Genomic DNA, 57,671 nt, shown 5'->3' with positions numbered 1-57,671 from the left:
CAGCCACGGTGGTTTTGTCTGCCGTCAGGGTGGCGAACACTTCACTGGTGGTGTCGCCGATGGTGACCGACGCTGGGCCGCCGATGGTTGGATTTTCCAGCGCTGCGCCATTGGAGGTGGCGCCGGTAATGCTCAGTTCCACCGTTTCGCCGTCTTTGTAGACGTCGTCGCCTTGCGGCGCCAGGGTGTGGACTTTCTCGGTTTGGCCTGCGGCGAAGACCAGGGTCGCACCGTCGCTCAGCTTCACAGTAACGGGATGGTCTTGAGCCTTGTCGAGCTTGATGGTGAACGCTGCGCCCTGGTTTTCCTGAACGGGACCGTTACCGGTGATGGTGATGCCAACGGCATCGCCTTGACCGGCAGGTTCGTCAGTAACGGCGGTTTGCACCGCGTTCTCGCCAAGAGTCAGTTTTTCGTAGGTGCCTGCGCCTTCAACCGATTCCAGCTTGTTGACGATAGTCGGTTGGCCGCCAAGGCCGATGTCATCGGCAGCCGTGATGGTGGCTTGGCCAGTGATGCTGTTAGCAGGGACAGTAATGGTGGTGCCATCGGTGAGCTTGAAGGTCAGCTCAGGATGGTTGGTCAGTGGCAGACCGGTGCTGGTGGTCAGGGTCACGGTGTAAGTCACCGAACCGCCTTCCGCCACAGTCGTTTTGTCTGCAGTCAGGGTGGCGAACACTTCACTGGTGGTGTCGCCGATGGTGACCGACGCTGGGCCGCCGATGGTTGGATTTTCCAGCGCTGCGCCATTGGAGGTCGCGTCGGTAATGCTCAGTTCCACCGTTTCGCCGTCTTTGTAGACGTCGTCGCCTTGCGGCGCCAGGGTGTGGACTTTCTCGGTTTGGCCTGCGGCGAAGACCAGGGTCGCACCGTCGCTCAGCTTCACAGTAACGGGATGGTCTTGAGCCTTGTCGAGCTTGATGGTGAACGCTGCGCCCTGGTTTTCCTGAACGGGACCGTTACCGGTAATGGTGATGCCAACAGCATCGCCTTGACCGGTTGGTTCGTCGGTCACAGCGGTTTGCACCGCGTTCTCGCCCAGAGTCAGTTTTTCGTAGCTGCCTGCACCTTCAACCGATACCAGTTTGTTGACGATGGTCGGTTGGCCGCCCACTGCGATGTCGTCAGCAGCCGTGATGGTCGCCTGGCCAGTGATGCTATTGGCAGGAACGGTAATCAACGTGCCATCGGTGAGCTTGAAGGTCAGCTCAGGATGGTTGGTCAGTGGCAGACCGGTGCTGGTGGTCAGGGTCACGGTGTAAGTGACTTGGCCGCCTTCAGCAACAGTCGTTTTGTCTGCAGTCAGGGTGGCGAACACTTCACTGGTGGTGTCGCCGATGGTGACCGAAGCTGGGCCACCAATCGAAGGATTCTCCAGCGCCGCGCCATTGGAGGTGGCGCCGGTAATGCTCAGTTCCACCGTTTCGCCGTCTTTGTAGACGTCGTCGCCTTGTGGGGCGAGGGTGTGGACCTTCTCGGTTTGGCCTGCGGCGAAAACCAGGGTCGCACCGTCGCTCAGCTTCACGGTAACGGGATGGTCTTGAGCCTTGTCGAGCTTGATGGTGAACGCTGCGCCCTGGTTTTCCTGAACGGGACCGTTGCCGGTGATGGTGATGCCAACGGCATCGCCTTGGTTGTCGGTTGGAGTACCCGAACCTGGCTCATCAGTGACCTTGGTTTCCACCGCGTTCTGACCGAGGGTCAGTTGTTCGTAGGTGCCTGCACCTTCGACCGATACCAGCTTGTTGACGATGGTCGGTTGACCGCCCACCGAGATATCGTCGGCAACTGTGATGGTTGTCTGGCCAGTGACGCTGTTCGCCGGCACTTTGATAAAGGTGCCGTCGGTGAGCTTGAAGGTCAGCTCAGGATGGTTGGTCAGTGGCAGACCGGTGCTGGTGGTCAGGGTCACGGTGTAAGTCACCGAACCGCCTTCCGCCACAGTCGTTTTGTCTGCAGTCAGGGTGGCGAACACTTCACTGGTGGTGTCGCCGATGGTGACCGACGCTGGGCCGCCGATGGTTGGATTTTCCAGCGCTGCGCCATTGGAGGTCGCGTCGGTAATGCTCAGTTCCACCGTTTCGCCGTCTTTGTAGACGTCGTCGCCTTGCGGCGCCAGGGTGTGGACTTTCTCGGTTTGGCCTGCGGCGAAGACCAGGGTCGCACCGTCGCTCAGCTTCACAGTAACGGGATGGTCTTGAGCCTTGTCGAGCTTGATGGTGAACGCTGCGCCCTGGTTTTCCTGAACGGGACCGTTACCGGTAATGGTGATGCCAACAGCATCGCCTTGACCGGTTGGTTCGTCGGTCACAGCGGTTTGCACCGCGTTCTCGCCCAGAGTCAGTTTTTCGTAGCTGCCTGCACCTTCAACCGATACCAGTTTGTTGACGATGGTCGGTTGGCCGCCCACTGCGATGTCGTCAGCAGCCGTGATGGTCGCCTGGCCAGTGATGCTATTGGCAGGAACGGTAATCAACGTGCCATCGGTGAGCTTGAAGGTCAGCTCAGGATGGTTGGTCAGTGGCAGACCGGTGCTGGTGGTCAGGGTCACGGTGTAAGTGACTTGGCCGCCTTCAGCAACAGTCGTTTTGTCTGCAGTCAGGGTGGCGAACACTTCACTGGTGGTGTCGCCGATGGTGACCGAAGCTGGGCCACCAATCGAAGGATTCTCCAGCGCCGCGCCATTGGAGGTGGCGCCGGTAATGCTCAGTTCCACCGTTTCGCCGTCTTTGTAGACGTCGTCGCCTTGTGGGGCGAGGGTGTGGACCTTCTCGGTTTGGCCTGCGGCGAAAACCAGGGTCGCACCGTCGCTCAGCTTCACAGTAACGGGATGGTCTTGAGCCTTGTCGAGCTTGATGGTGAACGCTGCGCCCTGGTTTTCCTGAACGGGACCGTTACCGGTAATGGTGATGCCGACGGCATCGCCTTGACCGGCAGGTTCGTCAGTCACAGCGGTTTGCACCGCGTTCTCGCCCAGAGTCAGTTTTTCGTAGGTGCCTGCGCCTTCAACCGATTCCAGCTTGTTGACGATGGTCGGTTGACCGCCCACCGAGATGTCGTCGGCAACTGTGATGGTTGTCTGGCCAGTGACGCTGTTCGCCGGCACTTTGATAAAGGTGCCGTCGGTGAGCTTGAAGGTCAGCTCAGGATGGTTGGTCAGCGGCAGACCGGTGCTGGTGGTGAGGGTCACGGTGTATGTCACCGAACCGCCTTCCGCCACAGTCGTTTTGTCTGCAGTCAAAGTCGCGAAGACTTCACTGGTGGTGTCGCCGATGGTGACCGAAGCTGGGCCACCGATGGTTGGATTTTCCAGCGCCGCGCCATTCGAGGTCGCGCCGGTAATGCTCAGTTCTACCGTTTCGCCGTCTTTGTAGACGTCGTCGCCTTGTGGGGCGAGGGTGTGGACCTTCTCGGTTTGGCCTGCGGCGAAGACCAGGGTCGCACCGTCGCTCAGCTTGACGGTCACGGGGTGATCTTGAGCTTTGTCGAGCTTGATGGTGAAGGCTGCGCCCTGGTTTTCCTGAACGGGGCCGTTACCGGTGATGGTGATGCCGACGGCATCGCCTTGACCGGTTGGTTCGTCGGTAACAGCGGTTTGCACCGCGTTCTCGCCCAGGGTCAGTTTTTCGTAGGTGCCTGCACCTTCGACCGATACCAGTTTGTTGACGATGGTCGGTTGGCCGCCCACTGCGATGTCGTCAGCAGCCGTGATAGTCGCCTGGCCAGTGATGCTATTGGCAGGAACGGTAATCAACGTGCCATCGGTGAGCTTGAAGGTCAGCTCAGGATGGTTGGTCAGCGGCAGACCCGTGCTGGTGGTCAGGGTCACGGTGTAAGTGACTTGGCCGCCTTCAGCCACGGTGGTTTTGTCTGCAGTCAGGGTGGCGAACACTTCACTGGTGGTGTCGCCGATGGTGACCGACGCTGGGCCGCCGATGGTTGGATTTTCCAGCGCTGCGCCATTCGAGGTCGCGCCGGTAATGCTCAGTTCTACCGTTTCGCCGTCTTTGTAGACGTCGTCGCCTTGCGGCGCCAGGGTGTGGACTTTCTCGGTTTGGCCTGCGGCGAAGACCAACGTCGCACCGTCGCTCAGCTTCACGGTAACGGGATGGTCTTGAGCCTTGTCGAGCTTTATGGTGAACGCTGCGCCCTGGTTTTCCTGAACGGGACCGTTGCCGGTGATGGTGATGCCAACGGCATCGCCTTGGTTGTCGGTTGGAGTACCCGAACCTGGCTCATCAGTGACCTTGGTTTCCACCGCGTTCTGACCGAGGGTCAGTTGTTCGTAGGTGCCTGCACCTTCGACCGATACCAGTTTGTTGACGATGGTCGGTTGACCGCCCACTGCGATGTCATCGGCAGCCGTGATGGTGGCTTGGCCAGTGATGCTGTTAGCAGGGACAGTAATGGTGGTGCCATCGGTGAGCTTAAAAGTCAGCTCAGGATGGTTGGTCAGTGGCAGACCGGTGCTGGTGGTCAGGGTCACGGTGTAGGTGACTTGGCCGCCTTCCGCCACGGTGGTTTTATCCGCCGTCAGGGTGGCGAACACTTCACTGGTGGTGTCGCCGATGGTCACCGACGCTGGGCCACCAATCGAAGGATTCTCCAGCGCCGCGCCATTGGAGGTCGCGCTGGAAATGCTCAGTTCCACCGTTTCGCCGTCTTTGTAGACGTCGTCGCCTTGCGGCGCCAGGGTGTGGACCTTCTCGGTTTCGCCTGCCGCGAAGACCACAGTTTTACCGTCGCTCAAGGTCACAGTGACCGGTTGCAGCTGGGCTTTGTCGAGCTTGATAGTGAAAGCTGCGCCCTGGTTTTCCAGGACTGGGCTGTTGCCAGTGATGCTGATGTTGACCGCGTCGCCTTGACCGGTAGGTTCGTCAGTAACGGTCGTTTCAAGCGCATTCTGACCCAGGGTCAGCTGCTCGAAGTTGTCTGCACCGCTGACGCCTTCCAGTTTGTTAACGATGGTCGGCTGACCACCGACCAGGATGTCATCCGGCGCAACAATTGTCGCGGTGCCAACGTTGCCGTTGGCTGGGACTTTGATCTGGGTGCCGTCAGTCAGAGTGAACGTCAGTTCTCCGTGATTATTGATCGGCAGGCCTGCGGCGTTGGTCAGGGTGACGGTGTAAGTAACCGAACCACCTTCCGCGACAGTCGTTTTGTCTGCAGTCAGGGTCGCGATCACTTCACTGGTGGTATCACCAACAACAACTTGAGCTTCATTACCGATGACCAGGTTTTCGAAAGTTTTACCTTCGGCCGCCGCACCAGTAATGCCCAGCTTGATGGTCTCGCCATCCTTGTAAACGTCATCGCCCTGAACAGGCAAGGTGTAGGAGGTCTGAGTTGCACCGGCCGCGATAGTTACGGTCTGGCCATTGCTCAGGGTCACGGTCAGGTTATGATCCAGCTTCTGATCAACCTTGATGGTGAAGGTCGGCGCAGCGTTTTCCAGCACGTCGCCAGCACTTTCGATTGTCACAGTGACGGTATCGATGCGATCGGTGATGGTGGTAACGGCTGGAGTAGTACTCAGCACCAAGTTTTCAAAGTTGCCGCCGGTAGCGCCAGTGATCGTGGTGCTGACGGTGCTGCCGTTGACATAAACGTCGTTGGCCGGAGTTTCGACCACGACGGAACCAGTGGTCTGCCCAGCGCCAATAGTAATGACCGAGCCATTGCTCAAGGTCACAGTCACCGGAGTGCCAGCCGGGTTGGTCAAGGTAGCGGTGTAGGTAATCGCGCCGCCTTCAACAACAGTCGAACCTGCGGTCAGGGTGACGGCGGTGGCATCGATCGAGTCGGTGACGGTGGTAACAGCTGGCGTAGTACTCGGCACCAAGTTTTCAAAGTTGCCGCCAGTAGCCCCAGTGATCGTGGTGCTGACGGTGCTGCCGTTGACATAAACGTCGTTGGCCGGAGTTTCGACCACGACGGAACCAGTGGTCTGCCCAGCGCCAATAGTAATGACCGAGCCATTGCTCAAGGTCACAGTCACCGGAGTGCCAGCCGGGTTGGTCAAGGTAGCGGTGTAGGTAATCGCGCCGCCTTCAACAACAGTCGAACCTGCGGTCAGGGTGACGGCGGTGGCATCGATCGAGTCGGTGATGGTGGTAACGGCTGGGGTCGTGCTCGGCACCAAGTTTTCAAAGTTGCCGCCGGTAGCGCCAGTGATCGTGGTGCTGACGGTGCTGCCGTTGACATAAACGTCGTTGGCCGGAGTTTCGACCACGACGGAACCAGTGGTCTGCCCAGCGCCAATAGTAATGACCGAGCCATTGCTCAAGGTCACAGTCACCGGAGTGCCAGCCGGGTTGGTCAAGGTAGCGGTGTAGGTAATCGCGCCGCCTTCAACAACAGTCGAACCTGCGGTCAGGGTGACGGCGGTGGCATCGATCGAGTCGGTGATGGTGGTAACGGCTGGGGTCGTGCTCGGCACCAAGTTTTCAAAGTTGCCGCCGGTAGCGCCAGTGATCGTGGTGCTGACGGTGCTGCCGTTGACATAAACGTCGTTGGCCGGAGTTTCGACCACGACGGAACCAGTGGTCTGCCCAGCGCCAATAGTAATGACCGAGCCATTGCTCAAGGTCACAGTCACCGGAGTGCCAGCAGGATTGGTCAATGTCGCGGTGTAGGTGATCGCGCCGCCTTCAACCACAGTCGAGCCTGCAGTCAGGGTGACGGCGGTGGCATCGATCGAGTCGGTGATGGTGGTAACGGCTGGGGTCGTGCTCGGCACCAAGTTTTCAAAGTTGCCGCCGGTAGCGCCAGTGATCGTGGTGCTGACAGTGCTGCCATTGTTGTACACGTCATTGGCCGGAGTCGGCACGTTCACGGAACCAGTGGTCTGCCCAGCGCCAATAGTAATGACCGAGCCATTGCTCAAGGTCACAGTCACCGGAGTGCCAGCAGGATTGGTCAATGTCGCGGTGTAGGTGATCGCGCCGCCTTCAACCACAGTCGAGCCTGCAGTCAGAGTGACGGCGGTAGCATCGATCGAATCGGTGACAGTGGTAACAGCTGGCGTAGTACTCGGCACCAGGTTTTCAAAGTTGCCGCCAGTAGCCCCAGTGATCGTGGTGCTGACGGTGCTGCCGTTGACATAAACGTCGTTGGCCGGAGTTTCGACCACGACGGAACCAGTGGTCTGCCCAGCGCCAATAGTAATCACCGAGCCATTGCTCAAGGTCACAGTCACCGGAGTGCCAGCCGGGTTGGTCAAGGTAGCGGTGTAGGTAATCGCGCCGCCTTCAACAACAGTCGAACCTGCGGTCAGGGTGACGGCGGTGGCATCGATCGAGTCGGTGATGGTGGTAACGGCTGGGGTCGTGCTCGGCACCAAGTTTTCAAAGTTGCCGCCGGTCGCGCCAGTAATGGTGGTGCTGACGGTGCTGCCGTTGACATAAACGTCATTGGCCGGAGTGTCGACTACAACAGAGCCCGTGGTCTGCCCAGCGCCGATAGTAATGACCGAGCCATTGCTCAAGGTCACAGTCACCGGGGTGCCAGCCGGGTTGGTCAAGGTAGCGGTGTAGGTAATCGCGCCGCCTTCAACAACAGTCGAACCTGCGGTCAGGGTGACGGCGGTGGCATCGATCGAGTCGGTGATGGTGGTAACGGCTGGGGTCGTGCTCGGCACCAAGTTTTCAAAGTTGCCGCCGGTCGCGCCAGTAATGGTGGTGCTGACGGTGCTGCCGTTGACATAAACGTCATTGGCCGGAGTGTCGACTACAACAGAGCCCGTGGTCTGCCCAGCGCCGATAGTAATGACCGAGCCATTGCTCAAGGTCACAGTCACCGGGGTGCCAGCCGGGTTGGTCAAGGTAGCGGTGTAGGTAATCGCGCCGCCTTCAACCACAGTCGAGCCTGCAGTCAGGGTGACAGCGGTAGCATCGATCGAATCGGTGACGGTGGTTACGGCTGGCGTAGTGCTCGGCACCAGGTTTTCAAAATTGCCGCCAATAGCGCCAGTGATCGTGGTGCTGACAGTGCTGCCATTGTTGTACACGTCATTGGCCGGAGTCGGCACGTTCACGGTGCCAGTGGTCTGACCCGCGCCAATGGTGATGACCGAGCCATTGCTCAAGGTCACGGTCACCGGCGTCTGAGCCGGATTGGTCAATGTAGCGGTGTAGGTGATCGCCCCCCCTTCAACAACAGTCGGGCCGGCGGTCAGCGTGACGGTAGTCGTGTCGACGGTGTCAGTCACCTGGGTCACGGCGGGAGCGGTCGGAGGCGTAACAGTGATTCCGCCGCCGGTGGTGCCGGTGACGGTTACTTCGATCTGGCTCGGGTCGTTGTAGACAGTGTCGTTTGGCGCGAGCGGCACGTTGACGGTGCCCGTGGTCTGGCCCGCAGGAATGACGATCACTGCGCCGTTGGACAGCGTGATGGTCAGGTCACTCAGAGGTGCCTGGCTCAGGTTCGCGGTGTAAACCAACACACCACCGGCCTCGGTGATGGTCGGCGTCGCGCCCAGGCTCAGCGTCGAGGTGAGCGGGGCGTCAACCTCGGCGTTGTTGTTTGTGTTGTTCTGGTTATCAACAGTTTCCAGCGCAGTCAGCGGCACAGCACCGAAACCTGCGGTTGGAAAACCAATGGTTGGGTCGACCCGGCCAGCGGTTGCGTCGAGCATCACAAAGCTGTGACCGCCGCCTGCTGCGCCGCCATTGCTTGCAGCGGTCGGGCCTGCAGCGGTGGCTTCCAGGTCTTTGGTCGGGTCGGCGCCGGCAACGATGGCTTGTTGCAGTTCTTCAACCGACGGCGCGGCTTGGGCGGTCGCTTCGGCCAGAGCGGCGCTGGAGTCCGGGGCGCTGCCGCTCCATTGAGTGTCACGACCCAGGTCCACGGTGCGGCCGTCGGCCAGCTCGAGGGTTACCGCGCCGGCTGCGCCGGTGTCCACCTGGTCGCCAATGAACAGGCGATCGCCTTCAACAAGCACACGCCGAATGCCCTCTGGGGACACCACGAAAACTTGACCAACAATGCTTTTGACGATGGCAACAACACTGCTCATTGAAGACTCTCCGGTGTCACGTTCAGTAAACTTCCATGTACCTGAGGGCACCGTTGCCAATCAGTCTGGACGCTCTGTGCTAATAATAGTTGCTACTTTGACGCTTTTTTTCGTCAATATTCTGGCTATATCCTTTGGCTATAAACCATATGCCAAACTATTGACCTTATAGCTGCCATCCTAAACAATCGTCCCGGTAATGTCACATTGATATTCTGCCGTCGAGCGGACTCGAACCCTGTGATTCAGTACTATTTTGAACTTTCCGACAAGCGGTCATCAGCTTCCCCGCTAATAGCTGAAACGCCAGGATTTACAGTGATTCAGGACAAGTAATTGCGCATTATTCAAACTCAGGTTTTACCGTTGATCCGGTTAGGAAGATTTGGCCATTCGCTCGTTTTGGATCCTTCAGTCGGGGTATGGACTCTGGTTGTTGCGTAACGATGGCGAGACGTTGCGAATGATGATCGAGGGAGTCGCAAGATGCTTTTGACGGATTTGCGCCGTGCTTCTCAACAGGGCGTCAATATTCCAGGCGAAGCGCAAATCGGAAATATTCAGTTATTTACTCAATACCGAATCAAGGCGACCATGGGCAAGTTGCTCAAGAGCCAGGGAGTGGTCGCACCGTTGGCATCCGTTGTGCAAACGACGTGAAGCCAAGGTCCAACTGCCCGGTGCGGATTGAGCAGGACCTATTCGTTCAATTGTTAGCCAAGAGTGCCGAGCGTGGAATCAGAAGTCAGTCGAGTTCCTCTCATCCATGATCCACGCGCATTGCACGACGATCCGTTGCTGGACGGCCTGCTAGCCCTCTGCACGTTGCATCAGAAACCCGCCAGCGCCGCAATGTTGACCACCGGCCTGCCGTTGCCCAAGCAGCGCTTGAGCGTCGAGTTGCTGCCACGCGCTGCGGCCCGCGCCGGCCTGCAAGGGCGAGTGCTGGTGCGCAAGCTGGAGCAGATCCCGGAAATCGCGATGCCGGCACTGCTGCTGCTCAAGGACGGTCGAAGCGCCGTGCTACTTGGCTGGCAAGGTGAAGATCAGGCTCGGGTGCTGCTGAGCGAAAGCGATGGCGGGGAAAGCCTGGTCAGCCGCGAGCTGCTGGCGGATGACTACATTGGCAAAGTGTTCTTCGCCCAGCCCCAGCACAAATTCGACGTCAATCACGGCACGCTGATTCCGCGTGCGCGGTCGTGGTTCCGCGACACCCTCAAGCGGTCGCGCTGGCTGTATGCCGATGCCATCGCTGCCAGTTTCCTGATCAACATCATCGCCATGGCCGCGCCATTGTTTGTGATGAACGTCTACGACCGTGTAGTGCCGAACCAGGCCGAGTCGACCCTCTGGGTGCTGGCCATCGGTATCTGCGGCGCCTACATGTTCGACCTGATCCTCAAGAGCCTGCGCAGCCTGTGTCTGGATCTTGCCGGCAAGAAAACTGACCTGATCATCTCGGCAACGCTGTTCGAACGCATCGTCGGCATGTCCATGAAGTACCGCCCGGCCCGGGTTGGCAGCTTCGCGCAGAACATCCATGAGTTTCAAAGCCTGCGCGATTTCCTCGCGTCGCTGACCCTGACCAGCCTGATCGACTTGCCGTTTACCCTGCTGATCTTCATGGTCATTGCGATCCTTGGCGGGCACCTGGTGTGGATTCCGGTGCTGGCGTTCCCGCTGGCCTTGCTGATCGGTTACGCGCTGCAGAAACCGCTGGTGGCGACGATGGAGCGCACCATGGCCCTTGGTGCCGAGCGTCAATCGAGCCTGATCGAAACCCTCGCCGGGCTGGACGCGGTGAAGGTCAACAACGCCGAGAGCGAGCGTCAGTACCAGTGGGAGCAAACCATTGGCACGCTCAGCCGCCTCGAGCTGCGGGTGAAAATGCTCTCCGGTCTGGCGATGAACATCACCTTGCTGATCCAGCAACTCGCGGGGGTGATCATGATCGTCTTCGGCGTGTACCAGATCATCGCCGGCAACCTGAGCATGGGCGGCCTCATCGCCTGCTACATGCTCAGTGGCCGTGCGCTCAGCCCACTGGCGTCGTTGTCCGGCCTGCTGACGCGCTACCAGCAAGCCCGGGTGACCATGACTTCGGTCGATCAGATGATGGAATTGCCTCAGGAGCGCAACTTCGAAGAGCGTCCGCTGAGCCGCAAGGTCATCCAAGGTGGCATCGAATGCCGCCAGCTGAATTTCACCTACCCGCAGCAGCAGAACCCCGCGCTGAAAAACATCAACCTGATCATCAAGCCCGGCGAAAAAATCGGCATCATCGGTCGCAGCGGCTCGGGCAAAAGCTCGCTGGCCAAGCTGGTAGTCGGGCTTTATCAGCCGGACGACGGCGCGTTGTTGGTAGACGGTGTCGACATCCGCCAGATCGACGTCAGCGAACTGCGTCATAACATCGGTTACGTACCCCAGGACATCCAGTTGCTCGCCGGTACCCTGCGCGACAACCTGGTTTCGGGTGCGCGTTATGTGGAAGACGAAATGGTGCTGCAAGCCGCCGAACTGGCTGGCGTGCACGAGTTTGCGCGCCTGCATCCGCAGGGTTATGAGTTGCAGGTCGGTGAGCGTGGGCAGAACCTGTCCGGCGGTCAGCGCCAGAACGTCGCCCTGGCACGTGCGCTGCTGCTCAACCCGCCGGTGCTGTTGCTCGATGAACCGACCAGCGCCATGGATAACACCGGTGAAGAACGCCTCAAGCAACGCCTTGCAGCGGTGATTGAAAACAAGACCGTGGTGCTGGTCACGCACCGTGCTTCGCTGTTGTCGCTGGTCGATCGCCTGATCGTCATCGACCGCGGGCAGATACTCGCCGATGGGCCGAAAGCCGTGGTGATGGAAGCGTTGAAAAAGGGGCAGATCAGTGTTGCTTAAGTCCGGGATCAAAGGTTCCATCCGCCGCTATTTCAAAGGCACCGATTCACTGCAGGGCCAGCCGCTTCCCGAGGTCAACAAAGCCCTCATCGAGGATGCGCCGCGTGTGGTGCGGCTGACGATCTGGGGCATCATTGGCTTCTTCATATTCCTTCTGGTCTGGGCCAATTTTGCGGTGATCGACGAGGTCACCAAGGGTGACGGCAAGGCGATTCCTTCGTCGAAGATCCAGAAAATCCAGAACCTTGAAGGCGGTATCGTTTCTGAGCTGTTTGTCTCGGAAGGGCAGATTGTCGAAGCCGGTTCGCCGCTGATCCGCCTGGACGACACACGTTTCGCCTCCAACGTTGGCGAAACCGAAGCCGATCGCCTGTCGATGCTGCTTCGCGTGGAGCGCTTGAGTGCTGAGGTCGATGACCGCCCGCTGAATTTTCCTGCCGACGTGTTGAAAGCCGTTCCCGGTCAGGCCGCGAGCGAGGAATCGTTGTACATCAGCCGTCGCCAGCAACTGCACGATGAAATCGGTGGCCTGCAGGAGCAGTTGATCCAGCGCCAGCAGGAGTTGCGCGAGTTCAGCTCCAAGCAATCCCAGTACCGCAACGGCCTGGCCTTGCAGCGCCAGGAAATCAACATGTCCGAGCCGCTGGTGGCCAAGGGCGCGGTGTCCCCCGTGGAAGTCCTGCGTCTCAAGCGTGCCGAAGTTGAAACCCGCGGCCAGCTGGACGCTACCACCCTGGCTATCCCGCGCGCCGAATCGGCGATCAAGGAAGTGGCGCGCAAGATTGACGAGACCCGGGGCAAATTCCGCAGCGAAGCCCTGACTCAACTCAACGAAGCCCGCACCGACCTGAACAAGGCCCAGGCCACCGGCAAGGCGCTTGAAGACCGCGTCAGCCGGACACTGGTGACATCGCCGGTGCGCGGCATCGTCAACAAGCTGCTGGTGAACACCATCGGTGGCGTGATCCAGCCGGGCAGTGATCTGGTCGAGATCGTGCCGCTGGATGACACTCTGCTGGTGGAGGCGAAGATTCGCCCGCAAGACATCGCCTTCCTGCACCCGGGGCAGGAAGCGACGGTGAAATTCACCGCGTACGACTACACCATCTACGGCGGGCTTAAAGCCAAGCTGGAGCAGATCGGTGCGGACACCATCACCGATGAAGACAAGAAAACCACTTACTACATCATCAAGTTGCGCACGAATAAAAGCCACTTGGGTACGGATGAGAAGCCACTGCTGATCATCCCGGGCATGGTGGCTTCGGTGGATATCATTACCGGCAAGAAGACCGTGCTCAGCTATTTGCTCAAGCCGATTATTCGGGCGCGAGCGGAGGCATTGCACGAGCGGTAGATCGCGGGCGCAGCTGATGGCCCAGTCGCGAGCAAGCTTTGCTCCCACAGGGTGGTCTGGGCCCCCTGTGGTTCATAGGATCTTCTGGGAGCCCCAGGTTTCCATAAAGCCCATGTAATCCTGTGGGAGCAAAGCTTGCTCGCGATGAGGCCCCAAAGAACCCCGCATATCAAAAGCCATATCGTTATTCACTAACGGTATTTAAATTACAATTCTTATACCTATAAAGTCATTCCCCTGCGTACCTGCCGACCAATCGGCGCGCCGCACGACACGAACCAACACGGGACCTCCGTGAGTTTCTTGATCGACGCGCGCGCCTTTGAGCGTGCCGTGCGTGGGAGTGATTTTAATGTCCGCCGTATCCGCCTCCAGCAGCATCGCGCCACAAACCGTCGACATTCGCCCGTTCAGCGGCTCTGTCGGTGCCGAAATCGTCGGCCTTGACCTGTCCCGTCCGATCAATGATCAGGACTTCGCCCGGATCCATCGAGCGCATCTGGATCATCACGTCGTGGTGTTCCGCGACCAACGGATCACCCCCGAACAACAGATCGACTTCAGCCGCCGGTTTGGCGTGCTGCAGATCCATGTCCTCAAGCAGTTCCTGCTCACCGGGCACCCGGAAATCCTCATCGTCTCCAACATCATCGAAAACGGCCAATCCATCGGCCTCGGTGACGCCGGAAAATTCTGGCACTCCGACCTTTCCTATAAAGAACTGCCAAGCCTGGGGTCGATGCTGCATGCGCAAGAACTGCCCTCCGAGGGCGGTGACACGCTGTTCGCCGACATGCACAAAGCCTGGGACAACCTGCCGGACGCGCTGCGCAAAGCCGTCGAAGGCCGCTCGGCTGCACACTCATATACCGCGCGCTACAGCGAGACGAAATTCGAAGGCAACTGGCGTCCGACCCTGACGCCGGAGCAGCTCGCGCAAGTCGCCGAGGTTGTGCACCCCATCGTCCGTACGCACCCGGAAAACGGCCGCAAGGCACTGTTTGTCAGTGAGGGCTTCACCACACGGATCGTCGGCCTGCCGGAAGACGAGAGCCAGCAGCTGCTGGCCGAGCTGTATGCCCACAGCGTGCTCGCGCAAAACATCTATCGCCATCAATGGCAGCCCCACGACCTTGTGTTCTGGGACAACCGCTCGCTGATCCACCTCGCCGCCGGATGCCCAAGCCATCTGCGCCGCAAGCTGTATCGCACGACCATCCAGGGCGACGCGCCTTTCTGATTTGCCGGAGAAACACCATGTCCAAACGTCTTCCATATGCACCCCTGGCCGCCGCCATCGGCCTGGGTTTCAGCCTGATCGCCGGCAGCCTGGTGGCGCCTACCGTGGCTCACGCCGAAGGTGAAATTCGCATCGCTGAACAATTCGGCATCGTTTACCTGCTGCTCAACGTAGTGCGTGATCAAAACCTGATCGAGAAGTACGGCAAGCAGGAAGGGATCGACATCAAGGTCGACTGGACCCAATTGTCGGGCGGTGCCGCAGTCAATGACGCACTGCTCTCTGGCTCGATCGACATCGCGGGCGCGGGCGTAGGGCCGCTGCTGACCATCTGGGATCGCACCCACGGCAAGCAGAACGTCAAGGCTGTCGCCTCTCTTGGCAACTTCCCGTATTACCTGGTGAGCAACAATCCCAAGGTCAAGACCGTTGCCGACTTCACCGAAAAGGACCGCATCGCGGTGCCGGCGGTGGGTGTCTCCGTACAGTCGCGCTTCCTGCAATACGCGGCCGCCAAGCAATGGGGTGACAAGGAATTCAATCGTCTCGACAAGTACACCATCGCGCTGCCGCACCCGGACGCCACGGCTGCGCTGATTGCTGGCGGTACCGAGTTGAGCGGGCATTTCTCCAACCCGCCGTTCCAGGACCAAGCCCTGGAAAACCCCAACGTGCACGTGGTGCTGAACACCTACGACCTGCTCGGTCCGAACTCGCCGACCGTGCTGTTTGCCACCGAGAAATTCCGCGACGAGAACCCGAAGACCTACAAGGCCTTCGTCGACGCACTGACCGAAGCAGCGCAGTTTGCCCAGAACGACAAAGGTGCTGCGGCTGACACTTACATCCGCGTGACCAAGGCGAAAATCGACCGTGCCGCGCTGCTGAAAATCATCGACAACCCGCAGTACGAGTTCAGCGTCACACCGAAAAATACTTATCCGCTGGCCGAATTCCTCTACCGCGTCGGCGCGATCAAAAACAAACCTGACTCCTGGAAAGACTACTTCTTCCAGGATGCCAAGCCACTGCAGGGGAGCTGATCGAGATGAACGCCCCTTTGCAAGGCCACACGGTCAGCAAACCGAACGCAGCAACCCAGGCGTTGCTGTCGGTCGATAAAGTCAGCCTCGAATACCGCACGCCGCAGCGTGTGGTCAGAGCCACCCACCAGGTCAGTTTCGAGATCGATCCGGCAGACCGCTTTGTGCTGCTGGGCCCGTCCGGTTGCGGCAAGTCGACCCTCCTAAAGGCCGTCGCCGGGTTCATTCAACCCTGCGAAGGCGAGATTCGGTTGCAGGGGCAAACTGTGCATGCGCCGGGGCCGGACCGCATCGTGGTGTTCCAGGAGTTCGATCAGCTGCCGCCGTGGAAAACCGTCAAACAGAACGTGATGTTCCCGCTGCTGGCTTCAAAAACCCTCAAGCGCAAAGAGGCTGAAGAGCGTGCTCTGCACTACCTGGACAAAGTCGGTCTGGCGGCGTTTGCCGATGCCTATCCGCATACCCTGTCCGGGGGCATGAAGGCACGGGTCGCGATTGCTCGCGCCTTGGCCATGCAACCCAAAATCCTGCTGATGGACGAGCCCTTCGCCGCCCTCGACGCCCTGACCCGTCGCAAGATGCAGGAAGAACTGCTGCTGCTGTGGGAAGAGGTGCGCTTCACCTTGCTGTTCGTCACCCACTCCATCGAAGAAGCGCTGGTGGTGGGCAATCGCATCCTGTTGTTGTCGCCGCATCCGGGCCGGGTGCGGGCGGAAGTCCACAGCCACCAATACGATTTGCACAGCCTCGGCGGCGTTGAATTCCAGGCCTCGGCGCGACGGATTCATCGGTTGCTGTTCGACGAAGGCCAGTCGCCGGAAACCGAGCGCGAGCTGGATTTTTCCGACATTCGCATCGCTTATTGAGCCATTGAGAGGAGTGCCCGATGAGCCTTTTATCATCCCCGCGCGAAGAATTTGAAACTGATCTGCAGCCGCTTCTGAGCGTGCCGGTGGAGCGTGAACTGCCCTTGCGGCAACGCCTGTGGCAACAAGGCTGGCTGCGCAAGAGCCTGATCCTGGTATTGCTGGCAGTGCTGTGGGAAGTGATTGCACGAATCCAGAACAACGACCTGTTGTTGCCCAGTTTTGTGCAAACCGCCAACGCGCTGTATGGCGGCCTGCTCAGCGGCGAGCTGCTGGGCAAGGTGTGGATCTCGCTGGTGGTGTTGCTCAAGGGTTACCTGATCGGCATCGTCCTGGCGTTCGGCCTGACCACCCTGGCAGTCTCGACCCAGTTTGGCCGCGATCTGCTCAGCACCCTGACCTCCATGTTCAACCCATTGCCGGCGATTGCCTTGTTGCCATTGGCACTGCTGTGGTTCGGCTTGGGGCAGAACAGCCTGATTTTCGTGCTGGTGCATTCGGTGCTGTGGGCGTTGGCGCTGAACACCTACGCAGGCTTTCTCGGAGTGTCGGAAACCCTGCGCATGGCCGGGCGTAACTACGGCCTCAAGGGAATGCGCTTCGTGCTGTTCATCCTGATCCCCGCGGCGTTGCCGTCGATCCTCGCCGGATTGAAAATCGGCTGGGCTTTTGCCTGGCGCACGTTGATCGCTGCCGAGCTGGTGTTTGGTGCGACCAGTGGCAAGGGCGGGTTGGGGTGGTACATTTTTCAGAATCGTAATGAGCTGTACACGGATAAGGTGTTTGCCGGGTTGGCGGTGGTGATTCTGATTGGGTTGCTGGTTGAGAACCTGGTGTTTGATACGTTGGAGCGGGTGACGGTGAAGCGGTGGGGGATGCAGCGGTAATCCAAGAGGCGTCAAGAAGGGGCTTACCTCCTTCTGATTGCCGTAGATATAGTTAATCCATCCATTCGATCCAAGGAGCGACGACGAGCCCGATTGGCATCGCTAAGAGCTGATGTCCCGTTTATCTGAATTTGTTGCGAGAACGTCGAGAGATTGCCGCCTTCAGGCAATGGCGATAAGAACAAATCAGGGTGATGTTCTGAGTAAGCTGGAGTTCTATGACCTGCTGATGTGGGCATCATCGTTTCGCTGTTGATAGGGTAGACTGGTGGCGACGATGGCAACGTTCTCGAGATTTGAGGTAAGTCGGGAAGGTCGGAGTAAGCGGGGGGGTGACTTCTTGGCCGAATGATAGGACCTTCATACCACCCAGCATGTCTAAACATCCCGGAACGTGTAATGCCCAGATAATTGGAAGCTGCGCTTGATATCACGCTTGTTGCGGCAAGTAATGCAGTGGTTTGGGGCGCATAGTTGCCAAGGGTGGCAAGCCCTGTAGCCCAACCCGTGTATCCCAAGAGTATTCCCAGAGCGTTTGCTGGTCTAGGGCCAGTTACTGCCATAGCGCCAAAATTCAAACCAGCGCCAGTACCGCCGAAGAGGCTGCTAATTCCTCCCAGTGTAGGGAATACCCAGTGTCCCGTCGGATCCGACCGATTCACCGGATCCCCAATGCAATACATATACGCATTCAACCCACCCCCTCCAAACGGACTCCAACTGTCCGGGCTATGGAAACGCATTATCTGCGGGTTGTAAGCACGGTAGCCGTTGCCCAGCAAATACCAGCCAATCTTCGCTTCGCGTAATTGGCCGTTGAAGCCCAGCCGGGCCTTGTCTTTCTGTGGCGCGGATTGCTCGCCGTAAGCGGTATAGGCGATGGGGTTATGCTTGCCATCGAGGATTTCGCCAATGACTGAATGGCTGTTGTCGGTTGCCAAAAGCGTCGTGCGTTGCCAAGTGGATGTCTTCTTATCAAGAGGCTTGAGTTGGGTCATGCCGAGCTTCGCCGAAGTATTGTCGAGGATATTAGTTGTACACCTCACGACGTCTGTCGAGAACTAGCAGAACTGCTAGGAGTAAGAAGTTGATCGAGGAAAAGATCGCAGTCTTCGGCAGCTCCTACAAAGGTTTGCGGCCACCGTGCAGGAGCTGCCGAAGGCTGCGATCCTTTGATCTGCTAGCATTGCGCCTGGATCAATCTTGATCGCATACGGGTGCTCACCATGCAATTACCAGATATGAACCTGTTGGTCGCCCTCGACGCCTTGCTCGACGAGGGCAGCGTGGTTGGCGCGGCGCGGCGGATGAATCTCAGCCCGGCGGCGATGAGCCGGACGTTGACGCGCATTCGTGAGGCCATCGGCGATCCGATCCTGGTGCGCGCCGGCCGTGGTCTGGTGCCGACGCCCAAGGCGCTGGAGTTGCGTGAGCAGGTGCGCGATTTGGTGGAGCAGGCCTCGCTGCTGTTTCGCTCGGCGGATGACGTGGATCTGGGCAGCTTGCGCCGGCGCTTCAGCATTCGCGCCAATGACTTTTTTGTCGGGGTGTATGGCGGCAAGCTGTTCGACACCATGGAACGTCAGGCCCCGCATTGTGAGTTGCGCTTCGTTCCGGAAGGCGATGGTGATGATGAAGCCTTGCGCGAGGGACGGATCGACCTGAATGTCAGCAACAATCGCCCGCTGATGCCTGAGGTGAAAGTGCAGAACCTGTTCGCCACGCATTTCGTCGGACTGGTGCGGGAAGATCATCCGTTGTTCGATGATGAGATCACCGCCGAGCGCTACGCAGGGTTTTCCCATATCAGCATGTCCCGGCGCGGCATTGCCCGTGGGCCGATCGACACGGCGCTGAGTGCGTTGGGCCTGGAGCGACGGGTGGCGGTGATTGCGCCGAGTTTCCATGCGGCAATGTTTGCGTTGCCGGATTCCGACCTGATCCTGCCGGTGCCCAAGGAAGCACTGTTGAGCATCCGACGCCTGGGCCTGAAGCTGCGTTCGTTTACCCTGCCGATTCCGCTGCCCACCATCATGCTGACCCAGGCCTGGCACCCGCGTTTCGACAAGGACCCGGCGCATCGGTGGCTGCGCGAGACGTTGAAGGCGTGTTGCGATGAGACCTGGTTGGCCGCGCAGCCGGGTTGAGGGTGAAATACCTGTAGGAGTGAGCCTGCTCGCGATGGTGGGCCCGGCGCATCTTGGGAAGCTGACTCCATCGCGAGCAGGCTCTCCTACAGAAGGTATTGCTGCGCCACACGCACTTATAACCTGCCAATAAGTTGATTTTCGTCAGCCCCCCACCTTTCCTAAAATGCCCGGGTATTCAAATCCCGGAGCCGCAGTACATGACATCCCTCACGGTCCCGGCACCTGTCGCCACGGCCGCTGCTTCACCCCCGGTATTCGGTGCACGAATCATCATCGGCCTGGTCGGCGTGCTGATCGCCGTGCTGGTATCCGGCCTCAACGAGATGGTCACCAAAGTGGCCCTCGCTGACATCCGCGGCGCACTGGCCATCGGTTACGACGAAGGCACGTGGCTGGTCGCCAGCTACACCGCCACTTCGGTGGCGGCCATGGCCTTCGCACCTTGGTGCTCGGTAACGTTCTCCCTGCGTCGATTCACCCTTTGGGCCATCAGCGTGTTCACCGTGCTGGGCGTGCTGTGCCCGTTCGCCCCGAACTACGAAAGCCTGCTGGTGATGCGTACCTTGCAAGGCCTGGCGGGTGGCGCGTTGCCGCCGATGCTGATGACGGTCGCGCTGCGCTTCCTGCCGGCCAACGTGAAGCTCTACGGCCTCGCGGGTTATGCGCTGACAGCGACGTTCGGTCCCGGCCTGGGTACTCCGCTGGCCGGGCTATGGACCGAATATGTCGGCTGGCAATGGACCTTCTGGCAAATCGTTGCGCCCTGCCTGATCGCCATGGTCGCGGTGGCCTACGGATTGCCCCAGGATCCGGTGCGCCTGGAGCGCTTCAAACAGTTCAACTGGCGCGGCCTGCTACTGGGGTTTCCGGCGATCTGCATGCTGGTGATCGGCATCCTGCAAGGCAATCGCCTGGACTGGTTCGAGTCGAGCCTGATCTGCACGCTGCTTGGTGGCGGCTTGTTGTTGCTGGTGCTGTTCCTGATCAACGAATGGTCGCAACCCATTCCATTTTTCAAGATGCAGATGCTCGGCATCCGCAACCTGGCCTTCGCCTTGTTGACCCTTGCCGGGGTGCTGGTGGTGTTGCTGGCGGTGGTCATTCTGCCGTCGAGTTACCTGGCGCAGGTCCAGGGCTACAGACCGGTACAGACCGCGCCAATCATGTTGTTGGCGGCGCTGCCGCAGTTGATTGCGCTGCCGCTGGTGGCGGCGCTGTGCAACATGCGCTGGGTTGATTGCCGATGGGTGCTGGGGCTCGGCCTGAGCATGCTGGTGCTGTCCTGCGTGGGTGGCTCGCATCTGACATCGGCGTGGATTCGCGACGATTTCTATGTGCTGCAACTGCTGCAGATTTTCGGCCAGCCGATGGCGGTGTTGCCGCTGTTGATGCTCTCGACCGGCAGCATCAGCCCCATGGAAGGCCCGTTCGCCTCGGCCTGGTTCAACACCGTGAAAGGCCTGTCGGCGGTCATCGCCACTGGCGTAATCGATGCGCTGACCACGGTACGGCTGCATTTTCATTCGACCATGCTGGTCGATCGTCTGGGCAACTCGCCCTTGGCCGACAGTGACAGTGCCGGTCTCGCCCACCGCGTGCACGAGCAGGCCGTGGTGCTGACCGCTTCGGATATTTACTTGTGCATGGCCGGCGTCGCACTGGCGCTGATCCTGCTGATTTTCTGGCTGCCGACGCGCATCTATCCACCCCGGGCGCCGACTTGAACGCTCCACGAAACAGAAGGTTTTTATGACGACTTTATCCAGGAAAAAAGTGGCTGTCGGCATCACTGCCGTGGTCGTGCTTGGCGTATTGATTTACCTGCTGGCGCCAGGCCTGTTCGGCAAGCGCACGCACCAGACCACCAACGATGCCTTCGTCTCGGCGGACTTCACCCTGGTGGTGCCGCGCGTTGCCGGGTTCATCAAGGAAGTGCTGGTGGAAGACAACCAGCAGGTCAAGGCCGGACAGCTGCTGGCGCTGATCGATGACCGCGACCTGCGCGCCGCCGCACAAGCCGCCGATGCTGAAACATTGGTGGCCAGGGCGCAGCTGCAAAACGCCCGGGCGACGCTTGAGCGGCAAACCTCGGTGATCGCCCAAGCTCAGGCGAGCGTGGTGTCGGCCAAGGCTGAGATGGCTTTTGCCGAGCATGAACTGAACCGCTATAACCACCTCGCCGGCGTGGGTGCCGGCACGGTGCAGAACGCGCAGCAGGCACGGACGCGCATTGATCAGGCGTCCGCCAAGCTGGCGAATGTCACCGCGGTATTGGCCGCAGAGCGCAAGCAGGTGGACATCCTCATGGCCCAGCGCGATGCGGCTGACGGCGGCCTGAAACGTGCGCAGGCAGCGCTGGAAATCGCCAGCTTTGAACTGTCCTATACGCGCATCGTCGCGCCTCAGGACGGCATGGTTGGCGAGCGAGCAGTGCGCGTCGGCGCGTATGTCACGCCTGGCAGCAAGATCCTCGCGGTGGTACCGCTGGCGCAGGCGTACGTGGTGGCAAACTTTCAGGAAACCCAACTGACCGATGTACAGCCCGGACAGCAGGTCCAGGTGCGCGTCGATAGTCTCGACGGCAAGGCGCTTACCGGTCGCGTGGAAAGCATTGCACCGGCCACAGGGGTGACGTTTGCCTCGATCAAGCCGGACAACGCGACCGGGAATTTCACCAAAGTTGTGCAGCGGATTCCGGTGAAAATTGTGCTCGATGCGGGTCAGCCGTTGGCGGAGCGGTTGCGGGTGGGGATGTCGGTGGAGGCGAGTATCGACACTGCTGCGGCCGATAAGCATGAGGTTGCGCAGCGATGAAGATGTTTGTTGATAGGGCTGATGTCTTCGCGAGCAGGCTCACTCCTACAGGAGCAGGCCGCAAGCCGCAACTGACCCTTTGTGCCTTGTTGGTCATGAGCCTCTCAGCCTGCACCGTAGGTCCCGATTTCCACAAACCCCAGGCGCAACAAGTCGCCGAATGGGCGCAACCCACAAAAGTCGCCGCCAGCCAGGCCGTCGCCGAAAACATGGGCGAGCGCTGGTGGGAAGTCTTCAACGACCCCAAGCTGTCAGCACTCACCCAGCGCGCCCTCACCGATAACCTCGACCTGAAACTCGCCAGCAGTCGCCTGCAGCAAAGCCGCGCCGCGCGCCAGGTGATCACTGCCGACCGTTACCCCAACACCGCCGCCACCGGCAGCTACGGGCGCAAACGCAACAGCGGCGAAGGGCTGAACGACCCCTCTGGCAACAACGGCGATTCTGCTTTCAGCTTATGGGATGCCGGCTTCTCGGCCTCATGGGAACTGGACTTCTGGGGCCGCGTGCAGCGCGAGACCGAGGCTGCCGATGCCACCCTCGAAGTCGCCGAAAATGACCGTCGTGGGGTACTGCTGTCGGTCCTCGCGGAAACCGCCCGGGACTACATCCAGTTGCGCGGAGTGCAAGGCACCCGAGCCGTCACCGAGCAGAACCTCGACGTCGCCCGGCATAGCCTCAAGCTTTCCCAACTGCGCCTGGCCGACGGCGTCGCTACGGACCTGGATGTCGCAGAAGCCGCTGCGCAAGTCGCCGCCATCGAGTCGCGCCTGCCGGCCCTTGAGCAACGCCAGTCGCAACTGATCAACGCGCTGAGCTTGCTGATGGGTGAACCGCCGCACGCGCTGTCCGCCGAATTGGCCGCCGATGCGCCTGTACCGCAAACCCCAAGCCAGATCGCCATCGGCCTGCCATCGCAGCTGGCTGAGCGGCGTCCGGATATCCGTCAGGCCGAAGCGCGTCTGCATGCCGCCACCGCGAGTATCGGCGTGGCCAAGGGTGATTTTTACCCGCGGATTACCTTGTCGGGAAACATCGGCTCCCAGGCCATGCAGTTGAGCGATTTTGGTAGCTGGGGTTCTCGTGCATTCGGCATCGGCCCGCAGTTCAGCCTGCCGCTGTTCGACGGCGGCCGCTTGCGCGGCGTGCTCAACCTGCGTGAAGCCCAGCAACAGGAAGCGGCCGTCGCTTATCAGCAAACAGTTTTGCGCGCCTGGCATGAGATCGATGATCAGCTGAGCGCCTACAACGCCAGTCAGCGCCGCCGCGACAGCCTCGCCGAAGCCGTGCGCCAGAACCAGATCGCGCTGACGACGGCGCAACGACAATATGTTGAAGGAGTAGTCGATTTCGTCAACGTCCTTACCGTACAGGGCGAGTTGCTGGCGACCCAGGAACAATGGGTGGAAAGCTCGACCGGGGTGTCGTTGGCGATGGTTGGTTTGTACAAAGCGTTGGGTGGGGGATGGGAGTCGGTGTATCCGCTTGAGCGCGCCAGTGTGAGCCGCTGATCAACACCCTTTTGCCAGTTGCTGCGTAAAGTGTAATGATAATTGCTATCAATCACACACGTGTAGACCACCCATGGACGCAGCGACTGACGGCAACGACTCCCTTCATCGTCTTTACCGCGATAACCATGGCTGGCTGCAAGGCTGGCTGCGCAAGCGTTTGGGCGACCGTGAGCATGCGGCGGATGTAGCCCAGGACACGTTTTTGCGCCTGCTGGTGTCCGGGCGCTTGCCCGGCCCGCTGGAAAGCCGCAGTTACCTGACGCAGATTGCCCGCAACCTGGTGATCGACCAGTGGCGGCGCCTGCGGATCGAGCGCGCCTATCTGGAAAGCATCGCCCATCTGCCGGATCCGGAATCGCCCTCACTGGAAACCCGCGCCTTGATCCTTGAGACCCTGACGCAGATCGACGCGATGCTCGATCGCATGCCGGATAACGTGCGCCAGGCCTTCCTGTTGTCGCAATTCGAAGGGTTGAGCTACGCGCAAATTGCCGAGCGCCTCGGGGTCACGGTCAGTTCGGTGCAGAAGTACATGACCCGGGCGATTCTGGCCTGCTATCAGCTGGTTTATGAAACATGAGCCGGGCGCTTGATGCACCGATCGATACCGCGATCGTCGAGCAGGCGAGTGAATGGCTGATGCTGCATTGGGGCGGTGAAATGAATGCCGAGCAGCGCCTGGCGTTCAACACTTGGCAGCACGCCCATTCTGAGCACCGCCGCGCCTGGCAACGACTGCAGCAGCTACAGGAAACCTTCGGCGCGGTGCCTGCAGGGTGCGCGCGGGCGGTGCTGCGCGACAACCCCGACCCGCAACGTCGCGCAGCGTTGAAAATGCTCGGTCTATTGCTGGTCGCCGGCGGCAGCGGGTACCTGCTGCAAAATCAGGTGTCCTGGCGCTCCACCTTCGCCGAGCATCGCACGGCAACCGGCGAAATTCGCCACATGACCTTGAGCGATGGCACTCGGCTCGACCTCAACAGTAACAGCGGCATCGACCTGCGCTTCACCGCGCAGGAACGCCGGATCCGCTTGCTCAGCGGTGAAATCCTGCTCACCAGTGGACACGACCCGATACGTCCGTTGATCGTGGAAACCGCCAGCGGTGATGTCCAGGCCTTGGGCACCCGGTTCTCCGTGCGTGAAATGGACGATGGTGCACGCGTCGAATTGTACGAAGGCCAGTTGCGCATCAGCCCGCGACATGGCGCCTCGGTGCACATGAATGCCGGTGACAGCCTGTGGTTCAGCGCCACCGGTGCGGGCCCGAGGCAACCCGCGAATCCGGATGACAGCAGCTGGAGCCAGGGCCGACTGGTGGCGGAGCGGCAGCCGCTCGGTCGCTTCCTCGTCGAGCTCGCGCGTTACAGGCCTGGCTGGATTCGTTGCGACGATGCCGCCTCTAAGCTGCTGTTGACCGGGGTATTCCCGCTCGACAACACCGACTCCGTGCTGGCCGCCCTCGAACGCACGCTGCCGGTACAGGTCGAGTCCGTGACCCGCTACTGGGTGACGGTTAAACGCCGCGTTTGACGCCGAAAAAATAAATGACAGAAATGCTTGTCGGTTTTCATGCCCCGTTCGGGATACCTCTTGAAAGCAAATCAAGAAGCATTCTCATGGGGAGCTCCGGAATGCCACATCACCCGACACAGAAGATTTTTCCTTTGAATGGCGTATTGCGTCGCGGCGTGTTCGCCACCTTGCTGGCCACCACACCGATGCTGCCGCACCTGGCCTGGGCTGAGGACTCGAGCGTCAGCCAGGCGCGTCAATACAGCATCGGCGCGGGCAACCTCGATCAGGTCCTGAATCGATTTGCCAGTGATGCGGGGATTCTGCTGTCGGTAGATGCGCAACTCACCGAGGGCAAGCGCAGCGCCGGGTTGCAGGGGCGTTTTGATGTGGCCCAAGGGCTTGAACGTGTTCTGTCGGGTAGTGGATTGCAGGCCATTTACGCTCAGGGCGGCTGGTCGTTGCAGCCTGTTGCGCAAAGCGGCCCGCTGCAGCTGGGTGCCACCCGGGTGAATGCCACCGAGGCGCTCGAAAATGCCTGGGGCCCGGTCGATGGAATCGTAGCCAAGCGCAGTGCGACCGGGACCAAGACCGATGCGGCACTGGTGGAAATTCCGCAGACCATCAACGTCGTCACCGCCGCCGAGATCAATTCCCGCAGCGCGCAAAGTGTCACTGAAGCCTTGCGTTACACGCCGGGCATCACCGGTGGCGGCTTCTCCGACCGGGTGAAGATCTTCGATGAGCCAACCTCGCGCGGCTTCTCACCCACGCCGTTGTACCTCGACGGCCTGCACCTGCCCTATGGCGGCGGCAGCACCGGTGGCGCGCTGCAGATCGAGCCGTACTCGCTGGAGCGTATCGAAGTGCTCAAAGGCCCGGCGTCGGTGCTGTACGGGCAAAATCAGCCCGGCGGCATCGTCAATCTGGTCAGCAAGCGTCCGACCGAAACGCCCCTGCATCAAATCAAATTCGAAGCCGGCAGCTACGACCATAAAAGCGCGGCCATCGACCTCGGTGGGCCGCTCGACGAAGAAGGCAAGTTCCTCTATCGCCTGACCGCGCTGGCCAACGACAGCAACGATGAAATCGATTACGTCGAGGAGCGCCGCCAGTTCATCGCGCCCAGTTTCACCTGGCGCCCGAGCGAAGACACCAGCCTGACGTTGTTCGCCCAGTACCAGAAAGACAAGGGCGTTCCCGAGGCCCAGGGCCTGCCTGCAGTAGGCACGGTGTTCGACAACCCCAACGGCAAGATCGACCGCGACCTGTTCCTCGGCGAGCCCGGCGTCAACGACTACCACCGCGAGCAGTACGCTTTTGGCTACGAGTTTTCCCACCGCCTGAACGACGTCTGGATCCTGAAGCAGAATGCGCGTTATGCCCGGGTCAATGACCACTACACTGCGCCGCTGCACGGCTACCGGTTCGTCACCAACCCGATCACCGGGCAAAACGACCAGCGCTACCAGACCCGCTACGGCGTGGACTGGCAACAGGACAACAAAGTCTTCGGCGTGGATAATATCGCCCAGGCCGAATTTGACACCGGCCCCTTCAGCCACACCGCAATCGTCGGCCTGGATTACTACCACTTCAATTCCAAGTTCGACGGCCTGTACGACTACAACCCGCCGATCATCGACTTGTTCACCCCGACCTACGGCCAGCCGCTGAATTTCGGCAACAACTACCGCTGGGACAACACCATCACCCAGACCGGCCTGTACGCTCAGGACCAAATCAAGCTGGATCAGTGGATCTTCGTCCTTGGCGGTCGTTATGACTGGGCCGAGACCGACAACAAACAACCGCTCAGCGGCGCTCACACCAGCAGCAAGGACGAGAAATTCACCGGGCGCGGCGGCATCGTCTACCTGTTCGATAACGGCCTTGCACCCTTCGTCAGCTATTCGGAATCGTTCCTGCCGCTCAGTGGCACCAACGTCCAGGGCAAAGCGTTTGACCCGTCCACCGGCAAGCAGTACGAAGCGGGCGTGAAATACCAACCGCCGGGGCAGAACAGCTTCGTGCAGATCTCCGCCTATGAGCTAGAACAGGAAAACATCCTGACCACCGACCTCGGCAACCCCGGGTTCAGCAATCAAAGCGGCGCCATCCGCTCCAAAGGCATCGAGTTCGAAGCCAAGGCAGAGCTGACCAAGGCACTGGACGTAATCGCCTCGGCATCGCGCAACGACATCAAATACACCAAGGACAACGACGGCCGCAAAGGTCGCCACCCGGCCGGCAACCCACCGCTAACCGCTGCGCTCTGGGTCAACTACACCTTGCTCGGTGACACACCCTTGTCAGGCCTGGCTGCCGGACTGGGCGCGCGTTACGCGAGAGGTAGTTACGGCGATGACTACGAAGGCGCCTTCCAGATCCCGTCCTACACCGTGTACGACGCAAGCCTGACCTACGACCTCGGCACCTCGGCTTTCCGCCTCAAAGGCGTGAAGCTGGCGCTGAACGTGAAAAACCTGACGGACGAGGAATACGTCGCCAGCTGCCGCAGCCAGTGGGATTGCTACTACGGCGAAGGCCGGACGGTGGTGTCGAGCCTGACTTACGATTGGTAAGACGCATCGCTACCCCGCCAAACGCAAATATTGCGAAACCCACCGAAACCTGTGGGAGCGGGCTTGCCCGCGAAGAGGCCATCACATTCAGTATCCATACTGACTGACACACCGCTTTGGACCTGCGTCGGCCACACTGCCATGGTCGCCGCAGATCCCCTGTAGGAGTGAGCCTGCTCGCGATTAGGGCCTATCAGGCGATGACTTGACTTTTTCATGCCGATGAAGTGGCGGGCGCTGGCGATTGCGGTTGTGAGCAGTGATTGCCTTGCTGAAATAAGCTTACCGACCACTCGGCAAGGGCGGTCGCGTTTCGACTTGTTCAAGGCTTACACGGTAAGTGGTGTAAGTGTTGCCGTCCTTCAGGTAGAGATTGCTCCGGTAATTGCTGACCGCGCCTTTGAGTTTGATATGCAGGCCGTTGGCGACGCGTTGAATGACCACGTCTTTCAAGTCGGTGTCCGAGACGAGGAAGGGAGGGGTCTTGCCCAGGAACACCCTCATGGTTTTGTCAGTCGATTCACGGTGATCCATATAGAACCTTAGCGACTTGGGGTCTGAACGGTCCCTGGCCTCCTCGATGATATAAAGCCACTCCCCCGGTATGAAGTTTTGCTTCAGGACTATTTGCGGAGGAAGCTCCGGTTTGTGCACGTAGCCATAGATAAGCGCCCCCGCGAAGCAGAGCAGGAAGATAATTGCGAAGTACTTTTTAAGCCTGAGCTTAAGGGCTTGCCATTCGGTTTTATTCATAGGCTTCAACTTTGGGCGTCAATGGTTGTCTTGATAAGCGCCCAGCGTGGCGCAGTGGCGACAATTGAATAGCAGTTGGTCGGGGGACATTTGGTCGGGATTGGGCGAAGAAGTCATACGCCGGATTTTGCCAGAGCAGACCGCTTCGCGGCGATAGACCGATAGGTTGCCCTGAAATACAGCCCCCAAATGAAGCTCGCCAAACGGGTAGAGTCCGCCGCCTCACCCCTTCCCAGACAAATCCGCCATCCCCTTCAACAACTCAATCGGCAGCGGAAACACAATCGTCGAGCTCTTATCCCCAGCAATCGAACTCAACGTCTGCATATACCTCAACTGCATCGCCCCAGGCTGACGGCCGAGCATCTCCGCAGCCTGCATCAGTTTTTCCGAGGCCTGCAATTCACCTTCGGCGTGGATGACTTTGGCGCGGCGCTCACGTTCGGCCTCGGCCTGTTTGGCGATAGCGCGAACCATCGATTCGTTGAGGTCGACGTGTTTGATTTCGACGTTGGCGACCTTGATGCCCCAGGCGTCGGTCTGGGCGTCGAGCACTTGCTGGATGTCGATGTTCAGGCGCTCGCGTTCGGCCAGCAACTCGTCGAGTTCGTGTTTGCCCAGTACCGCGCGCAAGGTGGTTTGTGCCAGTTGGCTGGTGGCCATGAGGAAGTCCTCGACTTGAATGATCGCCTTTTGTGGATCGAGAACGCGGAAGTAGAGCACGGCATTGACCTTGACCGAGACGTTGTCGCGGGTGATCACGTCCTGGGGCGGCACATCGAGCACTATCGTGCGCAGATCGACCCGGACCATTTGTTGGACCACCGGAATCAGCAGGATCAGGCCTGGTCCCTTGACCTGCCAGAAACGGCCGAGCTGGAACACCACGCCGCGTTCGTATTCGCGCAGGATGCGGAAGGTCGACCCCGCCAGGGCAATCAGCAACAGCAGGAGCGCGGCAAAACCCAATTGCAGACCCATGGTTATTCTCCGAGCGGCGATGCATCAGCCGCGGCGACTTGCAGCAGTAATCCCTTGCGCGCGACCACCCGCACTCGCTGGCCGGGTTGCAACGGTGTGGCACTGTGGACTTGCCACTGTTCTCCTTGCAGGTGCACCCAGCCGGCCAAGGAGTTGCCGGCTTGCAGGGCGGTGACCGGCGTTACGCTGCCGATCAGCCCAGCGTCGCCGCTGACGGTGTGGCGCGGTCGGGTTTTCAGGGCGTGGATCAGCAGGAACACCAGCAGCAACCCGCTGACCAGGCCCAGGCCGATCATCATCGGCACCGGGACCTCGGTGTTGGTAAGGATCACTGCGCCAATCACGAACATCACGATACCGCCCAGGCCGATGACGCCGTAGTTGGGCAGGGCGGCTTCGGCGATCAGGAAACCCAGGCCAAAAATGATCAGCCAGATGCCGATCGGGTTGGGCACCAGCAGCACAAGCGGGTCCGCAGCGAAAGCCGATCCGCTTAGCGCCAGGAAGAATGCAGCCGCACAACATCGGGTGTTCACGTGACCCTCCGGAAGAGTCAGCCAGTGGCTCTGTATAGAGTCTAGTCGAGGGCTTGACTGTATGAATTTTGATCAATTGCCACGCCGGCCCGATGGGCGGAATTCCCGCGCAATCGCCCTGGCCGGCCTAGACTTTTCTAAAGGAGCCAAGAGGTTTAATCATCGTCCGCAGGTGAACCATGCGGACACCGAGGTGCATCATGCGTATGGCAAGAACCGTGCAGAGCAGCCTGGAAAAGGCCAACTGCGAATTCGACATCGTCAGCCACCCTCACTCGGCCAGCAGCCTGGAAACCGCGCGGGTTGCCGGCATTCCTGCGGAGCGGGTGGCCAAGTCGGTGATCCTCGATGATCACCACGGTCGTTATCTGATGGCCGTGCTACCGGCCAGCCGCCATCTGGACCTGAGCAAGGTACGCGGCAGCGGCGAATGGCAGATCACCCGGGAAAGTAACCTGGCGCATCTGTTCAGTGATTGCGAGCGCGGGGCGGTGCCGGCGTTGGGCGAGTCCTATGGGTTGGAAATGGTCATCGACCCTTTGCTGACCCGGCAGAAAGATATCTATCTGGAGGCGGGCAACCACAACAACCTGGTGCACATGAGTGTTCCGCAGTATCTGAAAATGGTGCCGCATGCGCAGGTGTTCGAGGTGAGTGATTGAATTGTGCGGCGCCGGCTACATCGTTTCGCGAGCAGGCTCGCTCCCACAGGGGAAATGCGCTCAACTGTGGGAGCGAGCCTGCTCGCGATTATTTTTTGATCAACCCAGGAGTTCAGTATGGAATCCCCAACGCATAGCCTGCCATCTTTGTTCAAACAGCTAGGGCTGGCCGACGATCCGGTCAGCATCGACCAATTCATCGCCTCCCACTCACCGCTAAAGCCGGACCTGCACTTGGCGGATGCGTTTTTCTGGAGCAAGGCCCAGGCGGATTTCCTGCGTGACGAAATTCTGGATGACGCGGATTGGGCGGAGGTGATTGATCAGTTGAATGTGTTGTTGAGGAAGGGGCGGGGGGGGTAAACGTGAAAGTAAGTAATCTCAGGATTGCAGGCGAGTAAAAAAAAGACCAGAATTAAGACCTAAATGAGGTCTTAATTATGCAAAACGTTTTAGCCGACATGGCTGTCAGTGTGTCTGAATTGAAGAAAAATCCTTCTGCTGTTCTTAGCGGTGCGTTGGGTGGTCCAGTTGCAGTGCTGAATCATAATCGCGTTATGGGTTACATGGTTCCTGCGGACGTGTTCGAGCGCATGGTTGAACGCCTCGACGATCTCGAGTTGGCGGAAATCGTTCGCTCGCGTCTTCATGAGACGCCGATCCCGGTGACACTGGATGACTTATAGGCTCGAGTTCCTGCCATCTGCGCGCAAGGAGTGGGACAAGCTGGGACATACATTGCGCGAGCAGTTCAAGAAAAAACTGGCGGAAAGGTTAGAGATGCCTCGAATTCCGTCGGACTCCCTGCATGGAATGTCTGACTGCTACAAAATAAAGCTGAAGGCATCGGGTTATCGCCTGGTGTATCAGGTTGTTGAAGAGCGCGTAGTCGTTTCAGTGGTGGCTGTAGGCAAGCGAGAGCGCAGCGAAGTCTACGAGCGAGTTCGAAAACGCTGAAGGCAGCCAAATTGTTTCAAAACTTGACCAGTATTCCCCGCAAATGCGATATTGATAGTTAGCAAACTAACAGTGTGTGCATTTTCTCGTGCCGAAGAACCTCGACGCCCTCCAGATGAACATCAGCAGTGCCATGGTGGTTGCCGCCAGGCATTGGCGGAAAATCTGCCAGACCACGTTGGTCAACTACGGAATTTCCGAAGCCTGCGCCGTCCCGCTCCTGATGATCGGGCGTCTGGGTGAGGGCGTGCGTCAGGTAACGGTGGCGCAGGCGGCGGGGATGGAGAGTCCTTCGCTGGTGCGTTTGCTCGATCAGCTCTGTCATTCCGGCTATGTGCGCCGCACCGAAGACGCCCATGATCGCCGGGCCAAATGCCTGAGCCTGACTGAAAGCGGCCGCGAGCTGGTGCAAGCGGTCGAAGCCGAGCTGGTGCGCCTGCGCCATGAAGTGCTCGAAGGCATCGGCCAGAGTGACCTGGAAGCTACGCTGCGGGTTCTGCGCGCATTTGAGGCGGCGAATGCGCCGTCGGTAGTCAGCTCGTGAACGGATTTTTTGCCGGCATGCCGCCCGCTCGGGACTGGTTCTATGGAGTGCGCACATTCACCGCTTCGATGATCGCGCTGTACATCGCCATGCTTATGCAAATGCCCCGTCCATATTGGGCGATGGCCACGGTCTATATCGTCTCCAGCCCGTTTGTCGGCCCTACCAGCTCCAAAGCGCTGTACCGTGCGGTCGGGACTTTTCTCGGGGCCATGGCGGCGGTGTTCTTTGTGCCGATGTTCGTGCAAAGCCCTTATGTGCTGGTGGTCGTCATCGCGCTGTGGACCGGCACGCTGCTGTTTCTGTCCCTGCACCTGCGCACTGCCAACAGCTATGCATTGATGCTCGCCGGCTACACCTTGCCGCTGATCGCCCTGCCAGTGGTGGATAACCCGTTGGCGGTGTGGGATGTGGCGGAGGCGCGTACTGAAGAGATTTTTCTCGGCATCGCTGTAGCGGCGGTGGTGGGCGCGATGTTCTGGCCGCGCCGGCTGGCGCCGGTGTTCAACGACTCGGTCAACAAATGGTTTGCCGACGCCTCGACGTACAGCCAGCGGTTTCTCAGTCGCCAGGTGCAACCCGATGAAGTCAGCGCGCTGCGCTCGGCGATGGTGGCAACCTTCAACACCCTGGAATTGATGATCGGCCAGCTGCCTCACGAGGGCTCCCGACCGCAAACCGTACGCAACACCAAGGAGTTGCGCGGGCGGATGATTCACCTGCTCCCGGTGATCGACGACCTCGACGACGCGCTTTATGCCCTTGAGCGGCGCACCCCCGAACTGGTGGAAAAATTTGCTCCGCTGCTGGCGGCAACCACCCAATGGCTCGACCATCAGGACGCTGACCTGAATCGTTGGCAGTCCTTGAAAAATCAGCTCGAGGCCATGCAACCGAGTGCCGAGGCGCTGGATGATCGCAGGCAGTTGCTGTTCTCCAACGCGATCTATCGCCTCGGCGAATGGATCGACTTGTGGCAGGACTGCCGCAGCCTGCAATACGCCATCCAGTGCGAAAGCCAGGACAGCTGGCGGGCGGTGTACCGGCACTGGCGCCTGGGTCGGCTGACCCCGTTCCTGGATCGCGGGCTAATGTTCTATTCGGCGGCATCGACCGTGACCGCGATCATCGTGGCCTCGGTGCTGTGGATCCTGCTCGGCTGGACTGATGGCGGCGCTGCGGTAATTCTGGCGGCGGTGGCGTGCAGCTTTTTTGCCTCGATGGACGACCCGGCGCCGCAGATCTACCGGTTCTTCTTCTGGACCGCGATGTCGGTGGTGCTCGCCAGCCTGTACCTGTTTCTGGTCCTGCCGAACCTGCATGATTTCCCCATGCTGGTGCTGGCGTTTGCCGTGCCGTTCATCTGCATCGGCACCCTGACGGTCAAGCCGCAGTTTTACCTGGGCATGCTGCTGACACTGGTCAACACCTCGTCCTTCATCAGTATCCAGGGTGCCTATGACGCGGATTTCCTGAGCTTCGCCAACTCCAATCTGGCCGGACCGCTCGGCTTGCTGTTTGCCTTCGTCTGGACCCTGATTGCCCGCCCGTTCGGCGCGGAACTCGCGGCCAAGCGCCTGACCCGGTTCAGCTGGCGCGACATTGTCAGCCTTACCGAGCCGGCGACCCTGTCCGAACATCGGCACCTGGGCGTGCAGATGCTCGACCGGCTGATGCAGCATCTGCCGCGGCTGGCGATGACCGGCCAGGACACCGGCATTGCCCTGCGCGAAGTGCGAGTGGCGTTGAACCTGCTCGATTTGCTGGCCTACACGCCGCGGGTGACTGGCGCACCGCAGGCGCTGCTGCATCAGGTGGTCGCCGAAGTCGGCCAGTACTTCAAGGCTTGCCTCAAGGCGGACGAGCGCTTGCCGGCGCCGATCGCGCTGCAGATGACGCTCGATCGCAGCCGCCGCGCGCTCACTCCGGAGTGTGATGAAGGTGCGCGCCTGCATCTGCTGCACGCTCTGAGCGGCCTGCGCCTGGCGCTGCTGCCGGGGGTGGAATTTGTCGGCTCGGGCGAACTCGAAGAACCGCTTCCCCATGGCATTGATGGAGCGCCTCTATGATTGGTGATCTGGATATCAGCGGGGTGTTCCTGCCCACGCTGCTGGTGCTGATGGGCATTACCTACGTGATTTTCCTGCTGGTGCACGGGCTGCTGACGCGTCTGCACTTTTACCGTCTGGTCTGGCACCGGGCATTGTTCAACGTGGCTCTCTACGCCTTGCTTCTAGGCGCCGTGGATTCACTCAGTCGATACCTGATGACATGAAAAAACCTTTTCTGACCCTCGGTCGCGTGGTTCTGACCCTGCTGATCGTGACCTTCGCCGTTGTCGTCGTGTGGCGCATGGTGATGTATTACATGTTCGCCCCATGGACCCGCGACGGGCACATCCGTGCCGATATCGTGCAGATTGCGCCGGACGTGTCCGGGTTGATCCAGTCCGTGGAAGTGCGCGACAACCAGTTGGTGAAACGCGGCCAGGTGCTGTTCAGCATTGACCAGGACCGCTTCAAACTGGCGTTGCGCCAGGCCAAGGCCGCCGTGGCCGATCGCCAGGAAACCCTGGCGCAGGCGCAACGCGAGCACAAGCGTAACCGTGGCCTGGGCAACCTGGTGCCAGGCGAGCAATTGGAAGAAAGCCAGTCCCGGGTCGCCCGCGCCGAAGTTGCCCTGATGGAAGCCCAGGTGGCGGTGGACAGCGCCCAGCTCAATCTGGATCGCTCGACCATCCGCAGCCCGGTGGATGGCTACGTCAACGACCGCGCGCCGCGCACTCAGGAATTCGTCACCGCTGGCCGGCCAGTATTGTCAGTGGTGGACAGCAACTCGTTCCACATCGATGGCTATTTCGAAGAGACCAAGCTGGACGGCATTCACGTCGGCCAGAGCGTCGATATCCGTGTAGTGGGCGACCGCGCCCGGTTGCGCGGGCATGTCGAAAGCATCGTCGCCGGCATCGAAGATCGCGACCGCAGCAGCGGCAGTAATCTGCTGCCCAACGTCAACCCGGCATTCAGCTGGGTACGGTTGGCCCAGCGGATTCCGGTGCGCATTGCCTTTGACGAAGTGCCGGCGGACTTCCGCATGATCGCCGGGCGTACCGCAACGGTGTCGATCATCGACGATCAGCAGCAGGAGCCCGCGCAATGAGCAAGGCTTCGGGTTTGGCGGTGATCGGGCTGGGCATGTTGCTGTCGGCCTGCCAGGTGGTCGGCCCGGATTACCATTTGCCGGACGAAGCTGCTGTGCACCGCGATGATTTTCAGGGTGAGCTGGCGGTGAACGACGCAAATGTCGTTTCTGCGCCAGTGCCCGGCGACTGGTGGCGGCTGTACCAGGATCCGCGTCTGGATCAGTTGGTGCAGCAAGCCATGGCGAGCAACACCGATTTGCGCGTGGCGGCGGCGAATATTTCCCGGGCGCGGGCCCAGGTCGACGAAGCCCAGGCGGCTGGCGGCTGGAGTGGCGGGGTCAAAATCGGCGCCCAACGGTTGCAGGAGTCCGGCGAAGCCTTCTTGCAGCCGGACAAAGTGCCGGTAGCCAATGTTGGCGACATCGGCATTACTACCTCGTATCAATTCGATCTGTTCGGCACCTTGCAGCGTGGCATCGAGGCGGCGAAGGCCAATGCCGACGCCACCCAGGCGGCGGCGGATACCGCACGAATCACCCTGGTGGCCGACGTCGTGCGGGCATACACCCAGGTCTGCGCGGCTAACGAAGAACGTGAAATCGCCCAGCACTCCCTGGATTTGCAAGCCCAGGGCACCACACTGGTGCAGCGCCTGCGCGACGCTGGACGAGGGGATGAAACCCAGGTCACCCGTTCGCAAACCCAATTCAAATCCTTGCGCGCCGAGATGCCGCGCTATGAGGCGGCCCGTCAGGCGGGGCTATTCCGTTTGTCGATGCTGCTGGCCAAACCCGTGGAGCAACTGCCTGCCGGCACCGCTACTTGTGCCGAGTTGCCAAAAATCGCCCAACTGTTGCCCGTCGGTGACGGCGCCACGTTGCTCAAGCGCCGCCCTGATGTACGGCAAGCGGAGCGCCGTCTGGCGGCCTCCACCGCCGGCATCGGCATCGCCACGGGCGAGTTGTACCCGGACATCAGCATCGGCGCGACCGTCGGTACGGTCGGTATCCTGGAAAACCTTGGCAAGCCAGCGACCAATCGCTGGGGCTTCGGCCCGCTGTTGACCTGGACCGTGCCGTCCAACGGCTCGCGAGCGAGGATTCGTGAGGCCGAAGCGACGACTCAGGGCGCCCTGGCCCATTTCGACGGGGTCGTGCTCAACGCGATCCGCGAAACCCAGACCGGCCTGGCCCAGTACTCGGCGTTGCTGCAACGCCGCGATGCCCTGGCCGACGCGGAACAGTCAGCCCAGCAGGCAGCAGACCAGACCCACCGCTTCTTCCAGGCCGGCCGCGCGTCGTTCCTGGCAGACCTGCAAGCCACCCGCACCTACACCGACGTACGGGCGCAATTGGCTGCAGCCAACACCCAGGTTGCCATGAGCCAGATCGATTTGTTCCTGGCGCTGGGCGGCGGCTGGGAAAGCGGACGAACGCAAGGTGCGAACGCCAGCAAACCCTGAGGCCGTTGCTATGCTTTGATTTGTTGGGCTGACGCGCCACGAGCCACGCCAGTCCACTGATCAGGGCTCGCGTTGGTCATGGGGACTAAAATAATGAAAAACCCTTATGCTCCCGGCTTCTGGTGCGCTATTGCCGCACTGGTTCTGCTGTCAGCGACGTACTTCTACGGCATCATGCTGGCCCACCAGATCGACAAGGCCCTGATCTTTCTTGACAGTGCCTCGGCGCTGATCGCCGTGCTGTCCATAGTGGTGGTCGCCTGGGCTTCGGTTCAGGGCACGCGCATCAAGAAAAAACACCTGGAACAAGGCAAGACCCTGGTGCTCATCTGGGACACCAAGGTGGCGCTGCGTCGTGTCGAAACAGTGTTCGACCGGTATTTCTGGGGCAGCTACTGGCAACCCGGGCGGACTTTCCAGGAAGTCATGGGTGAGCTTACCGGCACGCCGCTGGAAAAAAGCCTGGAAACCTTGAAGAAGCAGTGCTTGGCGCTGGACAAGCAGGTCTCTGATGAGGGTCGGCACTGGCTGAGCAATGCCCGCGAGCTCTCCGACGTCGCCACCGCCATGGCCCGCGAGCGTTATCAGCTGGACTTCTGCGACCCGCGCGCGGAAGTGACGGGCGGGGCGGTGATCAATCGGGATTTCGAGGTGCTGGTGTATACCTGGACTGCGCGGCTGAAGAGTTTTGATCATCAGCTGGATGAGATTGAGGTGCAGTATTCCTGATTCTGTGTTTGGCAGGAACGACGCCATCGCGAGCAGGCTCACTCCTACATTGGAATGCATCCCCCTGTAGGAGTGAGCCTGCTCGCGATAGCGATTTGCTATACGCCGAAACTCTCCACCCCCCGCACAGTCCCATGGACACTCTTTAACCTTTAATCATTGGGCCACCCAGCGTGCCCGGTGCTAATCTCCATCGCACTTTTATGCGCAGTCGTGTCTGCAACCCTCCAATGGGTTCAGGGAAGACGACCACACCTTCAAACAACGGACATTGATCGGGTAATTCATGAATAAATCAGCAGGCGTGCTTCTGGGAATTGTCGTGGCAATCGGTGCAATCAGCGCTGGCGGTGCCTGGTACACCGGCACCAAGCTTGAAGGAGTGCTCAACACCTCGATCGCCGATGCCAACAAGGAGCTGCAGGCCGCGCTGACAGGGTCCAATGGCACCGCCTCGCTGGAGCTGGTGTCGCTGGAACGCAACATATTCAGCAGCACCGCGCATTACCGCCTCAAGGGCGAAGGCGAGATGTTCGGTGAGGCCCCGGTAGAACTGCTGTTTGTCGACCATATCGAGCACGGCCCGCTACCTTTCTCGCGCCTGGTGTCGCTGAAGTGGCTGCCGGTCATGGCCACCAGTCACTACGAACTGGAAAAGACCCCGCTCACCGCCAAGTGGTTCGCCGCGGCCAAGGACAAGTCCCCGCTTACTGGCGTGGTCAACATCGGCTACGACAAATCCACCAACGGCAACCTGCAGTTGCTGCCGCTGGACGCCGCACTGGACGACAAGTCGCAGCTGAAATTCTCCGGGCTCAATCTTGATATCGACGCCAGTGCCCAGGCGCAGAAGGTCAAGGCCAACGGCTACATGGACAGCCTGACCCTGACCACGGTGGCAGAAGACCAGACCCCGGTTAAAGTCGAGCTCAGCGGCCTGACGTTCGCCAGCAACCTGACCAAAAGTACCTATGGCTACTATGTCGGCGAAAACACGGTTGAGTTGACTGACAACAAGACCACTTTCGGCGCCGGCCAGTCGGTCCTGGGCCTGAAAAAATTTGAGATGAAGAACCAGACCGAAGAGTCGGGCACCAGCGCTTCGGGCCGTGCCGATTACAAAGTCGGTGAGGTGTCGCTGAACGGCAAGACCATCGGTTCCGCGCAGATGGCCATGAGCCTGAAAAATCTTGATATCCCGGCGACCATGTCGTTGATGCAGGTTTACCAGACCAAGCTGCAACCTTACGAGAAGGCGGCCGCTGAAGCGGCAGCGGCGGGTCAACCGGCGCCGGAACTGGTGCTGACCCCTGCCGAAGAGGCACAGGTCAAAACCGGCCTGGAAAAACTGCTGGCGGCCGGGCCGCAGGTAGCGCTGGAAAACCTCTCGCTGAAGACTGCCAACGGTGAGAGCAAGGCCAACATGGTGCTGGACCTGACCAAGCCGAAATCCATGGACCTGCCGCCAGACCAGTTGACCCAACAGCTGATCGCACTGCTGGACTTCAACGTGCTGGTGTCCAAGCCGATGCTGGTCGACCTGTTCAGCGTGCAGTCGCAAATCGATGGTCAGACCGATGCCAAGCTGATCGCCGACCAGGCCACGGCCACCGCTGATATGTTCGGCAGCATGGCGGTAGGCAGCCAGTTTGCAAAACTGGACGGCAACAACATCGTCACCAAGCTGCACTACGCCAACAACCAGGTGGAATTCAACGGCCAGAAGATGACTGTTGAAGAATTTGTCGGCTTCATCATGAGCAAAATTGGTGGTGCTGGCCCGGTCGAATAAGGCCTTCCGCTACTCGCAAACGCCCGGCCTCCGACCTCTCGGACGCCGGGCGTTTTGCTGTCTGCGATTTGCCAAGGCGTTTAGACGGGGGCAAATCCTTGCTGAATCTGAACAATTATTGTGTTGCGCAAAGTCAGCGTCTCTTGCGTGCAAACTGCCTCGCCCAAACTGGTTGGACCCTTCGGGTCCGGCTTTTCCGTGCCGAATGGGCAAGGGGCAATGCGACCCAACTGGCCATGTAAGGAAGCTGACGAATGCCCCGTAAAGATGGTCCCTTTTTGCAGCGTGGTTTACGCCCCCTGTTGCGGGTAGCCCTGTGCAGCCAGTTCCTGTGGCCGGCGCTGGCAGTTGCCGATACCGCTTATGACCAGCTGGTACTGGATGCCCGTGCGGGTAACTACGCACCGGCGCTGAAGGTGCTGCGCGAAGTGCCCGTGGCAATGGCTACCCCTGGCCAGGTCAGTGATCACATCCTGATCGCCAGCTGGGCTGGCCTCGACGCGGAAGTGGTCAAGGTCTATGAGACCCAAGGCCGCAATCATGACCTGTCGGTACAGGCCCTGAGCGTCACCGCGCGGGCTTATCGCAACCTCAAGCAGTGGGATTCTGCGACCCAGGTCTACAGCAAGGCGCTGTCCCGCGAACCTGAGAATGCCGATCTCCAGCTGGGCCTGGCATTGACCCAGGCCGACGCTGGCAAGCCGGACCAGGCGGTCAGCCGGGCCAAGGCGCTGGTGGCGGCCAAACCGGACGACGCTACACGCCGGATGGCACTGGGTTACGCCTACAGCCGTGCCGGTAATAGCTACGACTCGCTGTTCGAATATGACCAGGCATTCACTCGCGCCGGCAGCAAGCCCGAAGTCGTTCGCGAATACATCAATGCCCTGCAGCGTGCCCGTTTGCCGGAACCGGCATTGCGCCTGGCGCGTCTGCGGCCGGGGGTGATCGACCCGGTGACCCTGCGTCGTCTCGAAGGTGATCTCGCCGCCGAGCGGGTGCGCCTGGCCGAGCTGGCGACCCGTACCGAACAGGAGCGCTACGTGATCGCCGATCGCGCTTTGGCCGATTACGACAAACTGATTGCCACCTGGTCCGCAGACCCACTGGCCCACGACGATGTCACCCGTTGGCGCATCGACCGCATGGGGGCGCTCAAGGCCCGGGCGCGCACCGCCGAGGTGATTGGCGAATACCAGAAGCTGGTCGCTGAGGGTGTGAAGATTCCGACCTACGCCCTGCGCTGGGTTGCGTCGTCCTACCTTGATCAGCGCGAGCCGGAAATGGCCGTCGACCTGTATCGCCAGGTGTTGGCCGCGCCGGATGCCGATGTCGGTGATCGCCTGGAAGACAGCACCGCGCTTTACTACGCCCTGCTCGAAAGCGACCGCGCTGATGAAGCGCGCAAGGTCGCCGAGGACGCCGCCAAGAGCCAGCGCCCGCGAATCGAACTGCGTGGCCTGCCAGTAGGCAATCCGAACGATGAGTGGATGGACGCCCAGCAGCTGGCGGCGCAGGCCGGGACCTACGGTTCCGATCTGCCGCACGGTGAAGAGCGCCTGCAAACGTTGGTCGATCAGGCCCCCGGCAACATAGGCCTGCGCCTGGCCCAGGCCGATCTGTACCTGGCGCGAGGCTGGCCACGGCGCGCCGAGAATCAGCTTAAGGAAACCGAGAGCATGGCACCGCGAGCACTCGGGCTGGAAGTCGCTCAGGCGCATACGGCCACGGACTTGCAGGAATGGCGTCAGGTCGATGCCCTGACCGACGACGTGGTCGCACGCTACCCGGACAATCGGCAAGTGCAGCGTCTGGCACGCCAGCGCGAAGTGCATGACATGGCCGAACTGCGCGTCGAATCCTACGGTGGCAAAAGTTATGGCGGCGACAGCGGTGACGCTGGCGCGGTCAACGGCAGCCGCGATTTCGGTATCGAGAGTACGCTGTACAGCCCACCCATCGATGAAGACTGGCGCCTGTTTGCCGGTGCCGGCTACGCCACCGGCGACTTCCAGGAAGGCACGGGCAACCATCGTTTCCAGCGAGTCGGCCTGGAGCGTCGCACCCGCGACATGACCCTGGAAGTGGAAGTGTCCAATCACTCCTACGGCTTCGGTGACAAACAGGGCGCGCGCCTGGCGATTGCCCGCGACATCAACGATCAATGGCAGTACGGCGGCAGCCTCGAGTACTTCTCGGCGCAAACACCGCTGCGCGCCCTGAACAGCGACATCACCGCCAACGGCGGCAGCGGCTTTATTCGCTGGCGCGCCAACGAAAGTCGCGAGTGGAAACTGGCGGTGAGCCCGTCGCACTTCAGCGATGGTAACAACCGCGTCGAAACCCTGCTCACCGGTCGCGAAGGCGTCTACAGCAGGCCGGGCATGCAGGTCGACGTGGGTCTGGAAGTCGCCGCCAGTCACAACAGCAACTCCGAAGACGTGCCGTATTTCAACCCGAAAACCGACTTCAGCGTCATGCCGACGGTCAGCGTCAATCACGTGCTGTACCACCGCTACGAAACCAACTGGTCGCAGCAATTCGTGGCCGGTGCGGGTACCTACAGTCAGCGTGATCACAGCACTGGCGCCATGGGCCTGCTGGGTTATGGCCAGCGTTATAGCTGGAACGACGTGATTGAGGTGGGCGGCATGCTGAGCGTGATCAACCGACCTTATGACGGCGATCGCGAGAGCGATCTGCGCCTGCTCGTCGACCTTACTTTCCGCTTCTAGAAGAGTTTGAAGATGCCTTTGATCACGCGTTTCATCCTTTTGCTGGGAGCGCTGTTTATCAGCGCTTGCGCCCAGCAAGCTCCGGCTTTCACGTCGCCTGCCCAACGCCCGGTCGAGGCGAACGAAGCGCCGTGGCCGAAAAACCATGTGCTCGGCATCGCCTACCACGACGTCGAGGACCGTGACCCCGACCAGGCTGTCGTGGCCGTGCGCACCGAGCGCATGATCGAACAGCTGGCCTGGCTGCGCGAGAACAACTACAAGCCGGTGACCGTCGACCAGATCATGGCAGCGCGCAGCGGTGGCCCCGAGCTGCCGCCGCGGGCGATCCTGCTGAGCTTCGATGATGGTTATTCGAGCTTCTACACCCGCGTGATGCCGGTGCTGCGTGCTTACAACTGGCATGCACTGCTGGCGCCGGTTGGCACCTGGATCGATACACCGCTCAATCGACCGGTGGATTTCGCCGGCACTCCGCGCAAACGTACGGACTTTCTGACCTGGGACCAGGTACGAGAAGTCTCGCAATCGGGCCTGGTGGAAATCGCCGCGCACACCGATGCCAACCACAAAGGCGTGCTGGCCAATCCCCAGGGCAACCTGCAGCCGGCCGCCGCTACCCGGCGCTACGATGCGGTGGCCAAGCGTTATGAAACCGAAGACGAATTCAAAGCGCGGCAACGGACTGACGTCGCAGCGATCTCGGAAAAAATCCGCAAGGTCACCGGTAAAAAACCGCGGGTGTGGGTCTGGCCGTATGGCTCCGCCGATGGCACGACCTTGCAAGTGGTCAACGAGCAGGGCTACCAGATGGCCCTGACCCTGGATGACGGCCTCGACACCCTCGATAACCTGATGAGCAGCCCGCGTTTCCTGGTGGCCTCCGATCCGGATGGCATGCACTTCGCCAACGCCATCGTCGGTGCGCAGTCCCAGGCGCCGATGCGCGTGGTGCACGTGGACCTGGATAACGTCTACGATCCGGACCCGGCCCAGCAGGAAATCAACCTCGGCAAACTGATCCAGCGCATGGCCGACATGGGCGCCAACACGGTGTTCCTGCAAGCCTTTGCCGACCCCAAAGGCGACGGCCTGGTGCACTCGCTGTACTTCCCCAACCGTCACCTGCCGATGGCTGCCGATATCTTCGACCGCGTGGCCTGGCAGCTGCGCACCCGGGCGCATGTCAAGGTCTATGCGTGGATGCCGGTGCTGAGTTTTGCCCTCGATTCGAAGCTGCCGCGTGTGACGCGCTGGGATCCGCAAACCGGTTCCACCTCGGTTGATCCCAACCAGTACAAACGTCTGTCGCCGTTCGATCCGAACGTGCGGCGCATTATCGGCGAAATCTACGAAGACGTGGCGCGTCTGACTTCGGTCGACGGCATCCTGTACCACGATGACGCAGTGCTGTCGGACTTCGAAGACGCCAGCCCCGACGCGCTGAAAGTCTACGCCGCCAACGGTCTGCCCGGCTCGATTGCAGCCTTGCGCGCCGACCCTGCCGTGTTGCAGCGCTGGACTCGTTTCAAGAGTCGCTACCTGATCGATTTTACCAAGGAACTGACCGCCAAGGTCCAGGCGATCCGCGGTCCTCAGGTGCAAACCGCGCGCAACATTTTCGCCGAGCCCATGCTCAATCCCGAAAGCGAAACCTGGTTCGCACAGAACCTCGACGACTTCCTCGGCACCTACGACTGGACCGCGCCGATGGCCATGCCGCTGATGGAAAAACAGACCACTGAGGACTCTGGCCCATGGCTGGAAAAACTGGTGGCGACGGTCAAAGCCCGGCCGGGCGCGCTGGAGCGCACGGTGTTCGAATTGCAGGCCAAGGACTGGACCAAAAAGACCGACTCCGACATCAAGGCAACGCAGCTGGCGGACTGGATGACCATCCTCAAGCGTCAGGGCGCGACCAGCTTCGGCTACTACCCCGACAACTTCCTCGAGAACCAGCCGGACCTGAAAACCGTGCGGCCCGCGCTCTCCAACAAGTGGAATCCATAACATGCTGGATAGACTCCTGGCCGTGTCGATACTGGCGATCGTCCTCGGGATTCCCCTGGGGCTGATCTTCCTGCTTACCGGGCAATTCCTGATGGACTTCGTGTTCTTCTATCCATTGTTCATGTCGGCATTGTGGATCGCCGGTGGCCTGTACTTCTGGCTGCACTGGGAGCGCCACTGGCCCTGGAAGGACGACACCCTGCCACCTCCACTGGCCGGTGAACCGTTGATTTCGATCCTGATCCCTTGCTTCAACGAAGGGGAAAACGTCGCCGACACCATCCACGCGGCGCTGGCCCAGCACTACCCGAACATCGAAGTCATCGCGATCAACGATGGCTCTAAAGACAACACCGGTGCCGTGCTCGACGCGCTGTCGGTGCTGGATCCACGGTTGCGTGTGCTGCACCTGGCGGAAAACCAGGGCAAGGCGGTCGCCCTGCGCATGGGCGCCATTGCAGCGCGTAGTGAGTACCTGGTGTGCATCGACGGCGATGCGTTGTTGGCACCGAACACCGCCGCTTATCTGGTGGCGCCGATGCTCGACAATGCACGTCTGGGCGCGGTTACCGGCAACCCGCGCATCCGCACTCGCTCAACCCTGGTAGGGCGCGTGCAGGTCGGCGAGTTCTCCTCGATCATCGGGTTGATCAAGCGCACCCAGCGGGTGTTCGGACGAATCTTCACGGTCTCCGGCGTGATCGTAGCGTTCCGTCGTACGGCCCTGAACCGGGTCGACTACTGGAGCCCCGAGATGATCACCGAAGACATCGATATCAGCTGGAAACTGCAACTCGACCACTGGAGCATTTTCTACGAGCCACGCGCGCTGTGCTGGATCCTCATGCCGGAAACCCTTGGCGGCCTGTGGAAACAGCGACTGCGCTGGGCCCAGGGTGGCGCCGAAGTGCTGTTCAAGAATATTCGCGGCATCTGGCAATACCGTCATCGTTATCTCTGGCCACTGTTGTTCGAATACTGCCTGTCGACCGGCTGGGCGTTCACTTTCCTGCTGTCGGTGATCTTCTGGGTCCTGGGCAAGTTCATCCACATGCCGGCCGCCATCGCGGTGGATAACCTGATGCCGCCAGCCTTCACCGGCCTGTTGCTGGCGGTGGTCTGCCTCATGCAATTCGCCATCAGCATCCTGATCGATCGCCGCTACGAGAAGGGTCTGTGGAAAACCATGTTCTGGGTGGTCTGGTATCCGTTGGTGTTCTGGCTGATCAGCCTGCTCACCACCTTGGTCAGCTTCCCGAAAGTGCTGTTCCGGCAACACCAGAAACGTGCGCGCTGGGTCAGCCCGGACCGTGGCATCAAGCCAATTAATGACGAAGAGGAAGTTATTCGATGAAAATCATCAGAACCCGACAGCGTCCGTTCCTGGTAGTGATCGACGCATTTTTCACGGTCCTGGCCTGGATCGGCCTGCTCTATCTGCTGGTGACCGGGCTCTGGCCGCTGGTCGACAGGCAGAATGGGCCGCGTATCGATGCAGCAGTATTCGACGCGCTGGGCACACTGCAAATCTACCTGTGGGTGGCGCTGATCAACGCGGTGATCCTGATTTCCTGGGCCCGCTACCAGCATCGCAAAAGCCGCAGCTACGCCCAACGACGCCTGCCTGCGCCGGTGGTCAACGACCAAGGCCTGCGCAAGAGCTTCCACCTGACGGGCGACCGACTGGAACAACTGCGCATGCCCGGTTCGATGACCATTCACAATGACCAGGAAGGCCACATCAGCCAGGTGCTGCCGCATTTTTTCCGCATCGCTGCGGATCGAAGAGCGTTGCCGCTGGCGATTCGTTTGCCGGCGGAAGATGAGCCACTGCAGCAGCACTGAATCACAAGCAAATGTGGGAGCGAGGCCGGGCTCGATTTCTGTTTTACACCACGATCACCTGTGGGAGCCAAGCTTGCTCGCGATGGCGGCCATCCAGTCACTGAATCACTGCCTGACACAATGCCATCGCGGGCAAGCCCGGCTCCCACAGGTTTTGTGTCGATCACAAGTAGTGCACAGTTCAATGTGTGCGAGCCTGCCCGTGTAAGGCCATACACAAATGAAATGCTGACCCTGTAGGAGCTGCCGAAGGCTGCGATCTTTTGATCTTGAAAATCAAAAGATCGCAGCCTTCGGCAGCTCCTACGGGGTGGTCAGGGGATCGGTGCTACCCCGGGACCTCCAGTTGATCGAGCGCCCGATTCACCGCCAACTCACCCAGCATGATTACCTGCGCAATGCCCAGCAGGCTATTACGTGAAGTCCCCTCCATATGGTCTACCAGATCATTAGCCATGACATTAGCCGACGCCAGCGTTTCGCACGCATAGGTTAACAAGGCTTCGATATCGAGTTCGGGACTGACAGTAAACAACGTGCAGAGATTGCGGGGCGTAGCTCTAATTTCAGCGAACGAGGCTGTCTGTTTGACGGTTCCGGGAGAGAGATTTGAATCTGGATTATCTGACAGCGTTGCGGCGTCCGCGTCTGGCGGATTTGGCGTTACTTTGAACATGATTTCCATTTCCTGATGAGGCAACCACTCCTCGCTACTAATACAAGGGGTGGCGGCTGTACGCAGGTTAGTAGACCGGGGAAATGAAGAAAGCCGGCGCGCCCGAGGACGCCCTACGCACAGCCACCATCAAGCTCAGGTATGTAGATACCTGTCGGACAGTCACCTGTGCACTCTTCAAATACCACGGGCTACTAAACCCGATCACCGAGAATCGGTGACCGAATCAAGTTACTGACCCGCGCCAAGGCGCACAAGCCGGCGGATTCTGGCGTACCTGTAGGCAAATGCGCAAGGCGCTGTAGCCTCCAGGAAATGATCTGAAAAGGGATTAAACACATACACTTTTCTGTAGGAGCGATCCTGCTCGCGAAGGGCCAGACGGAGTTGAAATGCTGACCCCGTAGGAGCTGCCGAAGGCTGCGATCTTTTGATCTTGAAAATCAAAAGATCGCAGCCTTCGGCAGCTCCTACAGGGGATACGTCGGCAAAGAACTCTTATTGTATTTCCCGGATTAGCCGCCGTGCTCGTTCGAGATACTTTTAAGGCTGGGCCGCCGATCGCGAGGTTCAGCCAAATCCCACTGCCACGGCACCAACGGTACGGCTATAGTTCGCAGGCCGACGATGGCCCAACCCGCACAAGGTGCTCCGGAATGAACCGATCGACCTCACTGACCCCTTGGCTGGCGGCCCTCGCAGTTGCCTTTTGCGTGCAATTGCCGGCGCAGGCCCAGGAACGTTTCACCGTGAATATCCCAGGAGTGTCAGACGACCGGCTGTTCACCTCTGCAGCCGCAAGCGACGCTGAAGGTTGCGGCGGTCGCAACATTTCGCCGGCGCTGAACTGGAACGCCGGTCCGGTGGGCACTTTGAGCTACGCGATCGTCATGCACGACCCTGACGGGCAAAAAGGCCAGGGTGTCGACCATTGGCTGCACTACGGCATCAAGGCCTCGACTCACCAGATTGCCGAAGGCGCAGGCACCAAGGCGCCGGTCGAAGGCGTCGGCGGGATGAACAGCAAGGGCACCAAAGCCTACGTCGGTCCTTGCCCGCCGGTTGGCGACAGTGCTCATCACTACATCATTCAGCTCTACGCCCTTGACCTGGCCCCGGACGCTTTGCCTGCCGGCTTGACGCGTACGCAGCTGCTGGAAAAAATCAAAGGTCATGTGCTGAAGAACAGCAGCGTGGTGCGTCGATATCACCGCTGATATTTTTTTCAGATGAGTTAACCCGAACCTGCCGGGCTGCCCGTCTCAGAGGATGAATGGATCATCTTCCTTGAGGTCAGCCCCATGTCTCTCCCTCTGCATTTCCTCCGCCCGGCGGCCCAGGGTTTCGCCGCTGGCCTGCTACTGGCGGTGGCCGGTTGCGGTGTTTCGTCCACACCGGAAGCCACAACGGTGGTTGCCGCTGCTCCCGCCCAGGCAGAGCTGAAGACCGAAGCTTTGGTCCGTGGCGATAGCTCAATGGTCAAGCGTGCCGTCCGAGCGGCGCCACTGGCGACTTTTGCGCCGATGCCCGAAGCATCCCCCGCTGGCTATCAGGACGAGCAGCGCGAGCAATACCAGGCGTTGGCCGATAACCCGATCCACCGCGTGGCTGAAGTGCCGGTTTCTACTTTCAGCGCTGACGTCGATACCGGGGCCTACGCCAATGTCCGGCGCTTGCTCAACCAGGGTCGCCTGCCACCCGAAGGTGCGGTGCGCCTGGAAGAGATGGTCAATTACTTCCCCTACGATTACGGCTTGCCTACTGACGGCTCGCCTTTTGGCGTAACCACGGAACTCGCGCCATCGCCCTGGAACCCGCATACACGCTTGCTGCGCATCGGCATCAAGGCCTCCGACCGCGCAGTGGCAGATCTGGCCCCGGCGAACCTGGTGTTCCTGGTGGATGTGTCGGGCTCGATGGACCGCCGCGAAGGCCTGCCGCTGGTCAAAAGCACACTGAAGTTGCTGGTCGATCAACTGCGTGATCAGGATCGTGTGTCGCTGGTGGTTTACGCCGGTGAATCGCGAGTGGTGCTGGAGCCGACTTCCGGACGGGAAAAAGCGAAGATTCGTACAGCTATTGATCAGTTATCAGCGGGCGGTTCGACCGCTGGCCCGTCGGGCATCGAACTGGCCTACCAGATGGCCCGGCAAGCGTTTATCCCTAAAGGTATCAACCGCATCCTGCTGGCCACCGACGGTGACTTCAACGTAGGCGCCAGCGACTTCGACAGTCTTAAGCAAATGGCCGCAGACAAGCGCAAGACCGGCGTTTCCCTGACCACCCTGGGTTTCGGTGTGGATAACTACAATGAACACCTGATGGAGCAACTGGCCGACGCTGGCGATGGCAACTATGCCTATATCGATAACCTGCGCGAAGCGCGCAAGGTGCTGGTAGACCAGCTCGGCTCAACCCTGGCCGTCGTGGCGAAGAACGTGAAGCTGCAAGTGGAATTCAATCCGGCGCAGGTCAGCGAGTACCGCCTGCTGGGCTATGAGAATCGCACCCTGAAGCGTGAAGATTTCAGCAATGACAAGGTTGACGCAGGTGAGATCGGTGCAGGACATACGGTCACGGCACTGTACGAAATTGTTCCGAAGGGCGAGAAAGGTTGGCTGGAGCCGCTGCGCTACAGTCAGGCCACCACGGTTGACGCTGGTAAGACAGCGGAAATGGCTATGCTGCGAGTGCGTTATCAACCGCCTGAAGGTGGGAATAGTCGCCTGATCGAGCGGCCGATTGTTTCTGGTCAGGTGGGTCAAGCCTCCGACGACCTGCGATTCGCCGCTGCCGTGGCAGCTTTTTCCCAGCAGCTGAAGGACGGTCGCTATACCGGCAGTTTCACGCTTAAAGACACCGAAGCGTTGGCCCGTGGCGCCAGGGGCGAAGACCAGTTCGGCCTGCGGGCGGAATTCGTGCAGTTGGTCGAGCTGGCGCAGAGCCTGCAAACCCCCGAACATCAGGTACTGATTGGAGATAGCCACTGACATGTCCGCCCCGGCCCCAAGTGCAGCCACCAGCAGCGACGAGTCGCTGCTGGCCCGCTATCGCGCAGGCGACGGGCCGGCGTTCGAGATCCTGTACGCCCGCCACCGTCAGGGACTGTATCGATTCCTGCTCGGCCTCAGCGGCAAATCCGAGCTGGCCGAAGAGGTGTATCAGGACACCTGGCTCAGCCTGATCCGCAGCACCAGTCAGCCACAAGGCCGGGCGAATTTTCGTACATGGCTGTACCAGATCGCCCGCAATCGACTGATCGACCACTGGCGCAAACATGGAATTCGCAACCCCTTGCACGACAGCTACGACGAACAAGCCCACGCCTTGCCAGATGACTCCGCCGACCCTGCACAATTGCTCAGCCTGAGCCGCGACACCCAGCGCCTCGAAACCGCCCTGCAAACCTTGCCGGCGGACCAGCGCGAAGTCTTCCTGCTGCGCGCCCACGGCGATCTCGACCTGCCGCAGATTGCCACCCTCACCGAAACACCGCTGGAAACCGTCAAGAGCCGCTTGCGTTACGCCCAGCAAAAACTGCGTCGGCTGCTGGCCGAGGAGGTACTCACATGACTGACGCCAAGCACAAAACGGATCACCAAGCGCTCGAACATTACCGCGAGCAAGCCAGCGGCGAACCACCGTCGCATCTCGACGCCTTGATCCTGGCCGCCGCGCGTAGCGCAGTGCCTGCGCCGAAGCCAGGCGTATGCCAACGCTGGATTCGCGCCTGCCAGCAACCTCGCTGGCAAGTGGCATTCGCCAGCCTCGTCGGGATCGCGCTGATGCTGACGCTGGTGCAGCGCACGCCTGAGCAAGTGCCCAGCTACGACTTTGCGCCTGTGCCCAAATCATCTGCTCCGGTCGCCAAACAGGAAGCTGGTGCACCGCCACCAGCGCTCGCGCGTTCCCTGAAGGCCCCGATCGGCGCGCTCCCCGCACCTACTCCTGCGGCGCCAATGGCGGAGTCGGCGGCCCCAGCGCAAGACCAATCCTTCAGTGCCGACATGGCGGACGAAGCAAAAGCCAGCAAGCGTGCCGTGGCCCCATTGAGATCCCTGGATGAGCAACTGCGTGAAGTGCTTCGCCTGCAAAAAACCGGGCACAAACAAGCCGCCGATAAACTACTAGCTGACTTGCACAAACACTTTCCCGACGAAAACCTCAGCGCCCGACTCAAGGACCTGCAGAAAAACTGACTGGCACAACGCTCGACGATTTGGCATCAAGGCCCGAAAGCGCGCACTATCGGGACATAGTCGATGCATTGGAGGATGCCGTGACAAAAAAAATCGACCGCATCGCCCAAATGCTCAACTGCCCGGAAAAGGGCGAGGAATTACGGCGGGCAATTACCGAGAGCCGTAAGGATTTTCTATTGAATCAGCCGGAAGCGGGCGAGGCTGAGGTGGAAGGCGCGCTTGAAGAGGAAGACTTCGAGGACGATGAGGATGATGAATACGACGAGTTTGACTGGGCGACAGAATGAAAAACCGCTTCGGCGGTTTTTCCATTTGGAGCGTCACCGAACCCTATTAATGTCATGACGCAATACCTTGCATGCCTGATTTAATGTGCATACAATAAATCAATGCAAATAACCTTCGATCCTGCCAAGCGTGACAAGACCCTGATCGAACGCGGGGTTGATTTTGCCGACGCTGCTGCCGTGTTTGCAGGTCACCACTTCACCGCCCAGGATATGCGGCAGGAATACGGAGAGCTCCGCTTTATAACCGTTGGCCTGCTGAACGGTCGAATGGTGGTGATGGTCTGGACGCCTCGCGGCGAGGCTCGTCGCATCATCTCTATGAGGAAAGCCAATGAGCGCGAACAAACCCAATACCGAAGCCGTCTGGGTTGATCCAGACGATGCACCGGAACTCACCGATACCTTCTTTGAGCACGCCGACGAATTCAAGGGCAATAGACTCGTTCCGCGCGGCAGGCCCAAGGCGGACGTAGTGCGCGAGCGGATAACCATCCGGCTTGAAGCTGACGTGCTGGCGCAATTCAAGGCCTCAGGGCCAGGCTGGCAAACACGTATGAATGCCGCCTTGGCCGACTGGCTCAAAACGCACACGCCCAGCGAATTGAAGGCTTAACCACGGGTGCGCCTCGCCCCTTCATGGGTGAGCAGTAACGCGGCGGCAGCCAGTTTGTCGTCAGCTCACAAAAATGTGGTGTATTCGCGAAACCCTGATCACGACACCCACAAAAAAGCCCCAGACCCAACGGCCTGAGGCTTTTTCGTTTCTACTATGGTGCACCAGGCGGGATTCGAACCCACGACCACTGCCTTCGGAGGGCAGTACTCTATCCAGCTGAGCTACTGGTGCAAGCGGGCGCCATGATACTCATAAGCACTGTGGGCGTCCATGCTGCTGAATAGCTTGTGTTTTTCGGCGCCGAACGGGCGTTTGCCACGTTGATCAGAAAAAATGGCTAAAACAGCGCTTTTCGTTCTTTTTTTCGAACAGCCTATTGTCCTTTACCCCCTTTGATCCTAGGATTCGTTTGAGATTTCAAACGCTCTTGTCTGGGTGCTGAACCGCGCGAGTTCAATCCGCGCGCTATTTATGTGCTTCAGCCCGGTGGATGATTTCCCTGACGGCAGCCTTCAAGGCGCCTTTCTACAATCATAATTCGCTCCGCGCCTGGCGCGGTGCTGTTAAGGAAAGCCGACATGCAGCTTAAAGACACCCAGTTGTTCCGCCAGCAAGCCTTCATCGATGGCGCTTGGGTTGATGCGGACAATGGTCAGACGATCAAGGTCAACAACCCGGCAACGGGCGAAATTCTGGGCACCGTGCCGAAAATGGGCGCTGCTGAAACCCGTCGTGCGATCGAAGCCGCTGACAAAGCGCTGCCGGCCTGGCGTGCCCTGACCGCCAAGGATCGTGCGAACAAGCTGCGTCGCTGGTTCGAACTGATCATCGAAAACCAGGACGACCTGGCTCGCCTGATGACCCTGGAGCAGGGCAAGCCATTGGCTGAAGCCAAGGGCGAAATCGTCTATGCCGCTTCCTTTATCGAATGGTTCGCCGAAGAGGCCAAGCGCGTCTACGGTGACGTGATTCCGGGCCACCAGCCAGACAAGCGCCTGATCGTGATCAAGCAGCCAATCGGCGTGACCGCGGCAATTACTCCGTGGAACTTCCCGGCCGCGATGATCACCCGTAAAGCCGGCCCGGCCCTGGCCGCCGGTTGCACCATGGTGCTCAAGCCTGCGTCGCAGACCCCGTTTTCGGCGTTCGCCCTGGCTGAATTGGCCCAGCGTGCCGGCATTCCTGCGGGCGTGTTCAGCGTTGTGTCCGGCAGCGCCGGCGATATCGGCAGCGAGCTGACCAGCAACCCGATCGTACGCAAATTGTCCTTCACCGGCTCGACTGAAATCGGTCGCCAGCTGATGGCTGAATGCGCCAAGGACATCAAGAAAGTTTCCCTGGAACTGGGCGGCAACGCGCCATTTATCGTGTTCGACGACGCGGACCTGGATAAGGCCGTCGAAGGCGCGATCATTTCCAAATATCGCAACAACGGCCAGACCTGCGTTTGCGCCAACCGTCTGTACATTCAGGATTCGGTGTATGACGCGTTTGCCGAGAAGCTGAAAGTGGCTGTGTCCAAGCTCAAGATCGGCAACGGTCTGGAAGACGGCACCACCACTGGCCCGCTGATTGATGAAAAAGCCGTGGCCAAGGTTAAAGAGCACATCGCTGACGCTGTTTCCAAAGGCGCGACCGTGCTGTCCGGTGGCAAGTCAATCGAAGGCAACTTCTTCGAGCCGACCATCCTGACCAACGTGCCGAACAACGCAGCCGTGGCCAAGGAAGAAACCTTCGGTCCATTGGCGCCGCTGTTCCGCTTCAAAGATGAAGCTGAAGTGATCGCGATGTCCAACGACACCGAGTTCGGCCTGGCTTCGTACTTCTATGCTCGCGACCTGGGCCGTGTGTTCCGTGTGGCTGAAGCCCTGGAATACGGTATGGTCGGCGTCAACACCGGGCTGATCTCCAACGAAGTCGCGCCATTCGGCGGCATCAAGGCGTCGGGCCTGGGCCGTGAAGGCTCCAAGTACGGCATCGAAGATTACCTGGAAATAAAATACCTCTGCCTGGGCATCTAAGCTCGGAAGACGGGTACTGCAATAAGCGGAAAGGGCACGAGAGCGCTGACCCTTTCTGCGTTTCGCCCGGAATTTTCTCTGTGGCCTGGAGTGCTGTGGCAGTCGATCATCGAATGCTGCCGCAGTTATCTCCCGCCACATTTTCCTTAAGCTACGCCGCCCGATGAGCGGCGAATGAGGACTTTATGAGCAAGACTAACGCTTCTTTGATGAAACGCCGCGAAGCCGCTATACCACGCGGTGTTGGCCAGATTCACCCGATCTTCGCCGAGTCCGCGAAGAACGCTACCGTTACCGACGTTGAAGGTCGCGAATTCATCGACTTCGCTGGCGGTATCGCGGTACTGAACACCGGTCACGTGCACCCGAAAATCATCGCCGCCGTTACCGAGCAGCTGAACAAGCTGACCCACACCTGCTTCCAGGTGCTGGCGTACGAACCGTACGTTGAAGTGTGCGAAAAGATCAACGCCAAGGTGCCAGGTGATTTCGAGAAGAAAACCCTGCTGGTCACCACCGGTTCCGAAGCCGTAGAAAACGCCGTGAAAATCGCCCGTGCCGCCACTGGCCGTGCCGGCGTGATCGCGTTCACTGGCGCTTACCACGGGCGCACCATGATGACCCTGGGCCTGACCGGTAAAGTCGTGCCTTACTCGGCCGGCATGGGCCTGATGCCAGGCGGCGTGTTCCGCGCGCTGTACCCGAACGAACTGCACGGTGTGAGCGTCGACGATTCGATCGCCAGCATCGAGCGCATCTTCAAGAACGATGCCGAGCCGCGTGACATCGCTGCGATCATCATCGAGCCGGTTCAGGGCGAAGGCGGTTTCTACGTCGCGCCTAAAGAGTTCATGAAGCGTCTGCGCGCCCTGTGCGACCAGCACGGCATCCTGCTGATCGCTGACGAAGTGCAGACTGGCGCAGGCCGTACCGGCACCTTCTTCGCCATGGAACAGATGGGCGTTGCTGCCGACCTGACCACCTTCGCCAAATCCATCGCTGGCGGCTTCCCGTTGGCCGGTGTGTGCGGCAAGGCTGAATACATGGACGCCATTGCTCCAGGCGGCCTGGGCGGCACCTACGCCGGTAGCCCGATCGCTTGCGCGGCGGCCCTGGCCGTGATGGAAGTGTTCGAAGAAGAGCACCTGCTGGACCGCTGCAAGGCAGTCGGCGAGCGCCTGGTCACTGGCCTCAAAGCCATCCAGTCGAAGTACCCGGTGATCGGAGAAGTGCGTGCCCTGGGCGCGATGATCGCGGTCGAGCTGTTCGTTGACGGCGACAGCCACAAGCCGAACGCTGCTGCAGTGGCTTCGGTTGTGGCCAAGGCCCGCGACAAGGGTCTGATCCTGCTGTCGTGCGGCACCTACGGCAACGTTCTGCGCGTGCTGGTACCGCTGACTTCGCCGGACGAGCAACTGGACAAAGGTCTGGCGATCATCGAAGAGTGCTTCTCCGAGCTCTGATCTCCAAGTGTGACCTGATAGACAAAAAACCCGCTTCGGCGGGTTTTTTCATGGGCGTGAAACACATGCGGTTGTATCGAATGGCCAGCATTGACTAAGGTGCATGCATTGCCCTTGGAGCCTACAGATGACTGCTGTTGTTTTACCTGCCGTGCCGCGTGTGTTGATCGCGGAAGCTGACCCCTGGTCCCGCGACCTGCTCAAGCAGGTGTTGCTGAATGTGCGCTGTGATGCGCGGCTGGACCTGTGCGCAGATGGTCAGGAGGCGCTGCACCTGTTGTCGCAAAACCCGTACGATCTGGTGATCGCGGATTGGGAATTGCCCGGCGTCGATGGGCTCAATGTTTTGCGCAACGTACGCCAGCGTAAACGCAATCCGCCGTTGCCATTCATTTTGATGAGCAGCCGCAGCGACAGTGTCAGCGTGCGCGAGGCCCTGCCATTGGCGCCGGCGGCCTACCTGACCAAGCCGCTAAATATGGAAAGCCTGACCCGACGCTTGCAGGCGTTGCTGTTGAATGCCGGGGAAGAAGTGTTGTGCGAAGTGCCGTCGCTGGCGCCGGGCATGACCCTGGCGGTGTATCTCGAACGCCGCCGTGAGCAGGCCGACGGGGCGCCGCTGATGACGGATGTGCAGCTGGCCGTGCGGCGCAGCCTCAATCCCGATGGCCTCGACCTGACACTGCTGCATGATGAAATTCGTACCGATCCGCAAGTCACTGCTGTGTTGATCGCGGCCGCCAACAGTGCCGCGCGGCACCATGGGGCTGCGGTGCAGACACTTTCCCAGGCCCTGCATCGCCTCGGCACCGGGCAGAGCATGAATTTGATTCTGGGGCTGGCGCTCAAGCGCAGCGCGCGCCTGAGCGACCCGTGGCTGGCGGATTGCGCCGAGCGTTATTGGAACCTGTCGCTGCACACTGCCGAATACGCACGCACCCTGGCGCGCCTGCTCGACCTCGAACAGGAGCGCTGCTATTGCGCGGGCATGCTGCATTGCCTCGGCGACCTGGCATTGCTGCGCTGTTTGCAGGAGTGGAAGCAGGCTGGCGGCGTATTGGATGATCACGCGGAGGTTGGCGATGCGCTCGCCAGGTTCGGCGCCGCCTACGGTTCGGCGCTGCGCACCCGCTGGCGGCTGCCGCTGGAGCTGCGGGAGCTGATTGCGGCGGTGTATCAGCTCGGTGGCGGGGTTTATTCCCGCGAGGCGCTGGTGATGAACATGGCGGCGCAGTTGGCGCAATTGGGTGAGCATGATGGGCTGGAGGAGCTGGCCAAGAGCCGGACGGCACGGTTGCTCAAGATTGGCCTGCCGGAGTTGATGCGGTTGCGCAAAAAATAATCACGGCGCAGACCATTCCCTCTGTGGGAGTGAGCCTGCTCGCGATGGAGTGTCAGCCACCACAATGAACCTGACACACCCATGTAGGAGCTGCCGAAGGCTGCGATCTTTTGATCTTCGGGGGCTCTGAATCAAGATCAAAAGATCGCAGCCTCGTTTCTCTCGGCAGCTCCTACAGGGGGTCAGCCGGGGATTATCCGGTTCTTGCCCTGGCGCTTGGCTTCGTACATCGCGGCATCCGCCCGGGCAAACAGGCTGTCGATGCTCTCGTCCTCAGGCATGAGACTGGCGAGGCCCTGGCTGATGGTGATGCCGAAGTCCCGGTCATCATGGCTGAAATTCAAGCGCTGAATCTCTCGCTGCAGACGCTCGGCCACTTGCATGGCCACCCCAGGCTCGCAGCCGGGGAACACTGCGGCAAACTCCTCACCGCCGATGCGCCCGAACACATCGCCACGACGTAAAGCCGCGCGCCCGCATTCAGCGATGCGTTGCAGCACGTTGTCGCCCTCCTGATGACCATAGGTGTCATTGACGACCTTGAAGTCATCGATATCCAGCATCAGGAAAGACAGTTGCGTGCCCTGGGTCCGCGCTCGTTCGAATTCATGGTGGGCGCATTCGAAAAAGTGCCGGCGATTGCTGCTCTCGGTCAATTCATCGGTGGTGGCCAGGCGTTGCAGTTCGGTTTCCAGCTGCTTTTTTTCGGTGATGTCTTCGGCAATGCCGACGATGATCAGTGGCTGCCCCGGCTCGGACTGACGGTTGAGGAAGCACTTGTCGCTCAACCAGCGAATCTGGCCTTCGGCGGTGATGATCCGATACTCGCGGTCTTCCACGGCGCCCGTTTCCAGCACGCTGGCCAGGCTGCGCTCGGCTTCTTCCAGATCGTCCGGATAAACGCTGTCACGCCACTGGTTGAAGTCGGCGAGTAACAGGTCGGCGGATCGGCCAAAAATTCGTTCGTAAGCGGGGCTGACGTACAGCATCTGACGGGTTTCCCAGTTGAACGCCCAAAGCACCGCGTTGACGCT

45 protein-coding genes, 1 tRNA gene and 1 pseudogene (2 of these 47 running past the window's edge) are annotated in these 57,671 nt (G+C 60.1%); 39 read left to right on the top strand and 8 right to left on the bottom strand.

Annotation, left to right across the window (positions count from 1 at the left end; genetic code table 11):
• Positions 1–9,019 carry the start of an immunoglobulin-like domain-containing protein gene (locus ACYZTK_RS14740; protein WP_462010568.1) on the bottom strand. The gene continues 13,475 nt to the left of window position 1, outside the view, so 9,019 of the gene's 22,494 nt are visible here — the first part of the coding sequence; it begins with the start codon at positions 9,017–9,019; its stop codon lies off the left edge, out of view.
• Positions 9,020–9,562: 543 nt separating this feature from the next.
• On the opposite strand from ACYZTK_RS14740, the pseudogene ACYZTK_RS14735 reads away from it, so the two are divergent.
• From ACYZTK_RS14735 to ACYZTK_RS14705, 7 genes and pseudogenes are all read left to right on the top strand, one after another.
• A pseudogene (locus ACYZTK_RS14735) lies at positions 9,563–9,710 on the top strand (TolC family outer membrane protein); the annotation flags it as partial.
• A 41-nt stretch (positions 9,711–9,751) separates the two neighbouring features.
• Entirely contained in the window at positions 9,752–11,908 is a 2,157-nt protein-coding gene (locus ACYZTK_RS14730) for a type I secretion system permease/ATPase (RefSeq protein ID WP_462010567.1), read from the top strand.
• A complete protein-coding gene (locus ACYZTK_RS14725; protein ID WP_462010566.1) occupies positions 11,898–13,265 on the top strand; it encodes an HlyD family type I secretion periplasmic adaptor subunit in 1,368 nt (455 codons plus the stop codon). The genes ACYZTK_RS14730 and ACYZTK_RS14725 overlap by 11 nt, the downstream gene beginning before the upstream one ends.
• A gap of 352 nt (positions 13,266–13,617) precedes the next feature.
• On the top strand, positions 13,618–14,505 hold the full coding sequence (locus ACYZTK_RS14720) for a TauD/TfdA dioxygenase family protein (RefSeq protein ID WP_462010565.1): 888 nt from the start codon (positions 13,618–13,620) through the stop codon (positions 14,503–14,505).
• A gap of 17 nt (positions 14,506–14,522) precedes the next feature.
• Positions 14,523–15,548: an ABC transporter substrate-binding protein gene (locus tag ACYZTK_RS14715; protein WP_462010564.1), complete on the top strand. Its 1,026-nt coding sequence runs from the start codon at positions 14,523–14,525 to the stop codon at positions 15,546–15,548.
• A gap of 5 nt (positions 15,549–15,553) precedes the next feature.
• Complete coding sequence (locus ACYZTK_RS14710; protein WP_462010563.1) at positions 15,554–16,414, top strand: ABC transporter ATP-binding protein; 861 nt, start codon at positions 15,554–15,556, stop codon at positions 16,412–16,414.
• Positions 16,415–16,434: 20 nt separating this feature from the next.
• Complete coding sequence (locus ACYZTK_RS14705) at positions 16,435–17,301, top strand: ABC transporter permease (RefSeq protein ID WP_462010562.1); 867 nt, start codon at positions 16,435–16,437, stop codon at positions 17,299–17,301.
• A 23-nt stretch (positions 17,302–17,324) separates the two neighbouring features.
• Here the strand turns inward: ACYZTK_RS14705 and ACYZTK_RS14700 are convergent, their stop codons facing one another.
• Positions 17,325–18,299, bottom strand: a complete 975-nt coding sequence (locus ACYZTK_RS14700; RefSeq protein WP_462010561.1) for an RHS repeat-associated core domain-containing protein — start codon at positions 18,297–18,299, stop codon at positions 17,325–17,327.
• 228 nt (positions 18,300–18,527) lie between these two features.
• On the opposite strand from ACYZTK_RS14700, the gene ACYZTK_RS14695 reads away from it, so the two are divergent.
• The 7 genes from ACYZTK_RS14695 (at position 18,528) to ACYZTK_RS14665 (ending at position 27,879) form a co-directional block, all read left to right on the top strand.
• Positions 18,528–19,448 carry a LysR family transcriptional regulator gene (locus tag ACYZTK_RS14695; RefSeq protein WP_462010560.1) on the top strand — a complete coding sequence of 307 codons (921 nt, stop codon included), beginning with the start codon at positions 18,528–18,530 and terminating at the stop codon, positions 19,446–19,448.
• A gap of 200 nt (positions 19,449–19,648) precedes the next feature.
• On the top strand, positions 19,649–21,175 hold the full coding sequence (locus ACYZTK_RS14690) for an MFS transporter (protein WP_462010559.1): 1,527 nt from the start codon (positions 19,649–19,651) through the stop codon (positions 21,173–21,175).
• Between the two features lie 25 nt (positions 21,176–21,200).
• A complete protein-coding gene (locus ACYZTK_RS14685) occupies positions 21,201–22,265 on the top strand; it encodes an HlyD family secretion protein (RefSeq protein ID WP_462010558.1) in 1,065 nt (354 codons plus the stop codon).
• Positions 22,262–23,776 carry an efflux transporter outer membrane subunit gene (locus tag ACYZTK_RS14680; protein WP_462010557.1) on the top strand — a complete coding sequence of 505 codons (1,515 nt, stop codon included), beginning with the start codon at positions 22,262–22,264 and terminating at the stop codon, positions 23,774–23,776. The genes ACYZTK_RS14685 and ACYZTK_RS14680 overlap by 4 nt, the downstream gene beginning before the upstream one ends.
• Positions 23,777–23,849: 73 nt before the next feature.
• A complete protein-coding gene (locus ACYZTK_RS14675; protein WP_462010556.1) occupies positions 23,850–24,359 on the top strand; it encodes a sigma-70 family RNA polymerase sigma factor in 510 nt (169 codons plus the stop codon).
• On the top strand, positions 24,356–25,312 hold the full coding sequence (locus tag ACYZTK_RS14670; protein ID WP_462010555.1) for a FecR domain-containing protein: 957 nt from the start codon (positions 24,356–24,358) through the stop codon (positions 25,310–25,312). The genes ACYZTK_RS14675 and ACYZTK_RS14670 overlap by 4 nt, the downstream gene beginning before the upstream one ends.
• Before the next feature lie 101 nt (positions 25,313–25,413).
• A complete protein-coding gene (locus ACYZTK_RS14665) occupies positions 25,414–27,879 on the top strand; it encodes a TonB-dependent siderophore receptor (protein WP_462010554.1) in 2,466 nt (821 codons plus the stop codon).
• 282 nt (positions 27,880–28,161) lie between these two features.
• Here the strand turns inward: ACYZTK_RS14665 and ACYZTK_RS14660 are convergent, their stop codons facing one another.
• The 3 genes from ACYZTK_RS14660 to ACYZTK_RS14650 form a co-directional block, all read right to left on the bottom strand.
• Positions 28,162–28,632, bottom strand: a complete 471-nt coding sequence (locus ACYZTK_RS14660) for a hypothetical protein (RefSeq protein WP_462010553.1) — start codon at positions 28,630–28,632, stop codon at positions 28,162–28,164.
• Between the two features lie 222 nt (positions 28,633–28,854).
• Positions 28,855–29,613, bottom strand: a complete 759-nt coding sequence (locus tag ACYZTK_RS14655) for a slipin family protein (RefSeq protein WP_247292670.1) — start codon at positions 29,611–29,613, stop codon at positions 28,855–28,857.
• 2 nt (positions 29,614–29,615) lie between these two features.
• Positions 29,616–30,149 carry an NfeD family protein gene (locus tag ACYZTK_RS14650; protein ID WP_462010552.1) on the bottom strand — a complete coding sequence of 178 codons (534 nt, stop codon included), beginning with the start codon at positions 30,147–30,149 and terminating at the stop codon, positions 29,616–29,618.
• Between the two features lie 200 nt (positions 30,150–30,349).
• On the opposite strand from ACYZTK_RS14650, the gene ACYZTK_RS14645 reads away from it, so the two are divergent.
• The 15 genes from ACYZTK_RS14645 (at position 30,350) to pgaD (ending at position 46,027) form a co-directional block, all read left to right on the top strand.
• The gene (locus ACYZTK_RS14645) at positions 30,350–30,811 is read left to right on the top strand and encodes an aminoacyl-tRNA deacylase (protein ID WP_462010551.1); all 462 of its coding nucleotides are present in this window, start codon (positions 30,350–30,352) and stop codon (positions 30,809–30,811) included.
• 117 nt (positions 30,812–30,928) lie between these two features.
• On the top strand, positions 30,929–31,174 hold the full coding sequence (locus tag ACYZTK_RS14640; RefSeq protein ID WP_462010550.1) for a DUF2789 domain-containing protein: 246 nt from the start codon (positions 30,929–30,931) through the stop codon (positions 31,172–31,174).
• 77 nt (positions 31,175–31,251) lie between these two features.
• Positions 31,252–31,497, top strand: coding sequence for a type II toxin-antitoxin system Phd/YefM family antitoxin (locus ACYZTK_RS14635; RefSeq protein WP_462010549.1), 246 nt, complete (start codon positions 31,252–31,254; stop codon positions 31,495–31,497).
• Positions 31,487–31,768: a type II toxin-antitoxin system RelE family toxin gene (locus tag ACYZTK_RS14630; protein WP_462010548.1), complete on the top strand. Its 282-nt coding sequence runs from the start codon at positions 31,487–31,489 to the stop codon at positions 31,766–31,768. The genes ACYZTK_RS14635 and ACYZTK_RS14630 overlap by 11 nt, the downstream gene beginning before the upstream one ends.
• 115 nt (positions 31,769–31,883) lie before the next feature.
• Positions 31,884–32,312 carry a MarR family winged helix-turn-helix transcriptional regulator gene (locus tag ACYZTK_RS14625; RefSeq protein ID WP_462010547.1) on the top strand — a complete coding sequence of 143 codons (429 nt, stop codon included), beginning with the start codon at positions 31,884–31,886 and terminating at the stop codon, positions 32,310–32,312.
• Positions 32,309–34,381, top strand: coding sequence for an FUSC family protein (locus tag ACYZTK_RS14620; RefSeq protein WP_462010546.1), 2,073 nt, complete (start codon positions 32,309–32,311; stop codon positions 34,379–34,381). Before ACYZTK_RS14625 ends, ACYZTK_RS14620 begins: the two co-directional genes overlap by 4 nt.
• Positions 34,378–34,587: a DUF1656 domain-containing protein gene (locus ACYZTK_RS14615; protein WP_045059488.1), complete on the top strand. Its 210-nt coding sequence runs from the start codon at positions 34,378–34,380 to the stop codon at positions 34,585–34,587. Before ACYZTK_RS14620 ends, ACYZTK_RS14615 begins: the two co-directional genes overlap by 4 nt.
• Positions 34,584–35,471 (top strand): efflux RND transporter periplasmic adaptor subunit, encoded by an 888-nt coding sequence (locus tag ACYZTK_RS14610; RefSeq protein WP_462010545.1) that lies wholly within the window; start codon positions 34,584–34,586, stop codon positions 35,469–35,471. Before ACYZTK_RS14615 ends, ACYZTK_RS14610 begins: the two co-directional genes overlap by 4 nt.
• The gene (locus ACYZTK_RS14605; protein WP_462010544.1) at positions 35,468–36,916 is read left to right on the top strand and encodes an efflux transporter outer membrane subunit; all 1,449 of its coding nucleotides are present in this window, start codon (positions 35,468–35,470) and stop codon (positions 36,914–36,916) included. Before ACYZTK_RS14610 ends, ACYZTK_RS14605 begins: the two co-directional genes overlap by 4 nt.
• A 93-nt stretch (positions 36,917–37,009) precedes the next feature.
• On the top strand, positions 37,010–37,645 hold the full coding sequence (locus ACYZTK_RS14600; protein WP_462010543.1) for an NADH:ubiquinone oxidoreductase subunit N: 636 nt from the start codon (positions 37,010–37,012) through the stop codon (positions 37,643–37,645).
• Between the two features lie 286 nt (positions 37,646–37,931).
• Entirely contained in the window at positions 37,932–39,437 is a 1,506-nt protein-coding gene (locus ACYZTK_RS14595; protein ID WP_462010542.1) for a YdgA family protein, read from the top strand.
• Between the two features lie 254 nt (positions 39,438–39,691).
• The gene (pgaA, locus tag ACYZTK_RS14590; RefSeq protein ID WP_462010541.1) at positions 39,692–42,172 is read left to right on the top strand and encodes a poly-beta-1,6 N-acetyl-D-glucosamine export porin PgaA; all 2,481 of its coding nucleotides are present in this window, start codon (positions 39,692–39,694) and stop codon (positions 42,170–42,172) included.
• A gap of 12 nt (positions 42,173–42,184) precedes the next feature.
• Positions 42,185–44,182, top strand: coding sequence for a poly-beta-1,6-N-acetyl-D-glucosamine N-deacetylase PgaB (gene pgaB / locus ACYZTK_RS14585; RefSeq protein WP_462010540.1), 1,998 nt, complete (start codon positions 42,185–42,187; stop codon positions 44,180–44,182).
• 1 nt (position 44,183) lies between these two features.
• A complete protein-coding gene (gene pgaC / locus ACYZTK_RS14580; protein WP_462010539.1) occupies positions 44,184–45,536 on the top strand; it encodes a poly-beta-1,6-N-acetyl-D-glucosamine synthase in 1,353 nt (450 codons plus the stop codon).
• Positions 45,533–46,027 carry a poly-beta-1,6-N-acetyl-D-glucosamine biosynthesis protein PgaD gene (gene pgaD, locus ACYZTK_RS14575; protein WP_462010538.1) on the top strand — a complete coding sequence of 165 codons (495 nt, stop codon included), beginning with the start codon at positions 45,533–45,535 and terminating at the stop codon, positions 46,025–46,027. The genes pgaC and pgaD overlap by 4 nt, the downstream gene beginning before the upstream one ends.
• Before the next feature lie 328 nt (positions 46,028–46,355).
• On the opposite strand, the gene ACYZTK_RS14570 is transcribed toward pgaD, so the two are convergent.
• On the bottom strand, positions 46,356–46,703 hold the full coding sequence (locus ACYZTK_RS14570; protein WP_462010537.1) for a DUF6124 family protein: 348 nt from the start codon (positions 46,701–46,703) through the stop codon (positions 46,356–46,358).
• 656 nt (positions 46,704–47,359) lie between these two features.
• Here ACYZTK_RS14570 and ACYZTK_RS14565 point away from each other — a divergent pair.
• The 7 genes from ACYZTK_RS14565 (at position 47,360) to ACYZTK_RS14535 (ending at position 51,808) form a co-directional block, all read left to right on the top strand.
• The gene (locus ACYZTK_RS14565) at positions 47,360–47,920 is read left to right on the top strand and encodes a YbhB/YbcL family Raf kinase inhibitor-like protein (protein ID WP_462010536.1); all 561 of its coding nucleotides are present in this window, start codon (positions 47,360–47,362) and stop codon (positions 47,918–47,920) included.
• An 84-nt stretch (positions 47,921–48,004) separates the two neighbouring features.
• On the top strand, positions 48,005–49,693 hold the full coding sequence (locus ACYZTK_RS14560) for a vWA domain-containing protein (protein WP_462010535.1): 1,689 nt from the start codon (positions 48,005–48,007) through the stop codon (positions 49,691–49,693).
• 1 nt (position 49,694) lies between these two features.
• Positions 49,695–50,276 (top strand): RNA polymerase sigma factor, encoded by a 582-nt coding sequence (locus ACYZTK_RS14555; RefSeq protein WP_462010534.1) that lies wholly within the window; start codon positions 49,695–49,697, stop codon positions 50,274–50,276.
• The gene (locus ACYZTK_RS14550; protein WP_462010533.1) at positions 50,273–50,902 is read left to right on the top strand and encodes a hypothetical protein; all 630 of its coding nucleotides are present in this window, start codon (positions 50,273–50,275) and stop codon (positions 50,900–50,902) included. Before ACYZTK_RS14555 ends, ACYZTK_RS14550 begins: the two co-directional genes overlap by 4 nt.
• Positions 50,903–50,922: 20 nt before the next feature.
• On the top strand, positions 50,923–51,192 hold the full coding sequence (locus ACYZTK_RS14545) for a hypothetical protein (RefSeq protein WP_462010532.1): 270 nt from the start codon (positions 50,923–50,925) through the stop codon (positions 51,190–51,192).
• A 102-nt stretch (positions 51,193–51,294) separates the two neighbouring features.
• Positions 51,295–51,567 carry a BrnT family toxin gene (locus ACYZTK_RS14540; RefSeq protein WP_462010531.1) on the top strand — a complete coding sequence of 91 codons (273 nt, stop codon included), beginning with the start codon at positions 51,295–51,297 and terminating at the stop codon, positions 51,565–51,567.
• Positions 51,527–51,808, top strand: coding sequence for a BrnA antitoxin family protein (locus tag ACYZTK_RS14535; protein WP_462010530.1), 282 nt, complete (start codon positions 51,527–51,529; stop codon positions 51,806–51,808). The genes ACYZTK_RS14540 and ACYZTK_RS14535 overlap by 41 nt, the downstream gene beginning before the upstream one ends.
• Positions 51,809–51,965: 157 nt before the next feature.
• Here ACYZTK_RS14535 and ACYZTK_RS14530 read toward each other — a convergent pair.
• Positions 51,966–52,042, bottom strand: a tRNA-Arg gene (locus tag ACYZTK_RS14530).
• Positions 52,043–52,389: 347 nt separating this feature from the next.
• On the opposite strand from ACYZTK_RS14530, the gene gabD reads away from it, so the two are divergent.
• From gabD to ACYZTK_RS14515, 3 genes are all read left to right on the top strand, one after another.
• Positions 52,390–53,832, top strand: coding sequence for an NADP-dependent succinate-semialdehyde dehydrogenase (gabD, locus tag ACYZTK_RS14525; protein WP_428276561.1), 1,443 nt, complete (start codon positions 52,390–52,392; stop codon positions 53,830–53,832).
• A 185-nt stretch (positions 53,833–54,017) separates the two neighbouring features.
• Positions 54,018–55,295 carry a 4-aminobutyrate--2-oxoglutarate transaminase gene (gene gabT / locus ACYZTK_RS14520; protein WP_462010529.1) on the top strand — a complete coding sequence of 426 codons (1,278 nt, stop codon included), beginning with the start codon at positions 54,018–54,020 and terminating at the stop codon, positions 55,293–55,295.
• A 127-nt stretch (positions 55,296–55,422) separates the two neighbouring features.
• Entirely contained in the window at positions 55,423–56,637 is a 1,215-nt protein-coding gene (locus tag ACYZTK_RS14515) for an HDOD domain-containing protein (RefSeq protein WP_462010528.1), read from the top strand.
• A 182-nt stretch (positions 56,638–56,819) separates the two neighbouring features.
• Here the strand turns inward: ACYZTK_RS14515 and ACYZTK_RS14510 are convergent, their stop codons facing one another.
• On the bottom strand, positions 56,820–57,671 hold the 3' portion of the coding sequence (locus tag ACYZTK_RS14510) for a GGDEF domain-containing protein (protein WP_462010527.1). 138 nt of this gene lie beyond the right edge of the window; the window shows 852 of its 990 coding nt (coding positions 139–990); its start codon lies beyond the right edge, outside the window; its stop codon occupies positions 56,820–56,822.

The sequence above is a fragment of the Pseudomonas sp. LB3P31 genome (assembly GCF_054897945.1).
This window is presented reverse-complemented; position numbering and strand designations above follow the sequence as displayed.

What these genes read in the sequence shown, in the direction of transcription:
- ACYZTK_RS14720 (WP_462010565.1), top strand. Translation starts at nt 13,618, where the DNA reads ATGTCCGCCGTATCCGCCTCCAGCAGCATCGCGCCACAAACCGTCGAC.
- ACYZTK_RS14715 (WP_462010564.1), top strand. Translation starts at nt 14,523, where the DNA reads ATGTCCAAACGTCTTCCATATGCACCCCTGGCCGCCGCCATCGGCCTG.
- ACYZTK_RS14710 (WP_462010563.1), top strand. Translation starts at nt 15,554, where the DNA reads ATGAACGCCCCTTTGCAAGGCCACACGGTCAGCAAACCGAACGCAGCA.
- ACYZTK_RS14705 (WP_462010562.1), top strand. Translation starts at nt 16,435, where the DNA reads ATGAGCCTTTTATCATCCCCGCGCGAAGAATTTGAAACTGATCTGCAG.
- ACYZTK_RS14700 (WP_462010561.1), bottom strand. Translation starts at nt 18,299, where the DNA reads ATGACCCAACTCAAGCCTCTTGATAAGAAGACATCCACTTGGCAACGC.
- ACYZTK_RS14695 (WP_462010560.1), top strand. Translation starts at nt 18,528, where the DNA reads ATGCAATTACCAGATATGAACCTGTTGGTCGCCCTCGACGCCTTGCTC.
- ACYZTK_RS14690 (WP_462010559.1), top strand. Translation starts at nt 19,649, where the DNA reads ATGACATCCCTCACGGTCCCGGCACCTGTCGCCACGGCCGCTGCTTCA.
- ACYZTK_RS14685 (WP_462010558.1), top strand. Translation starts at nt 21,201, where the DNA reads ATGACGACTTTATCCAGGAAAAAAGTGGCTGTCGGCATCACTGCCGTG.
- ACYZTK_RS14680 (WP_462010557.1), top strand. Translation starts at nt 22,262, where the DNA reads ATGAAGATGTTTGTTGATAGGGCTGATGTCTTCGCGAGCAGGCTCACT.
- ACYZTK_RS14675 (WP_462010556.1), top strand. Translation starts at nt 23,850, where the DNA reads ATGGACGCAGCGACTGACGGCAACGACTCCCTTCATCGTCTTTACCGC.
- ACYZTK_RS14670 (WP_462010555.1), top strand. Translation starts at nt 24,356, where the DNA reads ATGAGCCGGGCGCTTGATGCACCGATCGATACCGCGATCGTCGAGCAG.
- ACYZTK_RS14665 (WP_462010554.1), top strand. Translation starts at nt 25,414, where the DNA reads ATGCCACATCACCCGACACAGAAGATTTTTCCTTTGAATGGCGTATTG.
- ACYZTK_RS14660 (WP_462010553.1), bottom strand. Translation starts at nt 28,632, where the DNA reads ATGAATAAAACCGAATGGCAAGCCCTTAAGCTCAGGCTTAAAAAGTAC.
- ACYZTK_RS14655 (WP_247292670.1), bottom strand. Translation starts at nt 29,613, where the DNA reads ATGGGTCTGCAATTGGGTTTTGCCGCGCTCCTGCTGTTGCTGATTGCC.
- ACYZTK_RS14645 (WP_462010551.1), top strand. Translation starts at nt 30,350, where the DNA reads ATGCGTATGGCAAGAACCGTGCAGAGCAGCCTGGAAAAGGCCAACTGC.
- ACYZTK_RS14640 (WP_462010550.1), top strand. Translation starts at nt 30,929, where the DNA reads ATGGAATCCCCAACGCATAGCCTGCCATCTTTGTTCAAACAGCTAGGG.
- ACYZTK_RS14635 (WP_462010549.1), top strand. Translation starts at nt 31,252, where the DNA reads ATGCAAAACGTTTTAGCCGACATGGCTGTCAGTGTGTCTGAATTGAAG.
- ACYZTK_RS14630 (WP_462010548.1), top strand. Translation starts at nt 31,487, where the DNA reads ATGACTTATAGGCTCGAGTTCCTGCCATCTGCGCGCAAGGAGTGGGAC.
- ACYZTK_RS14625 (WP_462010547.1), top strand. Translation starts at nt 31,884, where the DNA reads ATGAACATCAGCAGTGCCATGGTGGTTGCCGCCAGGCATTGGCGGAAA.
- ACYZTK_RS14615 (WP_045059488.1), top strand. Translation starts at nt 34,378, where the DNA reads ATGATTGGTGATCTGGATATCAGCGGGGTGTTCCTGCCCACGCTGCTG.
- ACYZTK_RS14610 (WP_462010545.1), top strand. Translation starts at nt 34,584, where the DNA reads ATGAAAAAACCTTTTCTGACCCTCGGTCGCGTGGTTCTGACCCTGCTG.
- ACYZTK_RS14605 (WP_462010544.1), top strand. Translation starts at nt 35,468, where the DNA reads ATGAGCAAGGCTTCGGGTTTGGCGGTGATCGGGCTGGGCATGTTGCTG.
- ACYZTK_RS14600 (WP_462010543.1), top strand. Translation starts at nt 37,010, where the DNA reads ATGAAAAACCCTTATGCTCCCGGCTTCTGGTGCGCTATTGCCGCACTG.
- ACYZTK_RS14595 (WP_462010542.1), top strand. Translation starts at nt 37,932, where the DNA reads ATGAATAAATCAGCAGGCGTGCTTCTGGGAATTGTCGTGGCAATCGGT.
- pgaA (WP_462010541.1), top strand. Translation starts at nt 39,692, where the DNA reads ATGCCCCGTAAAGATGGTCCCTTTTTGCAGCGTGGTTTACGCCCCCTG.
- pgaB (WP_462010540.1), top strand. Translation starts at nt 42,185, where the DNA reads ATGCCTTTGATCACGCGTTTCATCCTTTTGCTGGGAGCGCTGTTTATC.
- pgaC (WP_462010539.1), top strand. Translation starts at nt 44,184, where the DNA reads ATGCTGGATAGACTCCTGGCCGTGTCGATACTGGCGATCGTCCTCGGG.
- pgaD (WP_462010538.1), top strand. Translation starts at nt 45,533, where the DNA reads ATGAAAATCATCAGAACCCGACAGCGTCCGTTCCTGGTAGTGATCGAC.
- ACYZTK_RS14570 (WP_462010537.1), bottom strand. Translation starts at nt 46,703, where the DNA reads ATGTTCAAAGTAACGCCAAATCCGCCAGACGCGGACGCCGCAACGCTG.
- ACYZTK_RS14565 (WP_462010536.1), top strand. Translation starts at nt 47,360, where the DNA reads ATGAACCGATCGACCTCACTGACCCCTTGGCTGGCGGCCCTCGCAGTT.
- ACYZTK_RS14560 (WP_462010535.1), top strand. Translation starts at nt 48,005, where the DNA reads ATGTCTCTCCCTCTGCATTTCCTCCGCCCGGCGGCCCAGGGTTTCGCC.
- ACYZTK_RS14555 (WP_462010534.1), top strand. Translation starts at nt 49,695, where the DNA reads ATGTCCGCCCCGGCCCCAAGTGCAGCCACCAGCAGCGACGAGTCGCTG.
- ACYZTK_RS14550 (WP_462010533.1), top strand. Translation starts at nt 50,273, where the DNA reads ATGACTGACGCCAAGCACAAAACGGATCACCAAGCGCTCGAACATTAC.
- ACYZTK_RS14540 (WP_462010531.1), top strand. Translation starts at nt 51,295, where the DNA reads ATGCAAATAACCTTCGATCCTGCCAAGCGTGACAAGACCCTGATCGAA.
- ACYZTK_RS14535 (WP_462010530.1), top strand. Translation starts at nt 51,527, where the DNA reads ATGAGCGCGAACAAACCCAATACCGAAGCCGTCTGGGTTGATCCAGAC.
- gabD (WP_428276561.1), top strand. Translation starts at nt 52,390, where the DNA reads ATGCAGCTTAAAGACACCCAGTTGTTCCGCCAGCAAGCCTTCATCGAT.
- gabT (WP_462010529.1), top strand. Translation starts at nt 54,018, where the DNA reads ATGAGCAAGACTAACGCTTCTTTGATGAAACGCCGCGAAGCCGCTATA.
- ACYZTK_RS14515 (WP_462010528.1), top strand. Translation starts at nt 55,423, where the DNA reads ATGACTGCTGTTGTTTTACCTGCCGTGCCGCGTGTGTTGATCGCGGAA.